The following is a 53,530-nucleotide window of genomic DNA, read 5'->3' on the forward strand; positions in this document are numbered from 1 at the left end:
CTGGTGCGCGCGCTTTCGGAGGCGCCACGCTACGCCAACCAGGTGCTGAAGCTCGAGGAACAGATCGAGCGCATTGCGCGTGAAATCTCGCGCTACAAGGACGTGCTCTATCTCGGCCGCGATACCAATTTCCCGCTGGCCATGGAAGGCGCGCTGAAACTCAAGGAAATCTCCTACATCCACGCCGAAGGCTATGCCGCGGGCGAGCTGAAGCACGGGCCGATCGCGCTGATCGACGAGAACATGCCGGTGATCGTCATCGCCCCGCACGACCGCATCTTCGAAAAGACCGTGTCGAACATGCAGGAAGTGGCGGCGCGCGGCGGCAAGATCATCCTGATCACCGACGCCAAGGGCGCCGCGCAGTCGAGCGTCAAGACGATGGAAACGATCATCCTGCCCGACGTGCCGGAGATCATCTCGCCGATCATCTACGCACTGCCGATCCAGATGCTGGCCTACTACGCCGCCGTCTTCATGGGCACCGACGTCGACCAGCCGCGCAATCTGGCGAAATCGGTGACGGTGGAGTAGCGCGCCGCTCATTGGCGGTCTTTAAAAACTTCGCAGTTCCAAAGCGCCTTGCGGTTCACTAATGTTGCGCTGCAACCCGCGCCCCGGTGACCCATGTCCGATGCTCCCAGAACTTCCGGCATGACCCGGCTGAGGAATTATTTCCTCACAGGCTTCATCGTCTGCGCGCCGCTGGCGATCACCGCCTATATCGCCTGGTCGTTCATCGGCTGGGTCGATTCCTGGGTGAAACCCTACATTCCGGCGCGCTATAGCCCCGACACCTATCTGCCGTTTCCGGTTCCCGGTTTCGGCCTGATCGTGGCGCTCATCCTGATCACGCTGATCGGCTTCATGACGGCCAACATTGTCGGCCGCGCCATCGTCAATTTCGGCGAGCGGCTGCTTGGCCGCATGCCGCTGGTGCGCGGCATCTACGGTTCGCTGAAGCAGATTTTCCAGACGGTGCTGTCGAACAAGGGCGACATGTTCCGCCAGGTCGGGCTGGTCGAATATCCGCGCAAGGGCGTCTGGTCGCTGGTCTTCGTCGCCAGCGAGAAGGAGACCGAGATCAACCAGAAGCTCGACCAGGAGGGCGATCCGATGATCGCCGTGTTCATGCCGTGCACGCCGAACCCGACCACCGGTTTCCTGATGTATGTGCTGAAATCCGACATCGTGCTGCTCGACATGACGATCGAGGACGGCGCCAGGCTGATCGTCTCGGCCGGGCTGGTGGCGCCCGAGGTCAAGCCGAAAATGGTGACGGTGAATGGCGAGCCGATCGACGGCGATCTCGCCAACCCGCCGCTCGGCGCCCTGGCTCAGCCGGCGCGCAAGAGCCGCACGGCCTCGTCGCGGCCGAACAAATAGAGCAGCAGGCGCAGCGCTTCTCCGCGTTCGGATTGTAGCTCAGAGTCGCGTGACAGGACCAGCCTTGCATCGTCGCGGGCGGCTTCGAGCAGATCCGCATGCGCCTCGATGCGCGCCACCTGGAAACCCGGAGTGCCGGACTGGCGGGTGCCGAGCAACTCGCCCTCGCCGCGCAGCTTCAGATCCTCCTCGGCGATCAAAAAGCCGTCCTCGGTCTCGCGCATCACCGACAGCCGGCGCTTTGCCGTTTCGCCGAGCGGGTCCTTGTATAGCAGCACGCAGGAGGAGGGCTTGTCACCGCGCCCGACGCGGCCACGCAGCTGGTGCAGTTGTGCCAGACCAAAGCGCTCGGCGTGCTCGATGACCATGATCGTGGCGTCCGGTACGTCGACGCCGACCTCGATGACCGTGGTGGCGATCAGGATGCGGGTCTCGCCGACCTTGAAGGCGCGCATCGCCTCGTCCTTTTCGGCGCCCTTCATGCGGCCATGCACAAGGCCGATGCGGTCGCCGAACAAAGGTTGTAGCGAGGCAAACCGGTCCTCGGCCGACATCAGCTTGATCTCTTCGGATTCCTCGACCAGCGGGCAGATCCAGTAGATCTTCTGGCCGTCGGCGACGGCGTCGAGCATGCGTCCGACCAGTTCGTCCAGCCGCTCCAGCGGCAGGGTGACGGTGCGGATCGGCTGGCGGCCAACGGGCTTTTCCGTCAGCTTGGACACATCCATGTCGCCGAAGGCGGTCAGCACGAGCGTGCGCGGGATCGGCGTTGCCGTCATCACCAGCATGTCGGGCGCGTCGCCCTTGGCGGTGATGGCAAGCCGCTGGTGAACGCCGAAGCGATGCTGCTCGTCGACGACAGCAAAGACGAGGTCGTGATAGGTCACCGTTTCCTGGAACAGCGCATGGGTGCCGACGACGATGTCGATGTCACCGCTGGCGAGACCCGCCAGCGTTTCGGTGCGCTCGCGGCCCTTTTCACGGCCGGTAAGGATGGCGACGCGCAGGCCGGCCTGCTCGGCCAGCGGGGTGATTGTCGCCAAATGCTGACGCGCCAGGATTTCGGTCGGCGCCATCAGCGCTGCCTGGCCGTCGGCCTCGACGGCGCGTGCCATGGCGAGCAGCGCGACCACCGTCTTGCCGGAGCCGACATCGCCTTGCAGCAGGCGCAGCATGCGTTCGGGATCGGCGAGATCGGCGTTGATTTCGGCGAGCGCGAATTCCTGGCTGCCGGTCAATGAATAGGGCAGGGCCGCGCGCAATTTCTCGACGATGCGGCCGTCGCCGATCAGCGGCCGGCCCGACAGGCGGCGCACCTTTGCCCGCACCAAAGCGAGCGACACCTGGCCGGCGAGAAGCTCGTCATAGGCGAGACGGCGCCATGCCGACCCTTCGATGGCGACGTCGATCGGGTCCGCCGGATAGTGAATTCGGGCGAGCGCATCGGCAAAGGCAGGAAACGTCTGCTTGCGCATGAAGGCAGCGTCCTGCCATTCCGGCAGTTCCGGCAGGCGGCCGAGCGCCTGGCCGATGGCGCGGCGCAGCACCTTGCCAGACAGGCCGGCGGTCAACGGATAGACCGGCTCGACCAGCGGCAAGCTCTCCGTGTCACCGGCGAGCGCGATATGGTCGGGGTGAACCATGGTCGGGCGGCCGTTGAACCATTCCATGCGGCCGGAGACGGTGACATGTTCGCCCACCGGCATCGCCTTTTCGAGATAGGCGGCATGGGCGTGAAAGAAGGTCAGCCCGATCTCGCCGGTGTCGTCATGGGCATAGACGCGGTAAGGCACCGACCGGTTGCCGCGCGGTGGCGGCTGATGGCGGTCGATGCGCACGTCGAGTGTGACGATGGCGCCGGCTGGTGCCAGCGCGATGCCGGGACGATTGCGGCGGTCGATGACGGTGTGCGGCAGCACGAACAACAGGTCGCCAGCGCGAGCGGGCCGATCGCCGAGATCGGCTGCCACCACCTTCTCGATCAGCGCGCCAACCTTCGGCCCGACGCCGGCAAGCGAAGTGATCGGGACGAATAGCGGATCGAGAAGGGAAGGACGCATGATGTCAGCTTATGTCGCGACGGCCATTGCGCAAGGCTGACACCGCCCTCTATCCACGCTATATGCGCCGCACCAGGCGAGGATGCGGCACGATGACCGGGACGAAACGATCAAGCGAGGGGCTGGATATCAGGCGTCGCAAGCTGTTGTTCCGCTCCTGGCATCGCGGTATGCGCGAGATGGACCTGATCCTCGGCACCTTTGCCGACAACGAGATCGGCGCCTTGACCGGCGACGAAATCGACCAATATGAAAGGCTCCTCGACATTCCCGACACCGAATTCCTGCCCATGGTCACCGGCGAACGCCCGGTTCCCGGGGATATCGACTGTGCCGTCCTGCAAAAGATCCTGGCATCGCGCCGGACCATGACATTCTGAACACAAGCAATTCCAGGAAAAGTGCGAAGCGGTTTTCCTACGGGAATTGCGACAACCAAGACCGTGCAATCATGAGCCTCATTCCCAAAATCGGTCTGCCGAAAGGCCGCGCCGGCCAGTTCATCGTCGACGGCGTCGCCGACGGCTACGAAGCCTTTGCGCTGGTGCAGGCGATCCATGAGATTGCGCCGGACAAGCCCGTGCTGTTCGTGGCGCGTGACGGCCAGCGCCTGCCGGCGATCACCGAGGCGCTGACCTTTGCCGCGCCCGGCCTGCCGGTGCTGGAATTGCCGGCCTGGGACTGTCTGCCTTACGATCGCGTCTCGCCCGGCTCGGATGCCGCCGCCAAGCGGCTCGATGCGCTTACCGCAATGATCGCGCTGGCCAAAAAGCCGCATCGCGCGGTCATTCTGACCACAGCCAATGCGCTTCTGCAGCGCATTCCGCCGGCTGATCTGGTCGAGGCACAGACCTTTCACGCCAGGCCCGGCAACCAGATCGACATGAACGCGCTGGTGTCGCGGCTGGAGATTTCCGGCTTCGAGCGGGTGCCGACGGTGCGCGGCGTCGGCGAATTCGCGGTTCGCGGCGGCATCCTCGACCTTTACGCGCCCGGCTGGACGGAGGCGCTGCGGCTCGATTTCTTCGGCGACACGCTGGAATCGATCCGCGTCTTCGACGCCGCGACGCAGCGCACCACCGGCCAGCGCAAGTCGATGGCGCTGCAGGCGATGAGCGAAGTGGCGCTGACGCCCGAAACCATCAGCCGCTTCCGCCGCTCCTATATCGAAGCCTTTGGCGCGCCGCAGCGCGATGACGGGCTTTACGCGGCGGTGAGCGAAGGCCGGCGGTTTGCCGGCATGGAACATTGGCTGCCGCTGTTCTACGAGCGGCTGGAGACGGTGTTCGACTATCTGCCGGACGCGCCCGTCATCTTTGATCATCTGGCGCATGAGGCGCTGGCCGAGCGCCATACGCTGATCCTCGACCATTACGAGGCGCGCCGCAAACAGGCCGACGCCGCCTTGAAGGACGCCGTGCCCTACAAGCCGGTGGCGCCGGACCTGCTCTATCTCTCGCCGGAAAACCTGGTGGCGTCGCTCGGACCGCGCGAAGCCATCGACTTCACCGCCTTCGATGCACCCGATGTCGGGGCCAGGAAAGTCTTCCATGGCGGTTCGCGTCATGGCCGCAGCTTTGCCGAGGAACGCGCCGACCCCAACGCCAACGTCTTCGACGTGGTGGTAAAACACATCGCCGACGAGCGCGCGGCGCGCCGCCGCGTCATCGTCGCCGGCTGGACTGAAGGCTCGCTCGACCGGCTCAGCCAGATTCTCGCCGAACATCATCTCGGCAATCTCGTGCCGGTGGCGACGCTCTCCGAGGCGGAAAAGCTCGAGCCGGGGCAGGCAGCGCTTGCCGTGCTGCCGCTGGAATCCGGCTTCGAGACCGAACAGCTGGTCGTCGTCGCCGAACAGGATATTTTGGGCGACCGGCTGATCCGGCGCTCAAAACGCAAGAAGCGCGCGTCCGACTTCATCGCCGAGGCGTCGTCGCTTTCGGCCGGCGACATCGTCGTTCATGCCGATCACGGCATTGGCCGCTTCATCGGCCTGCGCACCATCGAGGCGGTCGGTGCGCCGCATGACTGCCTGGAAATCCACTATGCCGGCGACGACCGGCTGTTCCTGCCGGTGGAAAACATCGAGCTTCTGTCGCGTTACGGTTCGGATTCGGCCGAAGCCTCGCTCGACAAACTCGGTGGCGGCGCCTGGCAGTCGCGCAAAGCGCGGCTGAAGAAGCGCCTGCTCGACATGGCGGGACAGCTGATCCGCATCGCCGCTGAGCGCCAGATGCGCTCGGCCCCCACCATGGTGCCGGCGGAAGGGCTCTACGGCGAATTCTCGGCGCGCTTCCCCTATGAGGAGACCGACGACCAGCAGGGCGCGATCGATTCCGTCATGGACGATCTCGGCGCCGGCAAGCCGATGGACCGGCTGATCTGCGGCGATGTCGGCTTCGGCAAGACGGAAGTGGCGCTGCGCGCCGCCTTCATCGCTGCCATGGAAGGGTTCCAGGTCGCTGTCGTGGTGCCGACGACGCTGTTGTCGCGACAGCATTTCAAGACGTTTTCGCAGCGCTTCTCCGGCCTGCCGATCCGCGTCGCCCAGGCCTCGCGGCTGGTCGGCGCCAAGGAACTGGCGGAAACCAAGAAAGGCATCGCCGAGGGCCAGGTCGATATCGTCATCGGCACCCATGCGCTTCTCGGTTCCGCGATCTCGTTTAAGAATCTCGGCCTCTTGATCATCGACGAGGAGCAGCATTTTGGCGTCAAACACAAGGAGCGGCTGAAGGACCTCAAGACCGACGTCCATGTGCTGACGCTGTCGGCAACGCCTATTCCTCGCACCTTGCAGCTTGCCTTGACCGGGGTGCGCGAACTGTCGCTGATCGCCACGCCACCGGTCGACCGGATGGCGGTGCGCACCTTCATCTCGCCTTTCGATCCGCTGGTCATCCGCGAGACGCTGCTGCGCGAGCGCTATCGCGGCGGCCATTCCTTCTATGTCGTGCCGCGTATCAGCGATCTCGCCGAAATCCATGATTTCCTGAGGGAATCCGTACCGGAGCTGAAGGTGGCGGTGGCGCATGGCCAGATGCCGCCGGGCGAACTCGACGACATCATGAATGCCTTCTATGACGGCCAGTATGACGTGCTGCTGTCGACCACCATCGTCGAATCCGGCCTGGACATACCGACCGCCAATACGCTGATCATTCATCGCGCCGACATGTTCGGCCTGTCGCAGCTCTACCAGCTGCGCGGCCGCGTCGGCCGTTCCAAGGTGCGGGCGTATGCGCTGTTCACGCTGCCGGCCAACCGCAAGCTGACCGACACGGCCGAGCGGCGGCTGAAAGTGCTGCAGTCGCTGGACACGCTCGGCGCCGGCTTCCAGCTCGCCAGCCACGATCTCGATATCCGTGGCGCCGGCAATCTTCTGGGTGAAGAGCAGTCCGGCCATATCAAGGAGGTCGGCTTCGAACTCTACCAGCAGATGCTGGAGGAGGCGGTGGCCGAGGTGAAGGATTCCGGCGAGGTCCAGGACGGCGGCTGGTCGCCGCAGATTGCGGTGGGCACGGCTGTCATGATCCCGGAGAGCTATGTGCCGGACCTGCAACTGAGGCTTGCGCTTTATCGCCGCCTCGGCGATCTCGAAAACACCGAGGAAATCGACGCTTTCGGCGCCGAGTTGATCGACCGTTTCGGCCCGCTGCCGGAGGAAGTAAAACATCTGCTCAAGATCGTCTTCATCAAGGCACTCTGCCGCAAGGCCAATGTCGAGAAGCTCGATGCCGGGCCAAAGGGCGTCGTCATCCACTTCCGCAAGCGCGAATTCTCCAACCCGGTGGGGCTGGTCAAATACATCGGCGAGCAAGGCTCGCTGGCCAAGATCAGGGCCGACCATAGCGTGGTCTTCATCCGCGATTGGCCAACCGCGGAGAAGCGGCTGGCAGGTTCGGCTGTCGTCATGACGCAGTTGGCGCGGCTGGTGGAGAAGGCCGCCTAGAGCAGGAGCAAAGATCGCTTCATGGTCTGCGACGATTGGAGCCATTGAGGTATTTGGGCCTAAGGCGTCAGATGGATCCTGCAACTCATCGCTGAACGGGGAATTCCATGAACCCGCAGACCTTCGATGAATACTGGCTCGGCTATCTCGCCGGCCATTCAAAACCTTCGACCCGGTTTATCCACTATATCGGCCTGTTTTTCGCGCCGCTCGCCGGGATTGCCGCATCCTTTCTGGTCGTTTGGTGGGCTTTTCTGGTCATCATTCCGTTCTTCTATGTCGCGGCTTTGCTCACGCACCCTTTCCTTGAGCACAACAGCAACAAGCCGTTCGCGGATCGGCCGTTGTGGAGCGCCATCGCCTTGCTGCGCATGCTTGCACTCGATCTGACGGGTGGGCTCGGTCGCCAGCTCAGGCGGTTGAACGAGGTCGCCCGATAGGCATGGCGAGCGTGGTCGTCGCTCTCTGCTCGGCCATTCTTCTGCTCGGGGCCGGCTTTCATCTCTATTGGGGGGTCGGTGGGCGGATCGGCGCCGGCGTCGCACTGCCGCAACGCGAGGACGGCACGCTCGCCATCAAGGAGACGGCCTTCGGGGCGCTGGCGGTGGGGGTGATCCTGGTTGTGGTGCTGCTGCTGGTTTTCGGCTTCACAGGGGCGGTTCACCTGCCAATGCCGCAACCCTTGCTGAAGGCGGGCATCATCTTGTGGGCGTTCATATTCACCGCGAGGGCGTTGAGCTGGTCGCGGTATTTCGGGTTGTTCAAGCGGGTCAGGACCACACGTTTTGCCAGCTATGACAGCTGGTTCTACAGCCCGTCATGCCTGCTGTTGGGGCTGGGCCTGTTCTATCTCGCTCTGTCACAGACGGTAGGGTGAGCCGCCGGCCGGCATTCGCCAGCGCTTGAATTCCGGTCTAGAATAGGAAATCGGCTTCGTGTATGGAGCCGCGAACCCCATATGGGGCGGGAATGGCGGGCAAAGCCCCGCTGGAAAGAGCGTTTGGGTGCAGCGATGACGAAATGGTCGCCGAATTCTTGGAGAGCAAAGCCGATCAAGCAGGTTCCTGCCTATCCGGACCTTGCCGCGCTGAAGAACACGGAAGCCCAGCTCGCCACCTTTCCGCCGCTGGTTTTTGCCGGTGAGGCACGCAAGCTGACGAAGCAGTTGGCGGCTGTCGCAAACGGCGACGCCTTCCTTCTCCAGGGCGGCGATTGCGCCGAGAGTTTCGCCGAGCATGGCGCGGACAATATCCGCGACTTCTTCCGCGTCTTCCTGCAGATGTCGGTGGTGCTTACCTTTGCCGGCGCGCAGCCGGTGGTGAAGGTCGGCCGCGTCGCCGGCCAGTTCGCCAAGCCGCGCTCGTCCGACAACGAGACCAAGGGCGAGGTGACGCTGCCGAGCTATCGCGGTGACATCATCAATGGCATCGAGTTCGACGCCAAGTCGCGCATTCCCGACCCGGCTCGCCAGGAGATGGCCTACCGCCAGTCGGCGGCGACGCTCAACCTGTTGCGCGCCTTCGCTCAGGGCGGCTACGCCAGCCTGGAGAATGTGCATCGCTGGATGCTCGGCTTCGTCTCCGACAGCCCGCAGGGTGAAAAATACGAGTCGCTTGCCAACCGCATCACCGAGACTATGGACTTCATGAAGGCCGTCGGCATCACCTCGGAGACCAACTACGCGCTGCGCGAGACCGATTTCTACACCAGCCACGAGGCGCTGCTGCTCGGCTATGAAGAGGCGCTGACCCGTGTCGATTCGACCTCTGGCGACTGGTACGCCACGTCGGGCCACATGATCTGGATCGGCGACCGCACGCGCCAGCCCGACCATGCGCATGTCGAATATTGCCGCGGCATCAAGAACCCGCTCGGCCTCAAATGCGGTCCGTCGCTGACGGCTGACGGCTTGCTGGAGCTGATCGACCTGCTCAATCCGGAGAACGAGCCGGGCCGGCTGACACTGATCGCCCGCTTCGGCTCCGACAAGGTCGCGGACCATCTGCCGAAGCTGGTGCGCGCGGTGCAGAAGGAAGGCCGCAGCGTCGTGTGGTCATCCGACCCGATGCACGGCAACACCATCGAGGCCGCCGGCTACAAGACGCGGCCGTTCGACCGCATCCTCAAGGAAGTACAGACCTTCTTCGAAGTGCATCGCGCCGAGGGCACGCATCCCGGCGGCATCCATGTCGAGATGACCGGCAAGAACGTCACAGAATGCACCGGCGGCGCCCGCGCCATCACCGCCGAGGAACTGCAGGACCGCTATCACACCCATTGCGACCCGCGCCTCAACGCCGACCAGGCGATCGAACTGGCATTCCTCGTCTCCGATTTGCTCAAGAAGAGCCATCCGGTGCAGCACAAGCAGGTTGCCAACGGCTGAACCCGTTTGCTGGCTGACTTGATCGAAGGCGCCGGAGAAATCCGGCGCTTTTTTCGTTTTGTGACGATGCATGGCGGGTTGTCATCACATCCGAACTGACGAAAATGTGTCCGCGCGCGACCATTGCAAGACCAAGATTGAGGCGGAACGCGGAAGCTCCGAGCCCTCTGCATCCGGTCGCCAGCACCATGCGCCACGAGCACGCCATCATTCATCACCGCGCGCTTGACTTCTGGTTGGCGCGCGCCGCGGTCCTCGTCATCATCTGCCTGCAGCTTCTGGTCATCAACAACCTGTCGTTCGGGCCGCGTTGGCTGGCGCCCATGATCGAGGCGACGCTGCTTGTGCCGCTGTCGATCGCGACCGCCTGGACACAGATGGCGGCGCAGAAGGCCGTCGACCACGAGCATTGGTATGCGATCGGCCGGTTTCGCGTCTACATCCGCCGGACGGCGCTGGTCATGACCGGCGTCATCAGCACCATGAACTGCGGGGCACTGGTCCTGCTGGTCAAGGCGCTGCTCGAAGGCCATGCGGGCGCCGGAACGACGCTGCTTGTCGATGCGCTGAACATCTGGGTCACCAATGTCATCGTCTTCGCTCTGTGGTTCTGGAGCACCGACCGGGGCGGGCCGCCGACCTGCGGTCTGGTCAAGCGCGCGCAGGCCGACTTCCTGTTCCCGCAAATGACGCTGCCCGACCGCGAAACCCATGGCTGGCTGCCGGGCTTCATCGACTATGTGTTCCTGGCCTTCACCAATGCGACAGCGTTCTCGCCGACCGACACCTTGCCGCTCAGCCAGCGTGCCAAGCTGCTGATGATGGCGGAGGCGATGATCTCGCTGCTGACGATCGCGCTGGTGGCGGCGCGTGCCGTGAACATCCTCGCTTAGCGGGGAGGCGGTTTAGCGCCCCGTTCCCAGCGCAGTCCATTCAGACGGGGATCATTGGCGAACGCCGTCCTTGAAAACTCGATTCGCCTTTCCGGAAATTCGCAGATCGCCTGGACGCCGAACGAGCCGAGCCGGATGCGCCAGGTGTGCGGCTCCAGCGGCTTGGCCTTGGCAAAGCCACGGCATGTCAGCAACGCTACATTGGTGCCCTTCGGATCGCGCGCCGAACGGTAGCGGATCGCCTCCAGCCCGGCCTCGCGCGCGACATCGGCAATCGCCTGGCAGGCGGCATAATCGGTCGGATGCGTCCACTGAGCCTCATCGCGATCGAGCGGCGGCCGCGTCAGGTCGACGGCTTTGTCGGTGTGGATCGCAGCGGCGAAGGCGGTGTATTCAGCGGCGTCGTGCGGCCACGGCGTGTCGGGCGAATCGGCGAAGAACAGCAGGCGGTAGAAGGCCATTTCGGCGACGGCCGTCATGATCGTCTCCGCCGCGTAATAGACGCCAAGGGTGCGGCCGGCGCGGCGGAAGCGCGAGCCGTAGGGATAGACCGAGCCGTAGCGGAAGGGCGTCGCCAGGAGGTAGTGGAGATGCCGGCATTCCAGGGGGATCTGCGGCTTGGTCTCCTCGATCAGATCCTCGAGCAGCGCCTGCTCGTCCAGCGTGTCGACGACTTTCAGCGTCGAGACGCGGTGCTGCGCCTCAACCATGCGCCAGCATTTGCCGTCGAGCCGTACCGCTTCAGACCAGAGCGCGTCGGGAGTCCAGATAGGCAATGACATCGACAAGCCCGGTGATGGTGAGGATCTTTTCAAGCGGGCTGCCATCGAACGCCGTGTTGGCGTTCTTCAGCCATGCCCGGGCTATCGTCTCGTCACCACCGACAATGGCGTCGAGCGAACGGAACAGCCGCACGAACAGCACCGCAAGCTCGAACGGCTTGGTGCCGCGCTCCAGCAGGAATTCCTGCCTGCGCATGCGCGAAACCGTGGCTTCCGAGACGCCGATGATCGACGCCAGCATCCTGGAGGTAATATCCAGGAGCTCGGCCGCGCGCAGTGTTGCCTTGGTCAGAACCGCGTTTTCGGCCGTCTTGGCGGCTATTTTGGGTTGTGTCGTCGACATGGCCTCTCTCTTTCCATGGAAAATATAGTCCACGAAAATTCATATGGAAAGAGGCGATGTTCAACAAATTTGCACAAGCCAGCGAGCAGGCTGTGCGCCGAAGCGTCAGTCTTTCTTGTAGAGCAGCCAGTTCTTGCCGGTGCGGCCGGCCATCGTCGAATGCCGGGTGACGCGGTTGCGCCCACCGACCTTGGAGCGGTAGAGCGCCCGGTCCGCCTTGGTGTAGAGATCCTCCGGGCTTTCGGCCTCGGAGGCCATGCAGATGCCCATGGAAACGGTCACCGTGCCGTAATTGATGCCGGTGTGGCTGCTGGTGAACGGCGTCTGTTCGATCAGCACGCGGATGCGTTCGGCGATCTCGTAGGTGGTATCCTCGCTGGCGCCTTCGATGATCAGCGCGAATTCCTCGCCGCCGGTGCGGGCAACGAACATGTCTTCGCGGATGCTGGTCTGGAAGATCTCGGCGACGATCTGGATGATCTTGTCACCGACCGGATGGCCGTAGCGGTCGTTGACATCCTTGAAATGGTCGATGTCGGCAAGGATCAACGCGTTGAACAGGATGCCCTTGTTGGAGGTATAAATCCTGGTGATTTCCTTGTCGAAGGCGCGCCGGTTCCAGATATGGGTCAAGGGGTCGGTGTCGGCGAGCCGCTTATACTCCTCAAGCTTCGACTTGACGCTCTCCAGTTCCGCCGTCTTCTCGCTGAGCGTGGTGGCAACCTGCTTGCCATGGTCAAGGGTCGAATTGGTGGCGACCGCCATGGCGCTGGCGACTTTCTGCAAGAGATCTTGTGAAAGCAAGCTGCGATTGGCCAGCCCGCTCGACGTCTCGTCAAGGATCCTGCCGTATTTCTCGATATGGCTGCGTTCGCTGCGCAGCAGCAAGGCGATATCCTCGAGTTCCCTGGCCAGCACGTCGCGCGCCTGCTCGACAATGCCGGGACCATGATGCTGGGCAAAGAAGGCTCGACCGATGCGGTCGAGATCGTCCTGTGTCGGCCGATTGCCGAGCGCGACGACGGCAAGGCCGAGTTCGCGATTGGTGCCCTTCAGCGCTTCATAGAAGATTTCGTAATTGCGCGGCAGGCCAAGCACGCCGAGCTGGCGCATGGTCGTCACAACGGCTGTTGCAATGTCGCTGTTTCGGTCGGTCTGGGCGGCTGCCGGCTGCATGTTCTGTTCACTCTACCCCTGGGAACCATCGCAGACCTGCGCGTGCGAGATGTCGCCGACCGGGGGAGGACCAGCCGTATTTCGGATCATCTTACGAAAGACGCGTCCCCAATCGCGACCTTCGCTTGGCAACGACCATAAATGCGCCGGCGCTAAAGTTTCCTTAATGTGCCGCTAGGGAACGCGACAATTCTACTTCAGGCTGCAGTGGGAGAAGCGCGAACACGCCCATCTCATGTCGCATTTGCTGGTGCCCGGCTTTCGCAAAACTGAAATCCTCTCTGGTAGCGTCGAAGCCGTGAACGATGGCAGTGGAGGGCAGGGATGGGTGATATCAGCAGCGGGTCTTGCCTGTGCGGGGCGGTGCGTTTCCAGACGCAAGGGCCGTTGCGCGGCGTGATCTATTGCCACTGCTCGCAGTGCCGCAAGCAGAGCGGGCATTTTTACGCCGCAACCAACGTCGCCGATGACAACATCACCATAACGGGGACTGAGAACATCACCTGGTACGAAGCGTCCTCTTTTGCCAGGCGCGGCTTCTGCAAGACATGTGGCTCGGTGCTGTTCTGGAAGCCCGGCCAGGACGCGTATGTCTCGGTTCTGGCCGGATCGTTCGATGCCCCGACAAGGCTCGAGGGCGAATGCCACATCTTCGTCGGCGACAAGGGCGATTACTACACGATCGACGATGGGTTGCCGCAGTTCGAGAGGTCGACGCCGACGATCAAGGTTGCGGACGAGTGATTTTTGGCATGGCTGCCTTATTCCCTTGATCCGGCCATTGCGATATCCCCTCCCGGTGATTCGAAGGGGATGCGCGGGCATGCAACGGCTGATCGATGCTTTCTTCAATTCGGTGCGGGCTTTTCGCAAGCTCGCCGCCAGCGAAAAGGCGTTCCAGCAGGAACTGATACTGCTCGTCCTTGCGCTGCCGCTCGGCTGGTTCGTCTCGGTGTCGTGGCGCGGCTATGCGCTGTTGATCGGCGCCGTGCTGCTTTTGATCATGGTCGAGGTGCTGAACACCGGCATCGAGGCCGCTTGCGATGCCTTCAGCCGCGAGTTCAACATCGACATCCAGCTGGCCAAGGATTGCGGCTCGCTGGCAGTGCTGATTTCGGTGATCATCGTCGCCGGCGTTTGGGGCATCGCCATTATCGAGCGCATCACAGGGCTACCGATCTAGCCCTGCCATTCCTATCTGTCGGTCACCAAAGGAGACTGACATGACCGAGGCCGCCAATTCCCTGTTGCTTGAACGTGCCGGCCTGCCGGACGACTTGCTCTGGCTGGCGCAGAAATATCCAAGGGAAAACTGGCAGGGTCATGCCAACGTCCACGGCCTGGCCAATATGTGGCTGCAGCGGCACGACATGTTCCGCGAACTAGGCGGCATGCTCACCAACGGCATTGGCGACTATCGTGAGGGCAGGCTGACGGCGCCGGATTTCGCGCGCTGGTTCGCGCCGCGGCTCAACCATTTCCTCGGCAATCTCGACGGGCATCACAATGTCGAGGACTATCAATATTTCCCGGCCTTCGCCAAGGCCGAGCCGCGCCTGCAACGCGGCTTCGAGATTCTCGATGCCGATCACCACACCATTCATGAGGGGCTGGAGCGCAATGCCGAAGCGGCGAACGCCTTCATCCGCACGCTTGAGGAGAGTGAGGACAAGCAGCGCTTCGCCGCCGACGCCTATGCCGACGAGAACGACCGGCTGATCGCCATGCTGAAACGGCATCTTGCCGACGAGGAGGATTTGATCATCCCGCTGATCCTCGACCGCGGCGACCGCGCCTTGATCGAGGACGACGACTGAACTAGGCCGTAAACTCATAAACTGTGGACCAGCGACGCAGGCGATGGCAGGTGGTGTTTGATTGTGAGGCTTTGGAAGGTAGGATACCCTGATGCTCTCGCTTGAAGACCACCGATGGGGCGAACTGCAGCATGCATACGGCCGCGCGGTGAACGTTCCAGGTCTGCTGCGGGAATTGCGCTCAGCCACCAGTCCTAAGAATGGCTATCAGGAAGAGCCGTGGTATAGCCTCTGGTCGAGTCTTTGCCATCAAGGTGACGTTTATACAGCCTCTTATGCAGCTGTTCCGCATATCGTGGAAATCGCAGCTAAGACGCGAACGCCCATCGACTCTTCATTCTTCCAGCTACCTGTAGCTATTGAAGTTGCGCGGAGAACGGGGCGCGGACCTGAGATCTCCACCGAATGCGCCGACGACTATCACCGCGCTCTGGCGAGCCTTGGAGAGGTCGTAAGTCTCCATCGAAATGATGCTTGGGATCAATCGATGCTTTTGTCGGCGATGGCTGCTCAGGCCGTTGCAAAAGGTCATGTCGATGTCGCGGAGGCCATGCTGAATTTGGACAGCGATCTGATCGCCAAAATCAACAGGCTTGAGTTCAATTAGACTTTCCTTCGACCGCCCAAGCTGCCCTCAAGCTTGTAGCCGTCCGCATTTGGATACGAAGTAATGAGTCTACGTCCTACGTTGCTTCGCTGTCGCGGGCGTCCTTGGCGCTCTCCTTCCTGGCGACCGAGCGGGCGAGGACCCAGGCAAGGATGGCGACGACAAGCCCGATGGCGAGCGCAATCAGCAGCCGTTCGTGACGGTGTAGTGCCTGGCCGACGATACGCTCGGCACCCAGTCCGAAGACATAGCCGATGCCGCAGAACAGTGCCGCCCATACCAGCGACGAGATGGCGTTGAGAACGACGAAGCGCGTCACCGTGATGCTGGCGAAGCCTGCCGCGATGCCGCCGACCAGACGCAGGCCATAGATGTAGCGGTTCGACAGCACGAAGATGTTGGGATGCGAGGAGACCAGACGGTATGCGTGATTGAAGCCCGGCCTGGCTTTCAGTTTGCGAACGTAAGGATGGTCGGCAAAGCTCCGCCCGAGAATGAAGAAGAAAGTGTCGCCGACGAAGGCGCCAAGGGCGGCTGCGAGGAAGGCCTGCCACAGGATGAAGACGTGCTGGTGCGTGAAGAAGCCGCCGAGGATGGCAGCGCTTTCACCTTCGGCGACGCAGCCGAGAAAGACGGCGATCAGCCCATACTGCTCGATGAGATGATGGATGGTCTCCGTCATGATGTCTGCGGCATCAGCCGTTCGTCGATCCGCTTCAGCTGTTCGGCGATCTGCGCGATCTCGTCGCGCATGCCGATGATCTGGCTGTGGCGCAACTCGTCCAGCTTTTCATGCAGCGCCATGATCTCGATCTCGGCCTTGAGATTGACCTCATAGTCGTGAGCGGCGTCGATGCGGTCGCGCGCGGCCTGGCGGTTCTGCGACATCATGATCACCGGCGCCTGTAGTGCCGCGATCATCGACAGAACCAGATTGAGGAAGATGAAGGGGTAGGGATCGAACGAGTCTCGCCCCAGCAGCCACCAATTGGCGCCGATCCACAGAACCAGGAAGGCGATGAAGGACAGAATGAATGTCCACGAGCCGCCGATGCGGGCGATGGCATCCGCGATCCGGTCGCCGGCGCCCTCAAGACCGGTGAGGCTGTCGTTGATGTCCTGCGAGATCGGCTTGCGGTCGACGGTGCTCTGCAACACCCGCCGCTCGAGTTCGCTGAGGGTCTCAGGCGTTCGCTTGAGCCAGCGGTTGGCCAGTTCTGGCACGGTCTTGTGCATTGGTCGCCTCCATGGTCAGCGTCTGCCTAGACCTAGAGACTACCGGCGCGAACGGGAAGTGGTAGATTGCCGCGTCCACCCACACTGAATCAGGGTGCCAATGGCCGACTTCGAGAAAATTCGTGCCCGTGCGGCAAAACGCAAAGGCGGCGAGGCGGTGCTGACGTCGCTGCTAGGGCCTTTGCCTGACAATGCGGCCGTGGCCAAGATCACCGACGACCGAATCTTGTCGACGATGGCCGAGCGGGTGTTTGCCGCCGGCTTCGTCTGGCGCGTCATCGAGCAGAAATGGCCGGGCTTCGAGGAAGCCTTCCTGCATTTCGAGCCGAAGCGGCTGTTGTTCCAGCCCGATGATTTCTGGCACGATTTGACGGCCGACAAGCGCATCGTGCGCAATCCGCAGAAGATCAAATCGGTGCGCGACAACGCCGCCTTCGTCGAGCGTGTGTCGAAGGAGCATGGCGGCTTCGGCAAGTTTCTGGCCGAGTGGCCGGCGGACGACCAGGTCGGGCTGATGGCGTATCTCGGCAAGTATGGCAGCCGGCTCGGCGGCAATACCGGCCAGTATTTCCTGCGCTGGCTGGAATGGGACGCCTTCGTCGTCTCGACCGATATGGCGGCGGCCTTGCGCGACGCCGGCCTCGACATCGCCGAAAGCCCGACCTCGAAGAGGGATCTCGACAAGATCCAGGCGCAGATCAACAAATGGGCTGAGGAGACTGGCCTGCCGCGCCGGCACATCTCGCGCATCCTGGCGATGTCGATCGGCGAGAACCATTCGCCTGAGGCGCTGCGCGAATATATGGGCGAGTAGTGGTCCAAACGAACGCCATTGCTCGGGCAATTCTGCCGCGCTAAACCGCAGGCATGACCAAGAAGACCGCTCCTGACACGCTTCGCATTGCCGTTGCCCAGTTGAACCCGATCGTCGGTGACATCGCCGGCAATCTCGCCAAGGCGCGTGAGGCGAGGGCGGACGCTGCCAGGCAGGGCGCTGACCTCGTCCTGTTCACGGAACTTTTCATCTCCGGTTATCCTCCGGAGGATCTGGTGCTGAAGCCGGCCTTTCTGGAGGGTTGCCTCAAGGCAACAGAAGAGTTGGCGCGCGAAACCGCGGATGGTGGTCCCGGCATCATCATTGGATTTCCGCGGCAGGGCGAGAAAGGCAAGCACAATTCGGTGGCTGTGCTCGACGGAGGCAAAATCCTTTCGACCCGAGACAAGGTTGATCTGCCAAACTATGGCGAGTTCGACGAGAAGCGTGTCTTCTCGGAAGGTTCGATCTCCGGTCCCACCAATTTCCGCGGGGTGCGGATCGGTATCCCGATCTGCGAGGAGATCTGGAACGATTTCGGCGTCTGCGAAACGCTGGCTGAAAGCGGGGCGGAACTGCTGTTGGTGCCGAACGGCTCGCCCTATTATCGCGGCAAGCTCGATGTGCGCCATCAAGTGGCGCTGCGCCAGGTGATCGAAAGTGGTCTTCCGCTTCTGTTCGCCAATCAGGTCGGCGGGCAGGACGAACTCGTGTTCGACGGCGCGAGTTTCGCTTTCAACGCAGACAAGTCTCTCGCTTTCCAGATGAGCCAGTTCGAGGAAATTGTCGACGTCACCACCTGGAAGCGCACGGATGCCGGCTGGGTCTGCTCGGAAGGGCCGATGTCGAAAATCCCCGAGCGCGAGGAGGCCGACTACCGCGCCTGCATGCTGGGGCTGCGCGACTACGTCAACAAGAACGGCTTCAAGAATGTGGTGCTCGGTCTCTCCGGCGGCATCGATTCGGCGATCTGCGCCGCACTGGTTGTTGATGCGCTGGGCGAAGAGCGGCTGCGCGCGGTGATGATGCCCTACCGCTACACCTCGAAGGATTCGCTGAAGGACGCCGAGGACTGCGCCCGCGCGCTCGGCTGCCGCTACGATATCGTGCCGATCTTCGAGCCGGTCGAAGGCTTCCTGCATGCGCTGACGCAGCTTTTCGAAGGCACCAAGGAAGGCATCACCGAGGAAAATCTGCAAAGCCGTGCGCGCGGCACGATCCTGATGGCGATCTCGAACAAGTTCGGCTCGATGGTGGTCACCACCGGTAACAAGAGCGAGATGTCGGTGGGCTATGCCACGCTCTATGGCGACATGAATGGCGGCTTCAATCCGATAAAAGACCTCTACAAGATGCAGGTCTATGCGCTGTCGCGCTGGCGCAACAGCCATGTGCCGCCGGGCGCGCTCGGGCCGTCCGGCGAAGTGATCCCGAAGAACATTATCGACAAGGCGCCGTCGGCGGAACTGCGCGAAAACCAGACCGACCAGGATTCGCTGCCGCCCTATCCGGTGCTGGACGACATTCTGGAGTGCCTGGTCGAAAACGAGATGGGCGTCGACGACATCGTCGCGCGCGGCCATGACCGGGCGACGGTGACGCGCGTCGAACATTTGCTCTACATTGCCGAATACAAACGCCGGCAAGCGGCGCCGGGCGTGAAGATCACTCGGAAGAATTTTGGCCGCGACCGCCGCTATCCCATCACCAATCGTTTCAGGGATCGCGGGTAAATATCTGATTTAATTGATGAACCTTGGGGGCTCGTATGTTTGTCAGCTATTTCAAGGGAACGCCTGAATACCACATCCTACGCTTCAAGAACGGCAAGGTTCGGGAGCAGGGGCGCGGCATCTCCTTCTGGTACGGCACGTTCGGCACCACCATCGCCATGGTGCCGGTGACGTCGCTCGACAACCCGTTCATCTTCACCGAGACGACGGCGAATTTCCAGGATCTGGCGATCCAGGGTTCGGTCAGCTATCGCATTGTCGATCCGCTCAAGGCGGCGGAAGGTTTCGACTTCAGCGCCAAGCTCAGCCGTTCCGATGTCGCCGGCGACGGCCGCGAGAAGATCGCCGAACGCCTGGTGCTGGCCATACAGAGCCGGGCGCGCGCGGTGGTCTCGAACATGACGCTGGAACAGGCGCTGGCCGAAGTGACGAAGCTCGGCGGCAATCTGGCCGAACTTCTGCGCGGCGATCGGATTGCCGCGACCGCGGGCCTGTCGATCGAAGAGGTCCACATCACCTCGGTGCAGCCGACGCCGGAAATCCGCAAGGCGCTGCAGACCGAATATCGCGAGGCGCTACAGCGCCAGGCGGATGCCGCTATCTATGGGCGCCGCGCCTGGGGCGTCGAGAAGGAGCGCGAGATCAAGCAGAGCGAACTGGCGACCGAGATCGAACTTGCCGAACGCAACAAGCTGCTGGTCGACACCGAGGCGCGCAACAAGTTGACGCTGGCCGAGGCGGAAGCCAAGGCGCAGCAGCTCGAACTCACCGTCTATTCGTCGGCGCCGGCGCATGTGCTGACAGCGATGGCCTTCAAGGCCTGGGCGGAAAAGGGCGGCTCGGTCGGCAATCTGTCGATCACGCCCGACATGCTGACCAGCGCGCTGAGCCAGCTTTCCACGCCGAAGACCGGGTCCTGAAAGGTAGGAACGCGTGGCCGGCGACCAGAGCGACAGGCCGATCGACCGGGTGATCGTCGTCACCCGCAAGACCGAGCTTGAGGAACTGACGACGCGATTCAACACACAGGGTCAGGCGCGCTTTTACCTCAGGCAGGCCGGCATGGATTTCGACCCGGTCAAGGCTGCGCATGATGTCTATCACCAGGCGCTCGACCGGGTGATGGGGTCGCTTCCCCAGGGCCTCAAGCAATTGCGGCTCGACCGGGAACTGGTGCCGCAGTTCGAGTTCGGGTCCGACGTGGTGATTGCGCTCGGCCAGGACGGGCTGGTCTCCAACACCGCCAAATATCTGCCGTATCAGCCGCTGATCGGCATCAACCCGAACCCGGCGCTTTTTGACGGCGCCCTGCTGCCGTGGCGCGCAGAAGATACCGAAAAGGTCCTCGGCCTGACACTCTCCGGCAGGGCGAAGCGCCAGGCGGTGGTGATGGCCGAAGCGCGTTCCAATGACGGCCGCCGGCTAATCGCCTTCAACGACCTGTTCGTCGGCGCCTCGACGCATGTCTCGGCCCGCTATGAACTGACCTATGGCGGCAGGACAGAGCGCCAGTCTTCCAGCGGCATCATCATTTCGACCGGCGCCGGCTCAACCGGTTGGCTGCGCTCGGTCATGGCGGGCGCCGCCGGACTGGCCGCGGCCTATGGCGACACCGCAGTGCCGACCGTGCCGCCGCAAGGCTATGACCGCGAGGGCGAGCAGCTGTTCTTTTCGGTTCGCGAACCGTTTCCGAGCAACACGACCGGCGTGTCGCTGGTGCATGGCGTCATCACCCGCGACCGGCCGCTGGTGATTTCGTCGCGGCAGAGCAGAGGCGGCGTCATCTTCAGCGACGGGATGGAGGTCGATTTCGTCGAGTTCAATTCCGGCACCGATGTGACGATCGCGATCGCCGACCAGAAAGCCTATCTCGTGGTGCCGTAAGCGTACTGCGCGGGCAAACCAAATCACCGATCGGACCAAAGTTCGGCCGCCCCTTATTTTTTGCGAGACACCATGCCCGACTGTGAAATCAGCTTCGACATGTCACGGATCGATTTCCGGGCGACCTCCGACCTGTTGATGGCGAGCTACTGGGGCAACGGTCGCAGCGATGAGTTTCATCGCCGCGCCTTTGCCAACTCGCTTTGCACCGGCGCCTATCTGGATGGAAATCAAGTCGGTTTTGGCCGGGCCATCACCGACCGTGCGGTGTTTGCCTATCTCGCCGACATCATCATCTGGCCGCAGCATCGCGGCCGGGGCATTGGCTTGCAGTTGGTGCGGGCGCTCATCGATCACCCTGAACTCAGCATGGTCTCGCACTGGAGCCTGTCGACCGGTGACGCGCATGGCGTTTATGAGAAGCTGGGCTTCAAGGGATCGACCGATGGCCGCTACATGCGCCTCGATCGCAACCCGGAATGAGGCACGCAGGCGAAGCCCGCCCGCCGGTTGTTGCAAAATAACCTCACTGGTTGGACCAGATAGGCTTTGCCGCGCGCTCGCTCTTGGCGATCCGCCGGGGCGTCTCTATAAGGACCGCTCCGCAATTGTCTTGCGGGAGGTCCGAATGGCAGTATTTCACATGGTAATGCGAGGCCGCGAAGCCTAGGTCTCACCCGGTGTCCGGCGAAGGTTTGTCCTTCGCGCCGATGCCGGGTCGAGTACAGGCTTCTGCCGATGCCGGTCGCCCCCGATATCTAGGGCGCGCCGCCACCTATGCCGAACCTCCGCAGCCCCGGGCGAATTGCCCAGCGCGGTTTTCAATTTTCGACCTTACCGGGACCGGGCACGTTTGCGCCCGGATGACATCATGGCTCGTTTTCGAATCGATCTGCGCGCAAGCGCCTTTCGCAGCGTTCTTGGCTTCACGCTCAGCCACTGGCGGCGCCAGCCCTGGCGGCTTTCGCTGATCATGGGCGGCTTCCTGCTGTCGACTTTGGCCGACGTCTTGACGCCGCTCTATTCCGGCCGGCTGGTCGATGCCGTCGCCAGCAGTGCGGCGGCTGACGATGTCGCGTGGAATGCGGCAATGGCAGCCTTCTTCGCGCTCGTTGGCCTGGCGCTGACCGGCGTGGTGCTGCGCAACCTCGCCTTCATGGGCATTGTCGAACTGACGCTCAAGATGATGGCCGACATCGCCGCCGATGCGTTCCATCGCGTCCAGCGCTTCTCCACTGACTGGCACGCCAACAGCTTTGCCGGCTCGACGGTGCGCAAAATCACGCGTGGCATGTGGGCGCTCGACCTGCTCAACGACACGATCCTGATCGCATTGCTGCCCTCGGTCGCCATGCTGGTCGGCTCGACGCTGCTGCTCGGCTGGTTCTGGCCGCTGATGGGGCTGGTCGTGGCGGTCGGTTCGGTGCTGTTCATCATGGTGACGGCGATGCTGTCGCTCGGCTATGTCGCGCCCGCGGCACGGCTTGCCAACAGCTGGGATACACGGCTTGGCGGCTCGCTCGCCGATGCGGTGAGCTGCAATGCGGTGGTCAAGGGCTTTGGCGCTGAGACGCGTGAGGAAACGCGTCTTGCCAGGGTCGTTGCCAAATGGCGGGCGCGCACGCGCCGCACCTGGGTGCGCGGCACCATCAACGGCACCACGCAAGGCGTCATGCTTCTGGTGCTGCGGACGGCGGTGATCGGGCTGTCGCTGATGCTGTGGGCCTGGGGCCAGGCAAGTGCAGGCGATGTCGCCTTCGTCCTGACATCGTTCTTCGTGCTGCAAGGCTATCTCCGGGATATCGGCACGCATATCCGCAATTTGCAGCGTTCGATCAACGACATGGAGGAAATGGTCGATTTCCAGTCGCAACCGCTCGGCATCGAGGACCGGCCCGGCGCTCGGCCGATCCGGATCACCGATGGTCGTATAGGCTTCGACAACGTCACCTTCCACTATGGCAGTCATCGCTTGCCGCTCTACCGCGACTTTTCGGTGGACATTGCGCCCGGTGAACGCGTTGGGCTGGTCGGTCATTCCGGCTCGGGCAAGACGACCTTCGTCAAGCTGATCCAGCGTCTTTATGACGTCAGCGCCGGTAGGATCCTGATCGACGGGCAGGACATCTCGCAGGTGGCGCAAGCGTCGCTGCGGGCGCAGATCGCCATTGTCCAGCAGGAGCCGATCCTGTTTCACCGCTCGCTGGCGGAGAACATCGCCTATGCCCGGCCCAACGCCACACAGGCGGAGATCGAGCATGCCGCGAAGCTCGCCAGCGCGCATGACTTCATCACGAGCCTGCCCAAGGGTTACGGCACGCTGGTCGGTGAGCGCGGCGTGAAACTGTCGGGCGGCGAACGCCAGCGTGTGGCGATCGCGCGTGCCTTCCTGGCGGACGCACGCATCCTGATCCTGGACGAGGCGACATCGAGCCTCGATTCGGAATCAGAGGTGTTGATCCAGCAGGCGATGGAGCGGCTGATGGTCGGCCGCACAACGCTGGTCATCGCGCACCGGCTGTCGACGGTGCGGGCGCTCGACAGGCTGCTGGTGTTCGACCGCGGCAAGATCGTCGAGGAGGGCTCGCATGACGAGCTGATCCGGCTGAAGGGCGGCATCTACCGCCGTCTGTTCGAGCGCCAGGCGCTGGAACTGACCAAGGGCCTGGTGATCTGAGCTGAATGCAGGGCCCCATCCGAAGGGATAGGGCCCTGCTTTGGTTCATCCGGGCATTCTCTCGAATGGCTGAAGCACGGGATCGATCGTGTCCCAGGCATGGCCGCGGAAGGTGTAGGTGACAGCGTGCGGGTTGAACTGGCCGGGGTCGTCAAGGCTGGTGGCGTGGATCGCCGTCAGCTCCGGCATGGCGACAAAGGTCAGGTAGAGCGGCGTGCCACAGGTCGGGCAAAAGGCCTGGATCTTTTCATTGCCGCTGTCTGCGATCATCCGCCAGGTGCTTGGCTGGCCGGTGATCTTTACGTCAGCGCGCTTGCCGAAGGTTACAAAGGAGCCATGGCCCGTGCCGCTGCGCTTCTGGCAATCGAGGCATTGGCAGTGGTTCTGGAAGATCGGCTCGCCGCTCGCCTCAAAACGGATCGCGCCGCAGGCGCAGCCGCCGATAAAATGCCTGGTCATTGTCGTTCTCCCGCTGGAAGCTTGCTTCAGGCCGATTTCGGCTTGGCGAAAAGGTCGATGCCGGTGCCGGTCTCGAGGAAGGATTTCATGCTGGCGAGCACGGCCGGCCAGCCCTGGCTAACGCCCTTGGCCATGCCGCTGCCGGCCTCGAGCTCGTCATGGCTGACGGTCAGCTTGACCATGGTGTCGTATTCCTCGATGGCGAAGGTCACCCGGCTTTGTTTGGTCGGATCGTCGGCCTGCGAGGCGTTGGCCCAGGTTATGACCAGACGGGTCGGCGGCGAGATTTCGACCACCTTGCCGACGAGTTCGACGGTGCGCTCGTCATTGGCGCGGATGTGTTCCCATTTCGAGCCCGGCTTCCAGTCAGAGACGTTCTCGTGGGCCCAGTAGCGCTTGGCGATATCGGGCTTGGTTATGGCCTCGAACACCTTTTGCGGCGTCGAGCGGATGTAGGTCACGTAGACAAAACTGGTGGTTTCTCGGGTCATTGGTCGTCTCCTTCGAGTTCTTGCTTCAGGTCGTGCAGCAGGCTCAGCCGCTGCCGTTCGAATTTGCGCACCCACCGCTCGTAGACTTCGTGCAGCGGCACGGGGTTGATGAAATGCAGCTTTTCGCGGCCACGCTTGACCGTGCTGATCAGATTGGCAGCCTCCAAAAGATCGATGTGCTGGGTCGCGGATTGCCTCGCCATGTCGAGGTTTTCGCAAAGCTGGCCCAGCGTCTGCCCGTTCTTCTCGCACAGAAGATCGAGCAGCTTTCTGCGGGTCGGATCACCCAGCGCTTTAAAAACCTTGTCGGCGTCCATCGGTCTCACTCATCTTGCAATCACAATATGCAGGTAAATACCTGCATGTCAACTCGCAACCAATCGCAACCCGGAAGGGGGAGGGATCTGTCGATGTCAGATGGGAGTTGGATCGACGGCGCCGCGGGCGAAGGATCGAATGGAATCAATGGGCAAGACCCATGCGGGCGCATGGGAACATGGCACGACCGCTGTGGGGCTGTGCCTACGTCCTAACGACGAATTTGTCGGGATCGGCGCAGAAATGCGCGATGATCTGGCAAAGATCCGGCTCGTTGATCATGCGCACGGCTTCGGCCGAATTGACCCATTTGCGGGTGCGCGCGCGCTTTTCCTTCCAGCGGTCGGAAACGCGCTCGACCTGCATTGGGAACACCAGCACTTCGCAAGGCACTTCCTCGCCGGAAGCCAAGGCCTTGGCGTAGAAATAGCGGCCGGCCTCGAAATGAGAGATCTTGCCACGCAATCCGGCTTCCTCGCCGGCCTCACGCGCGGCAGCCTCGCAGAGCGGCTCCCTGGCTTCGGGCCAGCCCTTGGGCAGAACCCAGCGGCCGGTGTCGCGGCTGGTGATCAGCATGATTTCGACACCGTTTTCGGTGGTACGCCAGGGCAGTGCGGCAACCTGCAGACGACACGGCGCGGTGCCGAAGAGTCGCCGGACCCTTTCGGCCATATGGTTGTGCGTCGTTGGTTTCGTCAACATCGCAGAAAGCTACCCCAGCCCTCAGAATCGTTTGCCGCCAAACGAATCTTACGGCGAAGTGTAAGTCATAAAAGTAAAAAACGTCACACCAACCCGTCGAATTCCGCCAACAGGGGGCAATTCAACAGAATATTGTGCCTTGCGCCGCCCGTTTCCATAGCAAACAGAGCGGTCCGGCCGCTTGGACAGAAAAAGGGCGGCAGCGAATCAGCCGGCGTGATCGTCGGCAATCGGCTTCTGGTAGGTAAAACCCATGTCCCAGGGGAAATAGATCCAGGTGTCCTGGCTGACTTCGGTGACGAAGGTGTCGACCAGCGGCCGGCCTTTCGGCTTGGCGTAGACGGTGGCGAAATGCGCCTTGGGCATCATGGCGCGCACGATGCCGGCCGTCTTGCCGGTGTCGGTGAGGTCGTCGATGATCAGCACGCCAACGCCGTCATCAGTGAGCAGGGCGGGCGTGATCTCCTTCAGCACCTGCAACTGCCCCTGGCTGGTGTAATCATGATAGGACGCCACGCAGACCGTCTCGATCACGCGGATGCCCAGTTCGCGCGAGATGATGGCGGCGGGAACCAGGCCGCCGCGGGTGATGCAGACGATGGCCTTCCATTGACCCTTGTTGGCGCCGGCAAGCCGCCAGGCGAGCGCCCGGGCATCGCGGTGGAACTGATCCCAGGAGACCGGAAAGGCTTTTTCAGGAAGGGACATTCTGCACTCCGCGCGCAACATTGTGGAATGCGCGCGGAATTAACTGGAAAGTCAGGGCATTGGCAAGGGCGGTGCCACTGTAGTCTGTGGAGTTACCGCGACAAAAAGGCCGCCACCGGCACAGTGCGCAAGACGGTGCGCGTCACGCCGCCGAACAGAAGCTGGCGCAGCCAGGAATGGCTGTAGGCGCCGAGCACCAGAAGGTCGGCGCCGGTCTCTGCGATCCTGGTCTGGATGACGTCGTCGACCGAGGCATTGCCCGACGTCTGCACCGAGACGCTGACGGTTGCGCCATGCCGAGACAGTGCCGCGGCGATCTCCGCGCCTGCGGCTTCCGGGTTATCGTCCAGCGTGTCCGGTGGATCAATGACCAGAATGTCGGTCTTCTCCGCCTCGATGATGAAGGGCAGGGCGTCAAAGGCGGCCCGAGCGGCTTCCTTGCTGCCGTTCCAGGCCAGCAGCACATGCTTGAATGTGGTGACCAGCGGCCCCTCATGCGGCACCACCAGCACCGGGCGGCCGGCATCGTAGACCAGCGTGTCGACATCGGCGCTCGGATCGCCGCCGGTCTCGCGTTGCGCGGCAATGATCAGGTCGGCGGCCCGAACGCTGGAAATGCCGGTCAGCGCGCTGTCGCCGGAAAAGCTCTCGAGGCTGCGCCATTCGAAGGAAAGGCCCGTTTTTTCGATCCGCCCGAGGAAAAGCGCCTGCAGTTTTTCGGCGCGCTCGCGATTCATGTCGGCGGAGACCTGCAGGAACTCGGTGTCGGGAAAGCCGGTGGCCGAGGTGTAGGGCACGGGCAGCGCTTCGGCATGGATGCCGATGAGATGGCTCTCGAACCGGTCGGCAAGCGGGATGGCGCAGTCGAGCACGCGCTCGGCATCCTGTTCGTTCTGCAATATGGCGACGATGGTCTTGAAGCGCATGGGAATTCCCTCAAATCTGCCGGCGCCGGGTGCGCCCGAGGGAAAACGTCAGAGTAAGGGGCTTGGTTCCGGCCCGGCGATGGGCCGCTAAACCCCAAGGTCAATTGGCGGCAGTGAATCCGGCCACCATCGCCTCGACATCCGCACGCGCCGAATCCAGCGCCTCCTGGCTGCGGGCGCGGACGACCAGTTCGGTCCAGAATTTGCCGTCGCCATACTTCGGATAAGAGCCGATGATCGTGTCGGGATGCGCCTTCTGGATGTCACCCAGGGGACCACCGATCAGGCCTTCGCCGAACGGGCAGTGGACGGTGGCCGACAGCATTTTTGTGCCGGCCTTCAGCGTCGGCACGACATTGTCGAGCATGGCCTGGAAGATCGCCGGCACGCCGGCCATGACATGGACATTGCCGATGCGAAAGCCGGGCGCGACCGAGACCGGGTTGTCGATATGGTCGGCACCGCGCGGCATGCGCGCCATGCGCTTGCGTGCCTCGGTGTATTCGATGCCGCGCGCGGCGTAGCTCTCACCCAGCATGGCATAGGCCTTGGCGTCGTATTCGCAGGGCACGCCAAACGCCTTGGAGATCGAGTCCGCGGTGATGTCGTCATGCGTCGGGCCGATGCCGCCGGTGGTGAAGACATAGGTGTAGCGGGCCCGCACGGCATTCACCGCAGCGACAATCTCGTCCTCCTCATCGGGAACGATGCGCACTTCCTTCAGGTCGATGCCGATGGCCGTCATGATGTCGGCGAGGTGGCCGATGTTCCTGTCCTTGGTGCGGCCGGACAGAATCTCGTCGCCGATGACAAGCATGGCGGCAGTGACGATTTCAGGCATGGAAGGCTCCGGTGGAAGATGCCTCAGGGCTGGACAGGTCGCCTGGGCGGACAAGGTCGCCTGAGATAGCGCGACGCGAGACGGGCGGCAATGCCGACCAGCCGCCTTGCCGTGCGTCCTGCACTGGGTGATGGTGCGCGCCGGTCCGCTCCCGGGTGAAACATGCTGGTATCGATTCTGCTATGGCTTGTCGCCGGCGTGCTGGCCCTAGCCGTCGTCATTGTCACCTCTCTGGTGGCGGCAACGCTCTGGATCGCCGCCAAGGCCGAAAGGCTGGTGCCGGTCAGCGGAAGGTTCGTCGAGATCGACGGCAATCGCATCCACTATGTCGAGGAGGGCGAGGGCAGGCCGATCGTGTTCGTGCACGGACTTGGCGCACAGATCCACCAGTTCCGGCACACGCTGTTTGACCACTTCGGCCCAGGCTACCGGCTGATCGCGCTCGACCGGCCGGGATCGGGCTATTCGGTGCGGGCCACGGGAGCTACTGGCCGGTTGCCCGAACAGGCCGAAATCCTGAGACGCTTCATTGAAAAACTAGGACTGGAAAGGCCGCTCGTGGTCGGCCACTCGCTGGGCGGCGCCGTCACGCTGACCCTGGCGGTGGAGCACCCCGAGGCGATTTCCGGCATCGCCTTACTGGCGCCGCTAACACATCTGGAAGCCGGCGTGCGCGAGAAAGCGGGCCTGCTCTATATCCGCTCGCGGCTTTGGCGCGGGATCATGGCCTATACCGTCGCGATCCCAACCAGTCTCAGATATGCGCGGCAGACACTGGAGTTCATCTTTTCGCCGCAGGCCGTTCCCGCCGACTACATGATCAACGGAGGCGGATGGCTCGGGCTGAGGCCCACCCACTTCCATGCGACCTCCACCGATTTCGTGGCGGTCGAAGAGGATCTTGCCCGCATCGAGCAGCGCTACGGCGAGATCGCCATGCCGTCCGGCATTTTGTTCGGCACAGCCGATCGCGTCATCGACATGCGCATCCACGGAGAGCCGATGAAGGACAGGATCGGCGGGCTCGACTTCGAGATGGTCGACGGCCTTGGCCATATGCCGCAATTCGCCGAGCCGGACCGCGTCATCGCCTTCATCAAGCGCATCGCCGAGCGGGCTTTTTTGCCGTAGGCATCACCGCGGCCTCACGACAATTTCACTGAACCATTCGGCGGAGGTCCGGGTTTACTCCCGTGTCGCACCAAGGCGGCAGATACGGAGTAATTCAATGTACAGGAAACTTTTCGCAGCATCCGTTCTGACGATCGGTCTTGCCACATCGGCGATGGCCCAGTCATCCGATGGCACCTATTCCAACCATCGCAGCTGGTGGCCGTTCGGCAACGAGCAGTCCTCGACCGTCGACCAGAGCACCACCGGCAGCATCAATGCCAGCGGTCAGGCCTATGGCGGTGCCGGCGGCCCGTGTGCCTCGGATCCGTCAGGACCCTACGGAAATGTGAGGCCTAACGTGAACGATCAATATTGCGGCAAGTGATCGAGCCGCAGCCTCGACTGACCGGCAGGATGCCTCAAACAGGCATCCACGGCTGGCAGCGATCCATAACAAACAAGGATCAGTCGGAAACTTCGGTTTGCGGTCTATCGCGGCCATCGGCCAGTTCGTCGTGCCACTTGCCGTCGGCGTCCTCATACTGGATGCCGTCCGTGGTGCCTGCGACCTGCTGCTCGGCCGAGGCGATCTCGGCGGCGCGCAGCGCGTCCTGGTGGGTGGGGAATGTCTCCGAGAATGTCGAACCGACCTTGTAGGCCCAGCCCCCGTCATGCTCGACGATCTTGTAAGTCAGCTTCGCCATGAAATCCTCCGGTTCGTCCGTTCGTTCGATGCAGCCCGTTTTTCAATGCAATTTGGCGTCGGGCAGCCGGTCTTCGGGAACCAGCACTTCCGATTCCTTGGCCGCTTCGATCAAAGCCCTGCGTGCATCGGCCGTCGAACGATAACCTTCCAGCACTTTGAGGCAAGTGTCGAGAGCATCGCGATGGCGCGGGCCGCGATTGAGCGGCCAGACCGTCATCAGACACTCCGCCGCTTCCTGGGTGCTGCGGATCTGGCGATATTTGCCGACATGGCCGAGTTCGACCACGACGGGCGTTTCAAAAGGTTTGCTATCCATGATGGCCGCAACGCAAAGCAGCCAATTTGGTTGCAAAAGTGGCAGTCGGCCTGCGCCCAAACGTCACGTCGCGTGTGCGACGCGCCTTTTGGTCTTTGTCTGATGCATGTCGTTAGCCCAAAACCGGCTTCCACTTTTGGGCGACCTGCATTGGCGTCTCAGTAACCGCAATCGTTGCGCAGCCAGCGTGCGTTGGCCCAGCCGGTGCGGCCCTCGAAGTCGATCTTGTACCAGTTGCCGCGGCGGTCGAAGATTTCGGTGTGATCGCCGTTGAACAACTGGCCGATCATGCGCGACGATGAACTCGGCCGCGCCCGCACGGCGAGGAACCCGCTGCCCGTATCCAGATCGTAGTGCCTGGACAGGCCGTGCACCGTGCCTTCGCAATATTGCGCGCCAACCGGAGACGACGCGGCGAACGACAGCGCGACCACCAGAGCGGCGGCCGCGGGATAGATTGCCCTTGATGCCATGACTTTGCTCCCAACCCGGCCGTCAAGGCGGCCTTGCCCCTGGGGAATGTGCGGGTGGATTAAAGCGAAGCTGCGGCTGCCTGTCCAGCAAATGCGTTTTTGCTTATCCGCCGGCGCGGCTTGCTCAGCCCTTCATCCAGTGCTGCATCGTCGTTACCGAGCGCGCAAGCTGCGGCGCCGGATGGATTTTCTCGCCAAAGGTGGCGGCGGCGCGCCAGCCCCAGCGCGGATCGGCGAGGAAGGCGCGAGCCAGCGCCACCATATCGGCGCGACCGTCGGCGACGATCGCTTCGGCCTGGGCGGGATCGTCGATCAGGCCGACGGCCCGCGTCGGAATGCCGGCACCCTTGCGCACCGCTTCCGCCAGATGCACCTGGTAGCCGGGACCGATCGGCAGTTTTTGAAGGGGCGAATTGCCGCCGCTCGAGCAGCAGAGATAGGCAACACCAAGCGCTTTCAAGGCCTTGGCCACTTCGATCGCATCTTCGACCTCGAAGCCGCCATCGACCCATTCCTTCACCGACAGGCGCGTGCCCAGCATCAGCCTGGGAACCGCCTTGCGCACCGCCTTGACGATTTCGAGCAGGAAACGCATGCGGTTTTCCAGCGATCCGCCCCAGCGGTCGGTGCGCTGGTTGGAGAGCGGCGACAGGAACTGGAAGATGAGATAGCCGTGCGCGGCGTGCAATTCGAGGAAGTCGAAACCGGCGCGCTCAGCCCGCTTTGCGGCTTGGGCGAAGCGTTCGACGAGCTGCAGGATTTCATCCTCCTCCAGCGCATGCGGCACGTTCCAACCGGTGTCATAGGGAACAGCCGAGGCCGAGACGGTCTGCCAGGGGTCCTCGCCCGGCTGTAATGGACCGCCGCCTTCCCAGGGCTTTCTGTTGGACGCCTTGCGCCCGGCATGGGCGAGCTGCATGCCGAATTTCGTGTCGGGGCCGGCGACGCGCCTGGCGGCATCCAGTGTGCGCCGGGCGGCGGCCTCGTTGTCGTCGGAATAGAGGCCGAGGCAACCATGGCTGATGCGGCCGCGTCGTTCCACATCGGTCATCTCGACCGTAACCATGCCGGCGCCCGACATGGCCAGGTTCATCCAGTGGTAGAGGTGCCAGTCGCTGGCCGAGCCATCGTCGGCCGAATACTGGCACATCGGCGCCACCGCGATGCGGTTCGGCAAGGTCAGGCCATCGAGGGTGATCGGCTGGAAAAGCGCTGCAGTCATCAAAAAACTCCGGAGACGGGGGCTTGAGCTATGTAGGCGATGGCAGTTGCCGGCACCAGACACGAGGCGGTGAAACGGTTGCGCGCAAAACGGTTCGCGGCTACGCCATGGCGCCGACAGCATGGAGTTCATCATGGAAGATCGCATCCGTATCCGCTCGGAGGAAGTCCTGTCCGACGACTGGGCAGTCCTGAAGAAGACCGTCCTCGACTATCGCCGGCGCGACGGCCAGTGGGAGACGCAGATCCGCCAGACCTACGATCGCGGCGACGGCGCCGTGATCCTGCCTTTCGATCCCGAGCGCCAGACGGTGCTGCTGGTGCGGCAGTTCCGCTATCCCGCCTATGTGACCGGCCACCGCGAACCGCTGATCGAGGCCTGCGCCGGCCTGCTCGACGAAAACGACCCGGAAACCGCCATCCTCAAGGAGGCCGAGGAAGAGCTCGGCTACCATCTGAAGAACATCGAACGGCTGTTTTCGCCCTATATGAGCCCAGGCAGCGTGACCGAGCGGCTGTGGTTTTTCGTGGCGCGCTACTCACCCGCCGACCGCATCTCGGCCGGCGGCGGCGCGCCGGAGGAAGGCGAGGACATCGAGGTTTTGGAAATGCCGCTCGACGAGGCGCTGGCCGGCATCGCCGACGGCCGCATCATCGACGCCAAGACCATCATCCTGATCCAGCACCTGAAACTGTACCCTATGAAGGCCTAGCTTCGCGAAGCTCGGAGGGCCTCATTCGGTGTGCTGCGGGCAGGGCGGCACGTCCACTTCGCGGATGAAGGTGCGCAATTCCTCCATGTCCCCGGACAGAGGCCGATCGTCGGAATAGTGCGCGATGTTGTCCCGGACCATTCGGTAGATGGTGTCGGTACCAGGCGCGCGTGCACCGCGCTCGGCCAGGAAATCATGGGCCTGCGCAGCGGCCATGAGTTCGATTGCCAGAATGTATTCGGCGTTGTCGATAACGGCGAGCAGCTTGTTGGCTGCCACCGTTGGATGCGCCAAAAAATCCTCTTGCAGACCGGATGTGACGCCGCCGTCGGTTGCCGCCGGCGCGGCCAGGCGCCGGTTGACGTTGCTGAGCGACGTCGCGGTGTATTGGGCAATCATGAAGCCGGAGTTGGCTCCGTCCTCATCGGCAAGGAAGGCCGGCAGATTGTTGACCAGTGGATTGACGAGACGGTCGATGCGACGCTCGCTCATTCCTGCCACCTGCGCCAAGGCGATGGTCAGGCCGTCGGCTGCCTGTCCGAGCGCCGGCGCCACCGCATGCGCCTCTGAAACAACCTGGGGATCGCTCAACGACCCGAACACAGCGGGATTGTCGGTGACGGCAGCCAGTTCACGGTCGACCAGCTCAGCGGACCGGTCCAACACTTCCCTGGCGGCGCCATGAACATGCGGCACGGCACGAAGGCTGAGGGCGTCCTGCGTGCGGCTGCCGTGGGCAAGCGCGATGAGTTCACTGCCGTGAAGCCAGCCGCGCAGCGCTTTGCCGACATCCTGAATGCCGGGCGAGGGCCGCATCGCCAGGATGGCTTCGCCGAAGGCCGGCATTTGCGCGCCGGCGGCTTCAAGCGTCAAAGCAGCCGCGGCGTCAGCCCATCCCAGCAAGCGCTCCGCGCGTTGCACGGCGATGCTGATCAGGCCGGTCGCGCACGCTGTGCCATTGACGAGGCTCAAGCCTTCTTTTGCGCCAAGCTCCAGCGGTTCCAGACCCATTTCAGCGAGCGCTTCCAGTCCGCTCATCGAGCGCCCTGCCACCGTTGCACTGCCTTCACCGATCAAGACCAGTGCCACATGCGCGTTGTGCGTCAGATACCCGGCCGAGCCCCGGGACGGCACGTCGGGAATGCAGTCGCGCTCGATAAAGGTGAGCAAGTTGCGGACGATCTGAGGGCTTACGCCCGAATGGCCATGCGCGAAATTTGCCACCTGGGCGGCAATGATGGCGCGCACGCCGCGTCTCGGCACGAGGTCGCCGACGCCGCATGCATGACTGCGAATGATGTTGCGCGACAGTTTCTTGTGCAGGGCAGGCGCCACCACCTTGCTTGCCAATGCGCCGACCCCGGTATTGACGCCATAGGCGCGAATGCCTTTTTCGACGATGGAAGCTACGAGCTGGTTCGCAAAGGCGATCCTCTCCCACGCCGCCAGACTGAGCGCCAGGGATTCGCCGTCGCTCACGTGCGCGATGTCGCGCCAGCTTGCGTTTTTGTCGATCGTTACCGTCATTGGTCGTTCCGAAAGAGCGCTGGGGATGCGCAAGCGCTGTTGGGTCGCGCGGAGGTGGCTGAGAAACTTGCTCTCGGCTCCGTACCGCACAACCGTCATGCATAATGGCGATGGAACCGGCGATTGATGCGACTGCAGCGACGTCGTGGGAATAAAATTCTGATCCAGCAGCTGAAACTCTACCCCGCTGTCCGGCACAGGCGCGGGCGCATTTCGATGGATGCGTCATCGGGGGCTTGACCCGCGAATCCCGGTCGCCTAGTCGTCCGCAAGTTGTAAGGACACCGGAATGGCGCGTGGCGTAAAGGCATGGCTGAAGCGAAACAGCGCGCGAGCATCCCTGCTGTTGCTGAACGCCGCGCTGCTTGTCCGCTACCGCCGGTTGACCCAGCGTTTCCTCAAGCGGATGCGGCATCTGCCGAATTTCGCAGCCCCTGTGACCTTCACGGAGAAGATCCACTGGCGCAAGATTTTCGATGACGACCCTCGCTTTGTCGGTCTTCTCGACAAGCTCATCTCCAAGGAAATCGTCCGCGAGAGGCTCCCCGGGCTCGCCATCCCAGAGGTGCTGTGGCAGGGCGACGACCCCCGCCAAATCCCCTTCGATGACTTGAAAATTCCCTACGCCGTCAAATGCAACCACGGTTGCGCCATGAACGTCATCGTTCGCGATCCGGCCAACGCTGATCGCGAGGCAATCATTGCCGAGATGACGGAACACCTTGCTCAGACCTATGGCGCCCGCAAGCTCGAACGCAGCTATGCGCACATCGAGCGGCGGGTTTTCGTCGAAGCGCTGGTCGGCAAGGACCAGGATTATGACCCGGTCGACTACAAGCTCTGCGTGCTGGCCGGCCACGTCGAATACATCGTCGTCGTCGCCTTCCGTTCCACAGTCAAGAATACCGGCCACCTGGATCGCGACTGGCGCCCGCTCAACATCGTCCAGGGCGCGATCGACTCGAGCCTGGAAATTCCTCCGCCCAAGAGCCTCGCCCGGATGATCGAGGCAGCCGAGGCGCTTGGCCGCGAGTTCGACATGGTGCGTGTCGACTTCTATGAGGAGGAAGGGGAGCCGATCTTCGGAGAATTCACGGTCTATCCGCGCAGCGGGTTGCTGCAATTCGACCCGGCTGCCTTCGATCGCGAACTGGGCGCGCATTGGGATATTGGCGCCTCGGGGTATCTCAGCCGTCTACCCAGCCGATTTGCCAGCCGATACAAGGCTATGCTTGTCGCTGCCGGCTATCTCGACATTTGAGGCAACTGCTTCGGATGACCTGCCCGTTTCAGATGTGAGGCGCTTGCCGATCTGTAGCGGTTGCTTTGGACAGCTTGGCCAGCTCGTCCTCGACCTGCCTTGCTGCAGAGTCGGTGCTTTCGAAGTGTTGCATCAACTGATGCCGGAGTAGGGCGAGTTGCGCCGGGCGATAGATGGGCCCACTTCTCGCGATTTCGGGGTTCAGGGTCGCGATCATCGGTCAATTTGCCTTGATGGGATCGATCTTCGTCAGCCGCTGCCTAGCCTCGACCACGCGCCGTTGCGCAGAGCGAATTCGGCAACACAAGGCGAGGTTCACGGCGACGCCGCCCTCTTCATCGAGCAAGTTTTCAGCGCGTTCGAGATCCAATTTTGCCCGGCCGACGCTCTGTCGTGCTCTGGCGAGTTCTAAGTTCATCAGGTCCATTGTTCCGCGTCCTTTTGGGTTGATATCCCTTCGGAACACCAACCCCTGCCGAACGCTTTGGTTCCTGCGACGTATTGGCCGATCACCGCTGCCAGCAACCTCTGCCACACCATCCGGAGTGGGTCGCGATTATTGTGCGAACTCTTGCAAGGTTGTTTGGTCGATTGTCGCCAGACGCCCTCCGGCGACACGCCGCCTCGCAGACCGTATCCTGGTGGATAAAGCGAGGTTTTCGGCCACCATTTTCTCGCTGAGTGCAAGCGCGAGCTCGGTCTGTTTGATGCGCTGCTGTTGGGCATCGGCGAGTTGCGTGGTCAGAAGATCGGCTGCCATTCTGGGTTCGGAGTCCGCGAAGTTCATGAGCACCTAACACGTGGCGGGCAAAATTGTTCCCTATTGTCGGGCGAAACCGGCGCCGCATCAAGGGGGCTGACGTCGGGGTTCAGTCTTTGTGCAGCACGATGTAGCGACTGCTCACCGCATTCGCCCCCATGCCCCGGGTGACGACAACCGTCCTGTATCTCGCGGGAAGGGAACCCGTAGCGGACGGGTCGACCGAACGGCATCGCCCGACAATCTCCCCGTTGGGGGCGCCTGCAAGCCTGTTGGCCAACGCAGCCTGGCATTCGTCAACGGATGCGAACATCTTCGCCGGTGACGTATCGAGCGGTTTGCAGACAGCCTGGCCTGGGCTGCACGACAGCAGAACCATCATTGCGGCAGTTGCCGGATCCATTTTCGCGTTTCTCCCCATGTGGACGAAATCTCAACGCGGGAACGGGGGCTTTGTTTCGCAGCGGCTAAAATATCAGAGCGTGTGTGGGAACAAGAGAGTGGCCATGTCGGTTCTTTGGGCATGCAAGGCAAACTCAAAGATCCGCCGCCGAAACCCAGTCCGGGGAAGACGCCCGTCCGTCCGGACAAGGACGCATCGCCAGAGCCTCAACATATCGACCCGCCACCGCGGGATGTGCGCGAGGCGCCGACACCAAATCCAAACGGCTATAAAAAGTCGTGACGGCCGGCCTGCCGCCGGCTGCCGCCTTCCCGACATCCTGGGAAGGATCATTCCTGCACCTAGTTGTCGATCGTGATGCGGCCGGTAGGTCCGGTCGAGGCGGCAGCGTCTTGAATTTTGCGTACAACCTGATCCGTATAGCGGCCATCGTTTGCCACGAGGTCCAGTACGAACAACACGGCAACTGTGGCAAGGATCCAAATAAGGGGTCGCACCGGAATCCTCCCTACGGTCTCGCCTTGTGCCAGCCTGCCGCACGCGCCTCAGACGCCGAGCAGAACCATTGCTCTCCGAACTCAGGCCGAATGACAGGGTCATCGTAAGACATTTGGCCAGGCACGTGGTAGCTCCGCTCGCCGCTGTTGATCGAGATGTTGCCTTTGATCTCGCAACTACCAGCACTGCCGTTCAGCAGGCCGGCAGGAACGAGCCCGGCGATAGCTTCAAGAAAGGCTGCCAGGGGGACCATCAGCAGCGAAAGCAGATATGGCCATCGCCATAACCGCGCTCGACGGCTCCTGGCGTTTCTGCGCCAGCGGTCAGCTTGGTTGGCACCTTCATGACGCTGGACTTTGCCCACGCCCATCACTCCCCGAGGCAAAGAATGCTTCCAAAGCGGCAGTGAGTCCAGAGAGGTTTAGCTGCAACTAATACGCATGCTGGCTCCGGCCGGCTGCATTCTCTTGTTTCCTGACGGAACCTGTGAGGATCAGCGTAGTTTGTCTCTTGCAGCGGGCTAATCGGCTTGCCTGGTCCACTGTCGATCGGCCTCCCTTGATAACGCAATCTTGTAAAAACAACTCCGCGCTGGTAAGGGCTTTGGTCTGATGTTGGCTAGGACTTTGGTCTGATGATTTCGAGAAAGCTTGCCGCTCATGCTGAGAATGTCGCCGAATTTCTAGATTTGATGGGAAATGAGAAGCGGCTTTTGATCATGAACCACTTGGCCGGGGGCGAACTTTCGGCTGGTGTGCTTGCAGAGAAAGTTCTGCTCAGCCAATCGGCCCTATCGCAGCATCTTGCCAAGCTCCGCGCGTTCGGCCTTGTCGACATCCGCCGCGACGGAAAAATGATTTATTATTTCTGCTCGTCCGGTGCGGCGCGAGAAATGCTTGCCATGCTAGATAGCTTCCTGGCTACCGAGAGACCGCTCGCCGGGTCCGGTCCTCATTACGTCGCCGAAAGGCTACGTCGACTACGAGTAGCCTGAGACAGGTGGCCTCTCAGCGAGTCGCCAATGCAACGCGGACGTTTCTACCCCCAGCCCGCGATCGCCAAGCCAATGCCAACGCCTGCCTCTGCTGTCGCCAGGAAGCGCTCAATTTCAGCCTGCGAAAGCTGCTTGGAAGGTTTGCTTCTGCCCATGGCGATCTCCATACGCCCACCTAGGGATAGAATCCCGACGGATCGCCTCTTCGATCAACGCTTGATTTGGTGAACGCACCGTGTCGCGTGCGAAGTGTCTCAAACAGAGACGCAGATGCGGCATGCAGCTTGCTTCCAGTGAACCGGCAGGAGGCGACCATATGGCACTTTCACGACATCGGGACGATGACGATATGGTCGTCCAATGCCCTAACTGCAACCGAATGATGATCCGTAAAGGTCGCCTGATAAAGAGCTCCAAGTCTCTGACATGTGAGGGTTGTGGAAATGAGATCCGCCTGACTTACTCGTACAAAATCAGAATTTTTGAAAACCGCAGGCCACCATCATAGTTTGTCCGGGCGAATCGCCAAATGCTCGATGGTTTTGGCTGGAACAGGAAAGTGGCCGACGCCAGGGGTTGGGGAACCTCGGGTGGGGCAGGCGCCGGTCAGAAACAGGCAGGGAGCAACCCCACCCGGCGCCCCTAGTGACGGCAGGCCGCGCCCCCAAACCCATGACCCAGCGAAACCTACCGTCACCATAAGGTACGTGCAGCCAAGGCAAGTAGTTGCAGAGAAAATGGCCGGCGTCGTGTGAGTTGGAACATTTGAACGTAGGGTTGCCGGAGCCGCCTTGTTTTACCGCCTTGTTGGAGGCAACGGTGCCTTGATGTCGGTCCTATAAAACCAATACATTTCAAACTTCAGGTTTGTGACCGGATCACCAGGCACCGTGCTCAACATGTAGCACTCCATCTTCCTGGCCGCGTGAAGCACCTGCGAGGGAAGGAAGACCTACGTCACGCGTCTTTGCAGGACTTCAGGGAGGAATAGGCGTGCTTGCCTGGTACCATCCTCATCTGTTCGGCCGATGTGCCGGGCAAAGGAAGGTGCCAAATTGCACATGTGATCCTCCCCGGGTCACACCGCCGAACAGCCCCTTCAGCTAGTCCCTAAGTGGGCTGTTCTAAGAGCCCCACCGGCTGATTCCGGTGGGGCATCTTGCCTATCAGGGACGAGACCTAGCTCGGCGGCTTCTCCCGCAGCGGCTGCACCGGCCCTGTGGTGCCCCACCGGATGAACGGCGCCCTCTTGCCGGTGATAGTCTCGATCGACTTCACCCCCAAGGCTACCCACACACGATTTTGGTAGAGTATCCGACAAGTCGATCGAAAGCCGATTATCGTTTAATTTCAACGTGGTGCGGACGCCGGGAATCGAACCCGGATAGCCGTAGCTGAGGGATTTTAAGTCCCTTGCGTCTACCAATTCCGCCACGTCCGCAGGCCGCGATTACAAGCACTTAAGGCGATTCCGGTCTAGCCCTGGGTGGGGCTTTGGCACCGAATTGGCACCGAATGCCCTATTGCTGTTCCGCGCCCGTTCTCATCGCCGCTTCGATCGCCGCCGCCGCGCCTTCATCCGACCGCTTGAAAAGGTGGGCGTAGACCGACAGCGTGACCACAGGCGACGCATGCCCTAGACGCCAGCTGATTGCAACCACGTCGAGCCCGCTGGCGATCAGCGCTGAAGCGTGGGTGTGGCTTAGATCGCTGCACTTCCCGCTACTAAATGTGACCTGTTTTTTCGACGATTCGGATCTCGTCGGCATTTGCCGTTGGGGCTACCGCGGCGAGTACGCGAACTGAAGTTGCCCGAAAAGAAATGGGTCGATCACATTAGGGAGCTATTTGCGGAGCTAACCGACCACGTGCCAGACGATGCTGTCGTGAACCGGGTTATCGGGCGCTAGGCACTACTACCCGTCCCGTTGGGGGAATGACCGGTGCGACCTGGGGCTCTCTTTGGGGGGTGCAGGCCGCACCGATCAATACGGGTACGATTGGATCTCCTCCCCGCACTGCCCAAGGTATTACACATTAGCAATCGCGCAACTGACCATTTGGCGCTATCCGGCCGCTGGGGGGCGATCGCGCGCTGGTGACGCGGACAGGCGGCCTAAAACCTCACTAAAATAAAGCGGAACGAGTATCGAGAATGCCGCGACCGCGTTAAAAAACAGGTCAGTGATCATCAGCCCCCGCTCGCCAGGCCGAGGCGAAAAGAAAAACCCGCCGACCAAAGTCAGCGGGCCATCTTCCCTCGTACTAACGCTAAGGGTTCCAAGGATTGACCCCCGCCAACAATCCGGCGCCCCAGCCAAACAACCCGGTGCCCCAGCGCTGACAAAGGTTATATTAGCTTGCCAAAAAATTCGCTGTAGCGAACTGGCAACAGCGATCGAAATTCACGGGTTGCGCCCTTTTGCAACCGCCCCGTTCGCTGCTGTCTGACCTTGTCGCAGAGTGGAGAAGGGGTTGGGCTGATAGCCCGTAAGGACTAGTTGTCGCAAATGTAAGCTCCGGCTAAATTATCTTGCGACGAGAGAATTCAAACCCTTACCCTCGTCGACCTTAGCCTGCTGGCCCCCTGGCAGGCTTTTTGTTTTCCTTAACCTCGTGAAATTCCCCTTTTGGAAACCACTTGTCGTAACCGTTGATTCAACCGTTGCTGGTATTAGTATGATTGTGGAAGCGGCCCCGGCACACTGGGCTGGGTAGGGCGTAGCCTGCCGGAGCCGCCTGCGCAGTCGGTTGGGTGATTTGACCGCGCCGTCCTATTTTGGGACAGCGTGGTCAATGATCCGTTAAAATGTTCAGGAACTACTTCCAGCGCATGCTAATCGCGTTTTGCGGGGGTAGTCATCGTGCGTGTGAAGTTCGCCGAGCGCTGTTCAAGCCGGGTTCGTTGCCACTGCGAAACATGTCTGCGCCGAGAGGAACAGGCTCAACTCGTCGGCAGTCCGATTGCGAGGACGATTGTATCGCCCGCGCTGATATTCTTGGTCTTGTGACCAACTCCCGTCGTACCCGTGACGACAGAGAAGGCGACGACGAGCGCGAACAACCACAAACGTCTTGGTGAAACTCAGTCTGAGCGATTTGGCCCGCTGCCAAGAGCTGGCGGGCTTTTTGATTGCAGCCCTTGGCCCTTAGGCGCGCTTGCTGCTCAACGCATATGTCGTGATTTCGTCACGGGAAATCCCGATGTCGCTGAGCATGTCGTCTGGTGACTCACTCAGCTCGTCCGTTGCCTTCAACTGCGCCTTCTGTTCGGCTCGATGATCGAGCCAATCGATAAGGGGACCAGCTACGACAAGAGGAAGGTTCAGAAGCATAGGAAAGTTCACAAGCATCGGAGTACTCCCTTCACCGCTGCATGAAACTACACGCTGCAAGCTAGGCCAGTGCGTCGATGCGTCTGTGACAAAATTCACAGATGTCTCACGGTGGCGGGCTTTGGTGCACTCGGCAGGGTTCGAACCTGCATCTACCCGGAAGGTCCCGCTCTGTCCTAGATTGAGCCACGAGCGCTAGCACTGGAAAGCTAAAAGGAACAGGGTCGCTCGAACATCATGCATTTGGACGTAGGGGCGGGGTGGTGATCTGAATTAAGCCGCGCTATGCAATATATTCAAGCGCTGTCCCATCGACATTGGCGAAACTCTTCTAAGCGGCGCGGCCTTCTCTCGTAAGTTTACCCTCTGGCGTAAAGGTAGCAGCCGGCGTTTTCAGGCCCGGGGCCTTGAAGTCGAGAGTGAGGCCTTCCTGCATTTCTACCCCGATCACATCAATCAAGGTCGCCTTCCCACCGCCGACGACATTTTCGAATTCGAGCACTTTGCACCTTCCCTTCGGCTGCCCTTGCGGCTACCCAAGAAAGCTGATTATCGTTTGATTTCAATGTGGTGCGGACGCCGGTAATCGAACCCGAATAGCCGTAGCTGAGGGATTTTAAGTCCCTTGCGTCTACCAATTCCGCCACGTCCGCAGGCCAGCCCTTTTCAGACGCCAGCGAAAACCCGTTAAGCCATCTTTTGCCGGGTGTCGCCACTCGAACCCATGAAAGGTGGTTCGTGATTTCAAAACAATTGGTTGTAAGGAAAATCTGAGTCGCCGAGGACGCTCAGAACTTGTAGCTGAGGTTGATGCCGACCGTGTTCAGCTTGACGTCCTGGTCGCGGCCGACGAATTCGTCGGAGCCGTCATGATGTTCGGAGCCGAAATCGTAGTAGCGATATTGGGCGCCGACGACGAACTTGTCGGTCAGCGCGTAGTCGACGCCGGCGCCGAGCGTCCAGCCGACATGCGTGCTTGTGCTGGAAAAGTCCGGGGCTTGCGAGGTCTCGATGCCGGCGAAAGCGACGCCGCCAATGCCATAGACCAGCAGCCGGTCCATGGCGTAGCCGGCCTTAGCGTTGACCGACCCGAACCATTTGATGTCGGTGCCGAAATTGTTTCCGGGGGGGCCTAGTACCGTCGTGCCTTTGATACGGGAATAGTTGAGCTCGGCCTCGGCGCCGATCACCGCCTGGTCGAACTGCCACAGGCCGGCGACGTGGCCGCCGACAAAACCACCATCGGGATCGGGCGAGGTGGAAAACGGCTCGCCCTCCGTTCCCGTGATGTCAGACTGGCCCCAGCCGTAGCCCGCCTGCAGACCGGCATAGTAGCCGGTCCAGTCGAAGCCCGGTTCGGTCATCGGTACCGCCATCGGGTCGGCGGCAAAAGCCGGCGCGGCCAGAGCGGTCAGAAATCCGGCAGTTGCGAGCGTCAGATGACGCATCGAGCTCTCCGAAATGGCGGTTCAGAAGACTCCTTGACGCAAGGTAGTCCTATTCGCGGTAAAACGAAACCCATTGTTCAACAATCGAAATGCGCCTGTTGCTGCGCGCTATGCTCTATTTGGCGTCGATGAAGTCCAGCGCCGCTTGGCTATATTCGTCCGGCGCCTGAAGCATGGCAAAATGGCTGGCATTGGGCAGGATAATAAGCTTGGCGCCCGGAATGACGGAGGCCATGTATTCGGTGTGTTCGCGCTTGATCGCCTCGTCATGATCGCCGGCAACGATCGCGGTCGGCGTGGTGATCTTGCCGAGTTGTTCCTTGGTCCAGGCCGGCTCCGACTCCCACATATGGCTGATCTGCGCCACGAAGGCATCGTATTGGTCCGGCGTCTTCGACATCTTCTTGTAGTCGCGCCCCGAGCGGTCGATGTAGGCGGCAAAGGTCTTGTTGGTCATCACGCCTGGATCGACGCCATCGGTGGTGACATTGGCGGCTTGCGCAAACAGCCTGGTCAGCCGCTCCGGATGATGCAGGGCGATGTCGATGCCGATAATGCCGCCGTCGCTCCAGCCGACAAGAGCAGTCTTGTCGATCTTGAGGTAGTCGAGCAGGGCCAGATAGTCGGACGCCATGAGGTCATAGCCGTAGGGCTGCTCGGTGCGGGTGGATCGGCCATGGCCGCGGCTGTCGGCGACGATCACCTTGTGGGTCTTGGACATCGTCGCCACCTGGCTCGCCCAGATATCGGCGTGGCCAAGTCCGCCATGGATCAGGAGGATCGGATCGCCAGTGCCGAAAACGGCATAGTACATCTGGATGCCGTTGACCGGCGCATAGCCGCTCTGATCCGGTTTGGGCATCGCCGCCGGCTCCGGCAGCGTCAGCCAGCGCTCCTCGGCGGATGCAAAGCCGGCCGAGATCAGGAACAGGGTGACGAAGACAAACGCTTTCAGGAACCGGGTCATGACTTCACCTCAGGAGGTTTCGTCCTCGGGTCGTTTCGGCCTCGGACGATTGCGGAGGCCGATTTAACAGTCTCCGCGTGTGCGGAGTCAACGAACGGGGGTTTCGGCTGGCGGCGTGAATTGAAAATTCAATCCGTGCCGCTGCAACGCGTCCGGTTGCGCCTGTGACGGCAATCGCAACAAAAAACCCGCCTCGCGGCGGGTCATTGGCGCAAATCAGCACCGTGCAAGAAACAATAGCACAAGTGCCGGCACAAATGAACCTCGCCGAGCGGATTTCGCCCGCAATCGCTGGTCAAAGCCATGCCGGCTTGGCACAGTCGGGCAAACAGGAGTCTCCGATGGCAAAGACTGCGCATGCGACGAAACCGAAACCCTGGACCGAGATGGCGACGCATCTGGTCGATGTCGCAACGGGGCGCAAGCCGGCCGATCTCGTCATTCGCAACGGACGCTGGGTGAATGTGCATTCGGGCGAGATCATCGCCGGCACCGACATCGCCATTGCCGGCGGCCGCTTTGCCTATTGCGGGCCAAATGCCAGCCACGCCATCGGCCAGGGCACCAAGGTGGTCGACGCCGGCGGCCGCTATCTGGTGCCTGGCCTTTGTGACGCGCATATGCATGTCGAGAGCGGCATGGTGACGGTGACCGAGTTCTGCCGGGCCGTCATTCCGCACGGCACCACTTCGATGTTCATCGATCCACACGAGATCGCAAATGTGCTTGGCCTGCCCGGCGTGCGGCTGATGCATGACGAAGCTGTCGCCATGCCCATCAACGTGCACGTCCAGATGCCGTCCTGCGTGCCGTCGGCACCGGGGCTGGAACATGCCGGCGCCGAACTGACGGTCGCCGATGTCACCGAGGCGATGACCTGGGAAAACATCATCGGGCTTGGCGAGGTGATGAATTTCCCCGGTGTCGCCGCCAACGATCCGGTGATGTCGGGCGAGATTGCAGCGACCGTAAGAGCCGGCAAGACGGTCGGCGGGCACTATGCCTCGCGCGACCTCGGCCTGCCGTTCCACGGTTATGTCGCCGGCGGCCCCGAGGACGATCACGAAGGCACGCGCGCCGAAGACGCGATTGCCCGCGTGCGCCAGGGCATGAAGGCGATGCTGCGGCTCGGCTCGGCCTGGTATGATGTGGCCTCTCAGATCAAGGCGGTGACGGAAGGCGGCATCGATCCGCGCAACTTCATCCTGTGCACCGACGACAGCCATTCCGGCACGCTGGTGCATGAAGGCCACATGGACCGGGTGGTGCGTCACGCCATCCAACAGGGGCTGAAGCCGGTGACGGCAATCCAGATGGCGACGCTCAACACCGCCCAGCATTTCAAGTTGGAGCGCGAACTGGGCTCGATCGCGCCAGGACGGCTGGCCGACCTGCTGATCGTTTCCGATCTCGCCGCCATGACCATCGACGAGGTCTATGGCCGCGGCGTCAGGCTGGCCAAGGGCGGCAAGCTCGACATCGATATTCCGGCCTATAATTATCCGAAGACGGCAAAGAACACGGTCAAGCTCGGCAAGAAGCTCAAGTCAGGCGACTTCGACATCGCGGCACCCAAAGGCGCCAATGAGGTGCGGGTGCGAGTGATCGGCGTCATCGAGAACCAGGCGCCGACGCGGGCGCTCGAGGCCGATCTGCCGGTCGAGGACGGGCTGGTCGCCATGGACCGCCGCAACGACATCTGCCAGATCGCGCTGGTCGAGCGCCATCGGAGCACAGGCGGCGTCACCAACGCCTTCGTCTCCGGCTTCGGCTATATGGGCGACTGCGCCATGGCCTCCAGCGTGGCGCATGACAGCCATCACATCATTTGCGTCGGCACCAACAAGGAAGACATGGCGCTGGCCGTCAACAGGCTGGGCGAGGTCGGTGGCGGCGTGGTTCTGTTTTCAAAGGGCAAGGAACTGGCTTTGGTCGAAATGCCGATCGCCGGGCTGATGTCGGACGAGCGCGCCGAGATCGTCGCCGCCAAGGCCGAAAAGCTGACCGAAGCGATGCGCAAGATGGGCTGTTCGCTCAACAACGCCTACATGCAGCACTCGCTCTTGGCGCTGGTCGTCATCCCGGAGTTGAGAATTTCCGATGTCGGCCTGATCGACGTGACGACGTTTCAGAAAGTCGATCTGTTTATCTAGGGCATATCGATATTCGGGTGAGGCCGGCCTGCGAACGACCGATACCTGCGCTTCCGGTGCTCACGTACCCAAAAGTACGCTCCGCTCCGGTTCTCGGTATCAGCCATTCTCGACTCGGCCTGACCCGAATCTCGACATGCCCTTGCGTTGTTCACCCGCCAGTGGCGATGGTCAGCACCTTGAACGGGGTGGTGATGACGACTTCGGCCATGGAGCCGACGGCCTTGCCAATCCCTTGGCCGATATCGTCAAACTCGCCCGGATCGTTCGATCGGAGCGCAGCTGGTGTGCGCAGCCGGTCACCGAGCAATTGCACCAGGATCGGATTGTCCGCGAACTTGGCGTGGTTCAAACGGTCACCGCCCTTGGTCTTGGTCAGATCCGCCACGACCACGCCATAGCTGGCGAGGTCGGCCGCATTGCCGTAGTCGCCGACGCGCGGCTTGTCGCCGGAGATGATGGACGACAGCTTCAGCGCACGGTCGTCTCCCGAGAGCAGGATGGCGAACGGCTTGTCTGGTTTGCCGTATCGGATCATCTGTTTCTTGAAGACGTCGACATCGATGTCCGGCGAGGCCAGGACGACGTAGCCGAGCTTGCCGCCGAGATCGCGGTCGCCGGTGATGGCGAGCTGGCGCAGCGCCTCCATCGTCACCCAGGTTCCCATCGAATGCGCAATGACGTCGATGCTCTTGACCTTTGTCTTGGCCAGCATCCTGAGCGTCGCCTCGAGATCGTCGCGGGCGGCGTTGGCGCTTTCCTTGTCGTAGATGTAACCCGTGGTCTTGCCGCTCGAAGCCCAGGAAAACAGCACCGGCGTGCCCGGATATTTGGTGTCGTGGGCTATCTGCGTCAGCCGGTAGACGCCGTCGTCAAAACCGTTGTTGAAGCCGTGCACGAAGACCAGGGCGCGGTCGCCATTCATGGCGATGTTGGCGCCGACAGCCTTGGCGAATTGCGAGGCGTCGCCATAGTGGACGACATCGGTGGCGGTGAACTGCTTGGCCGGGTTGGAGTTGGCCGAGCCCTTGGCGCGCTCGATCGCGCCGAGCTGGTGCACCTTCGGCACGGTGACGTCGACGCGGGCGTAATTGGTGGTCAGCGAACGGTCGCCGTCGAACACCTGGCGCGGATCCTTGGTCGCCGGCTGGCGGGTGGTGGCGACGAAGATTTCGTGCGTGGCCGCGATGTCGGAGGCGGGCACCGACACCGTCGTCTTGTTCAGGAGGTCATGCGTGTTCTGGCCGGCGCAGCCGGTGACGGCGAGCGCGAAGGCAAGACCAAGCACAATCTTCAAACGCACGATCACCCGGGGTCCCTCAAGGGCGGCAAATATTAACGCCTCCGGCTATTCCGATAAAGCCAGAGGCCAGTCCGGTCCAGTTCAAAGTGGCGAGCCGGGCACCGGTGCCTCGTCTGTCGAAGCCGATTATTGCGCGAGCTGGGTGATGCGGTCGGTCACTGTCTGGTCGCTGGCAAAGCCGTCATCCTCGCGCAGCCGCTGGCCGATCATCTTCACCAGTTCGGGATTGTCGGCGAATTTGGTGTGGTTGAAGCTGTCGGTTCCCTTGACCTTGGAGAGATCGACCACGGTGACGCCATAGGCGGCGAGGTCGGCGGCATCCTTGTAGTCGCCGACGCGCGGGCGCGAGCCGGCGATCAGGCCGGAGAGCCTGAGCGCACGGTCGTCGTCGGATAAAAGCAGGATGAACGGCTTGTCCGGCTTGCCGTAGCGGCGCATCTGGCTCTTGAACACGTCGACATCGATGTCGGGCGAGGCCAGAACGACGTCGCCGAGCTTGCCGCCGAGATCGCGGTCGCCGGTGATGGCCATTTGGCGCAGCGTTTCCATGGTGACCCAGGTTCCCAGCGAATGGGCGACGATGTCGATGCGCCGCGCGCCGGACTGCTCCAGCATCCTGAGTGTCACTTCCAGCTGATCGCGGGCGGCGCTGGCACTTTCCTTGTCATAGACATAGTCGGTGGTCTTGGCGCCCGATGCCCAGGAAAACAGCACCGGGGTTCCGGGATAGCCGGAATCGTGGACGATCTGGGTCAGGCGGTAGACGGCGTCGTCGAAGCCGGTGTTGTAGCCATGCACGAAGACCATGACGCGGCCGCCGCGCGCCGCGATGTCGGCGTTGAGCGCGCTCGAAAATTTCGGCTGCGCGTCGTAGCCGACAACCTCGGAAGCCATGAAATACTTGGCCGGATCGTTGGAATTGCCGCGCGAGCGGCGCTCGATCTGGCCGGTCTGGTGGATGCCGGGAACGGTGACGTTGACGCGGGCATAATTCAGCGTCGCCGAGCGCTCGCCGTCGAAAACCTTGTTGGGATCGTCGGACTTCTTGCGTGTCGTGGCGATGAAGATCGAGTGATTGCCCGAAATTTCCGTCACCGGCGTGGACATGACAGCGCTGCCGAGCAGTTCCTCGGTTTTGCGGCCGCCGCAGCCTGCCACAAGCAAGGCAAGCGCAAGAATGCAAATCGTCTTCAAACGCACGTCAAAATTCCACTTAAGCCCAAAAGGGCCATCCACCCTCCGCGACACCTCCCGGACAGTGAGAGTGCGGCAGAAGTAAGTCGTGTCCAGCCGAAATGTGGTCAGCGCCGAGTGACGGCCATGGCACTGTTGCGCGAAAGCCAAAATGGCGGCAGGAACGCCGGGATGTTGGAGAAGGGCAGCACTTCGGGCTTCAGCCTGATGCCGAGCACATCGCCCATGAAGGCGCGGCGTGCCTCGATGCGGCGCCAGGCTTCGGGGTAACGAGCGGCGATCTCCTCGCGCAAGGCCTCATCGGCGAGCGCAATGCCGTCCTCGATGTTGGTGGTGAAATAGCCGGTTCCAGTCGCCGGGATGATGTCGACCTGCAGCGCCATGCCCGATTGCAGCTTGATGTCCGAACCGGAAAACACCGGCGAATGCATCCACTCGTCGATATGGACGAGATGGCCGGGATTGAGCGAGACACCGAAGAATGGATCGCCAATTCGGTCATGCACGGCTTTCCACAGGGCGCCGCCGGTAACGCCAATGCCGATGGTCTCGTACCAGTCGACGACGGCGGCGAAATAGGGCGCGACCAGTTTTTCGACATAGTCGCTTATTTCGTTGGGAAGCTCGGCCGCACTTTCGACCAGGAAGCCGGCGCGGGCGTTGAGCGAGCCCTGGATGCCATAGGCCATGGTGATCGGATCGCCGCGCCTGATGATGTCCAGGCGCGGGCTTGGCAGGCCGTAGGGCGCACGCTTGCCGGCCGACAGCATCGGGTGGCAGCACAAGGGCAGGCCGTTCATCCCCATCAACCGGGCCGCCTGCAATTCGGTCATGCCGGGCTCGATACCGCTGAGCACATTACGCAGGCCTTGCGAGGAAAAGGTCGCGGCAAATTCGAAGGCTGCCAGTTGATCGGCCTCGTTGATGGCGCGCAGGCCATCCGTCGGGTTCATCAGAAGGTTGGCGGCGTTGACCACCGCGCCCTTGTCGCCGGCCAGTGTGCGCAGCGTGTCGGCGATGAAGGATGGCAGGTCGAGCGTCGCCTCGCCAAATCCGCCATCGCCGGGGCCGAACGGCTTCCAGCCGATGGCGCCGATCTTCTGGCCGGCCTTCAGGCCGCAGGCGGCAAGCGTGTCGGACAGGGACGCGGACCGGTCGCGTGGCTGCGCCGGCAGTGAGAACGTCTGGTAGAGGACGCGCTCATAAGGCCCATCCCAGATCTCGGCATAGCCCCAGCCCTCATTGCCGACGAGAAGCTTTGGCTGGCTGCCGGGGACGATCACCAGCAGCGTCTCCTCGAAACGCGGATCGTAACCGCTGAGATAAGCGACATTGGCCGCATGCTCGCGGTCGCCATAGACGGCGAAGGCGTCGAGCCCGGCCTCGGCGCCGCGCGCCAGCAGAGCCTCGATGCGCGCTTCGTAGGTTTGCCGCGCAAGCAGCGGCATGGTGGTCGGCTCGCCGAACTCAGGAAGCGCGACGGTCTTCAGGGCGACAGCCGAAACAGGCATGAAGATGGCTCCAATGAATTTCTTTCGGCGCATCAAAGCGGCCGCGCCGCATCGGTGGCCGCAAACGGCGAATTGTGCAATAGGCTTGGCATTCCAACCACGTGATCACGGGCGCCATGAACAGTTTCTCCTCCCGCGTCGCCATTGCTGCCGCAGCGATCCGCGAAATCTTTCCCGAAACGCCGCTGCAGGAAAACGACTATCTGTCGAAGAAGACCGGGGCGCGGGTGCTGTTAAAGCGCGAGGATCTTTCGCCGGTTCGCTCCTACAAGATCCGCGGCGCCTTCAACTTCTTCCGCAAGGCGCTGGCTGCCGGCAACGAGGCCGAACTGTTTGTCTGCGCCTCGGCCGGCAACCATGCGCAAGGCTTTGCCTTCGTCTGCCGCCATTTTGGCAAAAAGGGCGTGGTGTTCATGCCGGTGACGACACCGCAGCAGAAGATCGACAAGACGCGGCTGTTCGGCGGCGAGTTCGTCGAGATCCGGCTCGTCGGCGACTTCTTCGACGACTGCTATCGCGCCGCCTTCGAATTCACCGAAAGTTCCGGCGCGCATATGGTGCCGCCCTTCGACCACAAGGATATCATCGAAGGGCAGGCCACCGTTGCCTATGAGATCGCCGACCAGATGCCCGGCGCGCGGATGCCCGACATCATCATGCTGCCGGTCGGAGGCGGTGGCCTGGCGGCCGGGGTGACGCACTATTTCGCCGACCAGCAACGCGAAGCCCGCTACGTCTTCTGCGAGCCGGCCGGGGCGCCGAGCCTGCATGAGAGCCTGGCCAGCGGCAAGCGTATCAAGCTCGCCAATGTCGACAATTTCGTCGACGGCGCGGCGGTGGCCGAGATCGGCCGCGAGCCGTTGCGCCACCTCAAGGAGTTCGCCGCTGACGCCGTGCGGCTGATCCCGGAGAACCGGCTTTGCGCCACCATGATCGAAATGCTCAACATCGAGGGCGTGGTGCTGGAGCCGGCCGGCGCGCTGGCGATCGATGCGCTGAAGGATTTTTCGCGCAAGGAGATTCGCGGCAAGACAATCGTGGCGGTGGTGTCGGGCGGCAATTTCGATTTCGAGCGGCTGCCCGACGTGAAGGAGCGGGCGCTGCGCTTCGAGGGCCTGAAGAAATACTTCATCATCCGCTTCCCGCAGCGGCCGGGCGCGCTGCGCGACTTCCTCGAAATGCTCGGCCCCGATGACGACATCGCCCGCTTCGAATATCTGAAGAAATCGGCGCGCAATTTCGGTTCGGTGCTGATCGGCATCGAAACCAAGGACCGGCGCAATTTCGACCTGTTGAAGGCGAATTTCGAGGCCGAGGGCGTGCACTACCAGGACATCACCGACAACGAGACCCTGGCGGGGTTCATCATATGAGCGGTACGGTTTTTGTTGCGCTGTTTTCCGGCATCAATGTCGGCGGCAACCGCATCGTCAAGATGGCGGAGTTGCGGGCGTTTTTCGAGGAAGTCGGCTTCACTGACGTCGCCAGCTATGTGCAGAGCGGCAATGTCGTGTTTCGCGCCAAGAAGGGCGACGCAGCCGCGCTGACGAAGCAGATCGAGGCCGCCTTCGAGAAAAAATGGGGCTTTTATTCGCGCATCATGGTGCGCGATCTCGGCTGGTTCGAACGGCTGGTGAACGAGAACCCCTATCCGGAAGTGGCCGGCGATCCGACCAAGCTGCACGCCTATACGCTGGAGCGCGAGCCGACGGCGGACGAGATCGCCAGGCTTGCCGAAAAGTGCACCGGCCCCGAGAGCTTTGAGGTCAAGGGCGACGTGCTCTACCTCAAGGCGCCCGACGGGCTCGGCAAATCGGTGTTCGCCAACCTTCTTCCGCGCGTGCTCAAAGTGCCGGGCACCGCGCGCAACTGGCGTTCGGTGCTGGCGCTGCTGGAGATGGCCGGCAAGTCCGGCAGCGATGGTTAGGTCGAAAGCAGTCGTGTTTTGAATGGATCGAGTTTGATCCAGCAAAGCGTGCTGATAAAGGATATTTGCCTTTGCCCTTTCTCGTACTTGCCTCCCTGTTTGTCGGCGCCTGGATAAGCGTGGCGCTGCATGAGGCTTCCCATGCCGCCGCCGCGCGTTTGGCGAATTTGCAAATAAAAGAAATTCGTGTCGGCAAAGGGCCAACAGTCTTTCGCACCCGTCTGCTTGAGACGGACATTTATCTTGACCTTATCCCGATGGGTGGTTGGGTCTGGACATTTCCTTCATTGCGCTATTCGAAATCCGCGAGGCTGTTTTTTTACGCCGCAGGGCCGGCGATGGACCTCACCTGGTTCGCCGTTTTGATCACGACATTGGTAACCTTTCGTGATTCAGAACTGACTGGCGTATCCTGCTGCCTGCGATCATTGTGCAGGGTGCGATGCTTTTCGGGAATCTTGTGCCTCGGCATGTCAGACTCCACGGCGAGCGGTTGCCGAATGACATGATGGCATTGTTGAAGACCGCTTTCACAAAAGGCGATCCAAATGCTGCATATCGCGAGAGTTATCTCAACGCGGTGCGGCGATATGCAGACCCTGTGGAGCCGCCTTTTCGGCCGTCAGGTCGGTCTGATCGAATTGCGGCCTATCTGTTCGAACGAGATGCGTCATCCCCACATCTGACGGACGAGAGAATTGCAGCGCTTGAGCGTGAATTGGCTTTCACGACGTCCCGAAGCGAGCAACTTCGCACAATCGATGGGATCGCAACCAACATTCTGGCCCGTAAAAGCCGGAATCTCGATGCTTGCCTTGATCGGCTGACTGCGCGGGCTATCACGCTTTCACCCGAAGTCCCGACGCTGAAGGGAACCCGTGGCGCCGCGCTTGCGAGATTGGGACGCTACGAGGAGGCTTTGACTTTCCTTGACGAAGCCGACCACTCAGACGACTTCAATCGCTGCTTGAATGCAGCCTTCCGGGCATTGGTCCATTTTCACCTGGGCAGAGGCGACTTGGCGACAGCGGAATTTGACACGTGCGCTGCCATCTTGCGATCCCATGACTGGGCAAGCTGGATCGGCAGCGAAATCGTGAACGGCATTGGAGCGGAGATCGGGTATTCGGCGCCGGCGATTGAAAGTCGCTCCGCAACCGCCGAGCCGCTTAACTAGCGGGCTTCCAGTCGAAGATCAGTTCTTCGCGGAAGGCAAAGCGCTTGATGTGGTCGGCAACGACGCTTTCCAGGCGCTCCAGCGATCCGCCTTCATCCGTCGACACGGTGATGTGCAGGGCTGCCGCGTCGGCATCGAGAACCGTGCGGCCGAGCGACAGATCGATGGTGCCATGGTTCGGATCGAACTCGACGGGAAATTTGTGTGCCCAGTGCTTGCACAGCTGCTGCAGATAGCGGCTGGCATAGGCGGTGGTGACATCGACACGGCTGGTCGGCATGAAGGACTTCTCCTGGACGGGGCGCTGGCTTTGACTGGCTGGCGCGTCAGGCAGGTAAATAG

General features: G+C 61.9%; 58 protein-coding genes and 3 tRNA genes. 28 read left to right on the forward strand and 33 right to left on the reverse strand.

Translation table 11 applies throughout. The features are described from left to right. Together AC1DZ8_RS30155 and AC1DZ8_RS30160 are read left to right on the forward strand one after the other, a co-directional pair. A partial coding sequence (locus AC1DZ8_RS30155) for an SIS domain-containing protein (protein ID WP_477402129.1) occupies window positions 1–534 on the forward strand: 534 nt, incomplete at its 5' end. Window positions 535–627: 93 nt separating this feature from the next. Further along, window positions 628–1,386, forward strand: coding sequence for a DUF502 domain-containing protein (locus AC1DZ8_RS30160; RefSeq protein ID WP_477311026.1), 759 nt, complete (start codon window positions 628–630; stop codon window positions 1,384–1,386). Here the strand turns inward: AC1DZ8_RS30160 and recG are convergent. Next, window positions 1,338–3,446 carry an ATP-dependent DNA helicase RecG gene (gene recG, locus AC1DZ8_RS30165; protein ID WP_477311024.1) on the reverse strand — a complete coding sequence of 703 codons (2,109 nt, stop codon included), beginning with the start codon at window positions 3,444–3,446 and terminating at the stop codon, window positions 1,338–1,340. The two genes, AC1DZ8_RS30160 and recG, sit on opposite strands and share 49 nt — an antisense overlap. A gap of 92 nt (window positions 3,447–3,538) precedes the next feature. Here recG and AC1DZ8_RS30170 point away from each other — a divergent pair, with 92 nt between their 5' ends. The 6 genes from AC1DZ8_RS30170 (at window position 3,539) to AC1DZ8_RS30195 (ending at window position 10,674) form a co-directional block, all read left to right on the forward strand. Further along, entirely contained in the window at window positions 3,539–3,826 is a 288-nt protein-coding gene (locus AC1DZ8_RS30170; protein WP_142864970.1) for an FAD assembly factor SdhE, read from the forward strand. A 71-nt stretch (window positions 3,827–3,897) separates the two neighbouring features. Further along, window positions 3,898–7,395, forward strand: a complete 3,498-nt coding sequence (mfd, locus tag AC1DZ8_RS30175) for a transcription-repair coupling factor (protein ID WP_477311021.1) — start codon at window positions 3,898–3,900, stop codon at window positions 7,393–7,395. A 107-nt stretch (window positions 7,396–7,502) separates the two neighbouring features. Beyond that, on the forward strand, window positions 7,503–7,835 hold the full coding sequence (locus AC1DZ8_RS30180) for an Mpo1-like protein (RefSeq protein WP_477311019.1): 333 nt from the start codon (window positions 7,503–7,505) through the stop codon (window positions 7,833–7,835). A 2-nt stretch (window positions 7,836–7,837) separates the two neighbouring features. Beyond that, entirely contained in the window at window positions 7,838–8,272 is a 435-nt protein-coding gene (locus AC1DZ8_RS30185; protein WP_477311017.1) for a DUF3995 domain-containing protein, read from the forward strand. Window positions 8,273–8,407: 135 nt separating this feature from the next. Further along, complete coding sequence (locus AC1DZ8_RS30190) at window positions 8,408–9,781, forward strand: class II 3-deoxy-7-phosphoheptulonate synthase (protein ID WP_477402132.1); 1,374 nt, start codon at window positions 8,408–8,410, stop codon at window positions 9,779–9,781. A 188-nt stretch (window positions 9,782–9,969) separates the two neighbouring features. Then, window positions 9,970–10,674, forward strand: a complete 705-nt coding sequence (locus AC1DZ8_RS30195) for a hypothetical protein (RefSeq protein WP_477306448.1) — start codon at window positions 9,970–9,972, stop codon at window positions 10,672–10,674. Here the strand turns inward: AC1DZ8_RS30195 and AC1DZ8_RS30200 are convergent. The 3 genes from AC1DZ8_RS30200 to AC1DZ8_RS30210 form a co-directional block, all read right to left on the reverse strand. Next, complete coding sequence (locus AC1DZ8_RS30200; RefSeq protein ID WP_477306446.1) at window positions 10,671–11,456, reverse strand: RES family NAD+ phosphorylase; 786 nt, start codon at window positions 11,454–11,456, stop codon at window positions 10,671–10,673. The two genes, AC1DZ8_RS30195 and AC1DZ8_RS30200, sit on opposite strands and share 4 nt — an antisense overlap. Further along, window positions 11,416–11,799: an antitoxin Xre/MbcA/ParS toxin-binding domain-containing protein gene (locus AC1DZ8_RS30205; protein WP_477306444.1), complete on the reverse strand. Its 384-nt coding sequence runs from the start codon at window positions 11,797–11,799 to the stop codon at window positions 11,416–11,418. The genes AC1DZ8_RS30200 and AC1DZ8_RS30205 overlap by 41 nt, the downstream gene beginning before the upstream one ends. 105 nt (window positions 11,800–11,904) lie before the next feature. Next, on the reverse strand, window positions 11,905–12,975 hold the full coding sequence (locus AC1DZ8_RS30210; RefSeq protein ID WP_477306442.1) for a GGDEF domain-containing protein: 1,071 nt from the start codon (window positions 12,973–12,975) through the stop codon (window positions 11,905–11,907). Between the two features lie 324 nt (window positions 12,976–13,299). Between AC1DZ8_RS30210 and AC1DZ8_RS30215 the strand changes: the two genes are divergently transcribed. The 4 genes from AC1DZ8_RS30215 (at window position 13,300) to AC1DZ8_RS30230 (ending at window position 15,399) form a co-directional block, all read left to right on the forward strand. After that, window positions 13,300–13,719, forward strand: coding sequence for a GFA family protein (locus AC1DZ8_RS30215; RefSeq protein ID WP_477306440.1), 420 nt, complete (start codon window positions 13,300–13,302; stop codon window positions 13,717–13,719). 79 nt (window positions 13,720–13,798) lie between these two features. Further along, on the forward strand, window positions 13,799–14,158 hold the full coding sequence (locus AC1DZ8_RS30220) for a diacylglycerol kinase (protein WP_477306438.1): 360 nt from the start codon (window positions 13,799–13,801) through the stop codon (window positions 14,156–14,158). Between the two features lie 40 nt (window positions 14,159–14,198). Beyond that, window positions 14,199–14,792 carry a hemerythrin domain-containing protein gene (locus tag AC1DZ8_RS30225; protein WP_477306436.1) on the forward strand — a complete coding sequence of 198 codons (594 nt, stop codon included), beginning with the start codon at window positions 14,199–14,201 and terminating at the stop codon, window positions 14,790–14,792. 91 nt (window positions 14,793–14,883) lie between these two features. Next, window positions 14,884–15,399, forward strand: a complete 516-nt coding sequence (locus AC1DZ8_RS30230; RefSeq protein ID WP_477306434.1) for a hypothetical protein — start codon at window positions 14,884–14,886, stop codon at window positions 15,397–15,399. Window positions 15,400–15,475: 76 nt separating this feature from the next. Here the strand turns inward: AC1DZ8_RS30230 and AC1DZ8_RS30235 are convergent, their stop codons facing one another. Together AC1DZ8_RS30235 and AC1DZ8_RS30240 are read right to left on the reverse strand one after the other, a co-directional pair. Further along, window positions 15,476–16,081, reverse strand: coding sequence for a DedA family protein (locus AC1DZ8_RS30235; RefSeq protein WP_477306432.1), 606 nt, complete (start codon window positions 16,079–16,081; stop codon window positions 15,476–15,478). Then, on the reverse strand, window positions 16,078–16,635 hold the full coding sequence (locus tag AC1DZ8_RS30240; protein ID WP_477306430.1) for a DUF1003 domain-containing protein: 558 nt from the start codon (window positions 16,633–16,635) through the stop codon (window positions 16,078–16,080). Before AC1DZ8_RS30240 ends, AC1DZ8_RS30235 begins: the two co-directional genes overlap by 4 nt. Window positions 16,636–16,735: 100 nt before the next feature. Between AC1DZ8_RS30240 and AC1DZ8_RS30245 the strand changes: the two genes are divergently transcribed. The 6 genes from AC1DZ8_RS30245 to AC1DZ8_RS30270 all read left to right on the forward strand — a co-directional run bounded on the left by AC1DZ8_RS30245 (window position 16,736) and on the right by AC1DZ8_RS30270 (window position 23,743). Next, on the forward strand, window positions 16,736–17,449 hold the full coding sequence (locus AC1DZ8_RS30245) for a DNA-3-methyladenine glycosylase I (protein ID WP_477306429.1): 714 nt from the start codon (window positions 16,736–16,738) through the stop codon (window positions 17,447–17,449). A gap of 53 nt (window positions 17,450–17,502) precedes the next feature. Continuing rightward, the gene (locus tag AC1DZ8_RS30250) at window positions 17,503–19,182 is read left to right on the forward strand and encodes an NAD+ synthase (protein WP_477306427.1); all 1,680 of its coding nucleotides are present in this window, start codon (window positions 17,503–17,505) and stop codon (window positions 19,180–19,182) included. Between the two features lie 35 nt (window positions 19,183–19,217). Beyond that, window positions 19,218–20,102: an SPFH domain-containing protein gene (locus AC1DZ8_RS30255; protein WP_477306425.1), complete on the forward strand. Its 885-nt coding sequence runs from the start codon at window positions 19,218–19,220 to the stop codon at window positions 20,100–20,102. Between the two features lie 13 nt (window positions 20,103–20,115). Then, the gene (locus AC1DZ8_RS30260; RefSeq protein ID WP_477306423.1) at window positions 20,116–21,066 is read left to right on the forward strand and encodes a diacylglycerol kinase catalytic domain-containing protein; all 951 of its coding nucleotides are present in this window, start codon (window positions 20,116–20,118) and stop codon (window positions 21,064–21,066) included. A gap of 72 nt (window positions 21,067–21,138) precedes the next feature. Beyond that, a complete protein-coding gene (locus AC1DZ8_RS30265; RefSeq protein ID WP_477306421.1) occupies window positions 21,139–21,549 on the forward strand; it encodes a GNAT family N-acetyltransferase in 411 nt (136 codons plus the stop codon). 388 nt (window positions 21,550–21,937) lie between these two features. Next, a complete protein-coding gene (locus tag AC1DZ8_RS30270) occupies window positions 21,938–23,743 on the forward strand; it encodes an ABC transporter ATP-binding protein (RefSeq protein WP_477402138.1) in 1,806 nt (601 codons plus the stop codon). 45 nt (window positions 23,744–23,788) lie between these two features. Here AC1DZ8_RS30270 and AC1DZ8_RS30275 read toward each other — a convergent pair whose 3' ends face one another. From AC1DZ8_RS30275 to AC1DZ8_RS30305, 7 genes are all read right to left on the reverse strand, one after another. Next, complete coding sequence (locus AC1DZ8_RS30275; RefSeq protein WP_477306417.1) at window positions 23,789–24,202, reverse strand: GFA family protein; 414 nt, start codon at window positions 24,200–24,202, stop codon at window positions 23,789–23,791. A 26-nt stretch (window positions 24,203–24,228) separates the two neighbouring features. Next, on the reverse strand, window positions 24,229–24,693 hold the full coding sequence (locus AC1DZ8_RS30280; RefSeq protein WP_477306415.1) for an SRPBCC family protein: 465 nt from the start codon (window positions 24,691–24,693) through the stop codon (window positions 24,229–24,231). Beyond that, window positions 24,690–25,010: an ArsR/SmtB family transcription factor gene (locus AC1DZ8_RS30285; RefSeq protein WP_142864953.1), complete on the reverse strand. Its 321-nt coding sequence runs from the start codon at window positions 25,008–25,010 to the stop codon at window positions 24,690–24,692. The genes AC1DZ8_RS30280 and AC1DZ8_RS30285 overlap by 4 nt, the downstream gene beginning before the upstream one ends. 205 nt (window positions 25,011–25,215) lie before the next feature. Next, window positions 25,216–25,713 (reverse strand): NUDIX hydrolase, encoded by a 498-nt coding sequence (locus tag AC1DZ8_RS30290; RefSeq protein ID WP_477306413.1) that lies wholly within the window; start codon window positions 25,711–25,713, stop codon window positions 25,216–25,218. Between the two features lie 207 nt (window positions 25,714–25,920). Then, window positions 25,921–26,421 (reverse strand): xanthine phosphoribosyltransferase, encoded by a 501-nt coding sequence (gene gpt, locus AC1DZ8_RS30295; protein ID WP_112567259.1) that lies wholly within the window; start codon window positions 26,419–26,421, stop codon window positions 25,921–25,923. Window positions 26,422–26,513: 92 nt separating this feature from the next. Then, on the reverse strand, window positions 26,514–27,347 hold the full coding sequence (locus AC1DZ8_RS30300) for a universal stress protein (RefSeq protein ID WP_477306410.1): 834 nt from the start codon (window positions 27,345–27,347) through the stop codon (window positions 26,514–26,516). A gap of 100 nt (window positions 27,348–27,447) precedes the next feature. Continuing rightward, complete coding sequence (locus AC1DZ8_RS30305; protein WP_436260141.1) at window positions 27,448–28,188, reverse strand: competence/damage-inducible protein A; 741 nt, start codon at window positions 28,186–28,188, stop codon at window positions 27,448–27,450. 162 nt (window positions 28,189–28,350) lie between these two features. Here AC1DZ8_RS30305 and AC1DZ8_RS30310 point away from each other — a divergent pair, with 162 nt between their 5' ends. Next, window positions 28,351–29,319 (forward strand): alpha/beta fold hydrolase, encoded by a 969-nt coding sequence (locus AC1DZ8_RS30310; RefSeq protein ID WP_477306408.1) that lies wholly within the window; start codon window positions 28,351–28,353, stop codon window positions 29,317–29,319. A gap of 97 nt (window positions 29,320–29,416) precedes the next feature. Next, window positions 29,417–29,686, forward strand: coding sequence for a hypothetical protein (locus AC1DZ8_RS30315; RefSeq protein WP_477306406.1), 270 nt, complete (start codon window positions 29,417–29,419; stop codon window positions 29,684–29,686). A 79-nt stretch (window positions 29,687–29,765) separates the two neighbouring features. Here the strand turns inward: AC1DZ8_RS30315 and AC1DZ8_RS30320 are convergent, their stop codons facing one another. The 4 genes from AC1DZ8_RS30320 to AC1DZ8_RS30335 form a co-directional block, all read right to left on the reverse strand. Further along, window positions 29,766–30,005 (reverse strand): DUF2188 domain-containing protein, encoded by a 240-nt coding sequence (locus AC1DZ8_RS30320; RefSeq protein ID WP_113193910.1) that lies wholly within the window; start codon window positions 30,003–30,005, stop codon window positions 29,766–29,768. Window positions 30,006–30,047: 42 nt separating this feature from the next. Beyond that, window positions 30,048–30,326, reverse strand: coding sequence for a DUF982 domain-containing protein (locus tag AC1DZ8_RS30325; protein WP_477281745.1), 279 nt, complete (start codon window positions 30,324–30,326; stop codon window positions 30,048–30,050). Window positions 30,327–30,481: 155 nt separating this feature from the next. Next, the gene (locus tag AC1DZ8_RS30330) at window positions 30,482–30,796 is read right to left on the reverse strand and encodes an SH3 domain-containing protein (protein WP_477306403.1); all 315 of its coding nucleotides are present in this window, start codon (window positions 30,794–30,796) and stop codon (window positions 30,482–30,484) included. A gap of 124 nt (window positions 30,797–30,920) precedes the next feature. Next, on the reverse strand, window positions 30,921–32,018 hold the full coding sequence (locus AC1DZ8_RS30335) for an NADH:flavin oxidoreductase/NADH oxidase (RefSeq protein WP_477306401.1): 1,098 nt from the start codon (window positions 32,016–32,018) through the stop codon (window positions 30,921–30,923). Window positions 32,019–32,151: 133 nt separating this feature from the next. Here AC1DZ8_RS30335 and AC1DZ8_RS30340 point away from each other — a divergent pair, with 133 nt between their 5' ends. Further along, window positions 32,152–32,730 carry an NUDIX domain-containing protein gene (locus AC1DZ8_RS30340; protein WP_477281322.1) on the forward strand — a complete coding sequence of 193 codons (579 nt, stop codon included), beginning with the start codon at window positions 32,152–32,154 and terminating at the stop codon, window positions 32,728–32,730. Window positions 32,731–32,751: 21 nt separating this feature from the next. Here AC1DZ8_RS30340 and AC1DZ8_RS30345 read toward each other — a convergent pair whose 3' ends face one another. Beyond that, window positions 32,752–34,257, reverse strand: a complete 1,506-nt coding sequence (locus AC1DZ8_RS30345) for an HAL/PAL/TAL family ammonia-lyase (RefSeq protein WP_477306399.1) — start codon at window positions 34,255–34,257, stop codon at window positions 32,752–32,754. A gap of 289 nt (window positions 34,258–34,546) precedes the next feature. On the opposite strand from AC1DZ8_RS30345, the gene AC1DZ8_RS30350 reads away from it, so the two are divergent. Then, complete coding sequence (locus AC1DZ8_RS30350) at window positions 34,547–35,518, forward strand: ATP-grasp fold amidoligase family protein (RefSeq protein WP_477306397.1); 972 nt, start codon at window positions 34,547–34,549, stop codon at window positions 35,516–35,518. Window positions 35,519–35,738: 220 nt separating this feature from the next. Here AC1DZ8_RS30350 and AC1DZ8_RS30355 read toward each other — a convergent pair whose 3' ends face one another. The 3 genes from AC1DZ8_RS30355 to AC1DZ8_RS30365 form a co-directional block, all read right to left on the reverse strand. Further along, a complete protein-coding gene (locus AC1DZ8_RS30355; protein ID WP_477306395.1) occupies window positions 35,739–35,945 on the reverse strand; it encodes a hypothetical protein in 207 nt (68 codons plus the stop codon). A 129-nt stretch (window positions 35,946–36,074) separates the two neighbouring features. After that, window positions 36,075–36,278, reverse strand: coding sequence for a hypothetical protein (locus AC1DZ8_RS30360; RefSeq protein WP_477306393.1), 204 nt, complete (start codon window positions 36,276–36,278; stop codon window positions 36,075–36,077). 911 nt (window positions 36,279–37,189) lie between these two features. Further along, window positions 37,190–37,549, reverse strand: coding sequence for a sunset domain-containing protein (locus AC1DZ8_RS30365; protein WP_477402144.1), 360 nt, complete (start codon window positions 37,547–37,549; stop codon window positions 37,190–37,192). Window positions 37,550–37,813: 264 nt separating this feature from the next. Between AC1DZ8_RS30365 and AC1DZ8_RS30370 the strand changes: the two genes are divergently transcribed. After that, complete coding sequence (locus AC1DZ8_RS30370; protein ID WP_477306391.1) at window positions 37,814–38,173, forward strand: ArsR/SmtB family transcription factor; 360 nt, start codon at window positions 37,814–37,816, stop codon at window positions 38,171–38,173. Between the two features lie 1,356 nt (window positions 38,174–39,529). Here the strand turns inward: AC1DZ8_RS30370 and AC1DZ8_RS30375 are convergent. The 8 genes from AC1DZ8_RS30375 to AC1DZ8_RS30410 all read right to left on the reverse strand — a co-directional run bounded on the left by AC1DZ8_RS30375 (window position 39,530) and on the right by AC1DZ8_RS30410 (window position 43,923). Then, window positions 39,530–39,614, reverse strand: a tRNA-Leu gene (locus AC1DZ8_RS30375). Window positions 39,615–39,693: 79 nt separating this feature from the next. Next, window positions 39,694–39,942 carry a hypothetical protein gene (locus tag AC1DZ8_RS30380; protein ID WP_477306389.1) on the reverse strand — a complete coding sequence of 83 codons (249 nt, stop codon included), beginning with the start codon at window positions 39,940–39,942 and terminating at the stop codon, window positions 39,694–39,696. Window positions 39,943–41,322: 1,380 nt separating this feature from the next. Then, entirely contained in the window at window positions 41,323–41,526 is a 204-nt protein-coding gene (locus AC1DZ8_RS30385) for a hypothetical protein (protein ID WP_477306387.1), read from the reverse strand. Between the two features lie 104 nt (window positions 41,527–41,630). Further along, window positions 41,631–41,704, reverse strand: a tRNA-OTHER gene (locus AC1DZ8_RS30390). A 135-nt stretch (window positions 41,705–41,839) separates the two neighbouring features. Beyond that, window positions 41,840–42,010, reverse strand: a complete 171-nt coding sequence (locus AC1DZ8_RS30395; RefSeq protein ID WP_477306385.1) for a hypothetical protein — start codon at window positions 42,008–42,010, stop codon at window positions 41,840–41,842. 66 nt (window positions 42,011–42,076) lie between these two features. Next, window positions 42,077–42,161: transfer RNA gene (locus AC1DZ8_RS30400), tRNA-Leu, on the reverse strand. Window positions 42,162–42,296: 135 nt separating this feature from the next. Then, complete coding sequence (locus AC1DZ8_RS30405) at window positions 42,297–42,956, reverse strand: outer membrane protein (RefSeq protein ID WP_477306383.1); 660 nt, start codon at window positions 42,954–42,956, stop codon at window positions 42,297–42,299. 115 nt (window positions 42,957–43,071) lie between these two features. Further along, complete coding sequence (locus tag AC1DZ8_RS30410) at window positions 43,072–43,923, reverse strand: alpha/beta fold hydrolase (protein ID WP_477306381.1); 852 nt, start codon at window positions 43,921–43,923, stop codon at window positions 43,072–43,074. 341 nt (window positions 43,924–44,264) lie between these two features. Here AC1DZ8_RS30410 and ade point away from each other — a divergent pair, with 341 nt between their 5' ends. Further along, window positions 44,265–46,076 (forward strand): adenine deaminase, encoded by a 1,812-nt coding sequence (gene ade, locus AC1DZ8_RS30415; RefSeq protein ID WP_477306379.1) that lies wholly within the window; start codon window positions 44,265–44,267, stop codon window positions 46,074–46,076. Between the two features lie 151 nt (window positions 46,077–46,227). Here the strand turns inward: ade and AC1DZ8_RS30420 are convergent, their stop codons facing one another. The 3 genes from AC1DZ8_RS30420 to AC1DZ8_RS30430 all read right to left on the reverse strand — a co-directional run bounded on the left by AC1DZ8_RS30420 (window position 46,228) and on the right by AC1DZ8_RS30430 (window position 50,084). Next, window positions 46,228–47,385 carry an alpha/beta hydrolase gene (locus AC1DZ8_RS30420; protein ID WP_477306377.1) on the reverse strand — a complete coding sequence of 386 codons (1,158 nt, stop codon included), beginning with the start codon at window positions 47,383–47,385 and terminating at the stop codon, window positions 46,228–46,230. A gap of 120 nt (window positions 47,386–47,505) precedes the next feature. Next, window positions 47,506–48,579 (reverse strand): alpha/beta hydrolase, encoded by a 1,074-nt coding sequence (locus tag AC1DZ8_RS30425; protein ID WP_477306375.1) that lies wholly within the window; start codon window positions 48,577–48,579, stop codon window positions 47,506–47,508. 101 nt (window positions 48,580–48,680) lie between these two features. Then, entirely contained in the window at window positions 48,681–50,084 is a 1,404-nt protein-coding gene (locus AC1DZ8_RS30430; RefSeq protein WP_477402148.1) for an aminopeptidase P family N-terminal domain-containing protein, read from the reverse strand. Between the two features lie 116 nt (window positions 50,085–50,200). Here AC1DZ8_RS30430 and ilvA point away from each other — a divergent pair, with 116 nt between their 5' ends. The 4 genes from ilvA to AC1DZ8_RS30450 all read left to right on the forward strand — a co-directional run bounded on the left by ilvA (window position 50,201) and on the right by AC1DZ8_RS30450 (window position 53,188). Beyond that, window positions 50,201–51,457 (forward strand): threonine ammonia-lyase IlvA, encoded by a 1,257-nt coding sequence (gene ilvA / locus AC1DZ8_RS30435; protein WP_477306371.1) that lies wholly within the window; start codon window positions 50,201–50,203, stop codon window positions 51,455–51,457. Then, the gene (locus AC1DZ8_RS30440; RefSeq protein ID WP_477306369.1) at window positions 51,454–52,011 is read left to right on the forward strand and encodes a DUF1697 domain-containing protein; all 558 of its coding nucleotides are present in this window, start codon (window positions 51,454–51,456) and stop codon (window positions 52,009–52,011) included. The genes ilvA and AC1DZ8_RS30440 overlap by 4 nt, the downstream gene beginning before the upstream one ends. 71 nt (window positions 52,012–52,082) lie before the next feature. Further along, window positions 52,083–52,520 (forward strand): site-2 protease family protein, encoded by a 438-nt coding sequence (locus tag AC1DZ8_RS30445; protein ID WP_477306367.1) that lies wholly within the window; start codon window positions 52,083–52,085, stop codon window positions 52,518–52,520. After that, entirely contained in the window at window positions 52,520–53,188 is a 669-nt protein-coding gene (locus tag AC1DZ8_RS30450) for a hypothetical protein (protein ID WP_477306365.1), read from the forward strand. The genes AC1DZ8_RS30445 and AC1DZ8_RS30450 overlap by 1 nt, the downstream gene beginning before the upstream one ends. Here the strand turns inward: AC1DZ8_RS30450 and AC1DZ8_RS30455 are convergent. Further along, the gene (locus AC1DZ8_RS30455) at window positions 53,181–53,468 is read right to left on the reverse strand and encodes a DUF2218 domain-containing protein (RefSeq protein WP_477306363.1); all 288 of its coding nucleotides are present in this window, start codon (window positions 53,466–53,468) and stop codon (window positions 53,181–53,183) included. The genes AC1DZ8_RS30450 and AC1DZ8_RS30455 overlap by 8 nt on opposite strands. Window positions 53,469–53,530 lie beyond the last annotated feature (62 nt).

The sequence above is a fragment of the Mesorhizobium sp. P2_F7 genome (assembly GCF_056403695.1).

What these genes read in the sequence shown, in the direction of transcription:
- AC1DZ8_RS30255 (WP_477306425.1), top strand. Translation starts at nt 19,218, where the DNA reads ATGTTTGTCAGCTATTTCAAGGGAACGCCTGAATACCACATCCTACGC.
- AC1DZ8_RS30185 (WP_477311017.1), top strand. Translation starts at nt 7,838, where the DNA reads ATGGCGAGCGTGGTCGTCGCTCTCTGCTCGGCCATTCTTCTGCTCGGG.
- AC1DZ8_RS30310 (WP_477306408.1), top strand. Translation starts at nt 28,351, where the DNA reads ATGCTGGTATCGATTCTGCTATGGCTTGTCGCCGGCGTGCTGGCCCTA.
- ade (WP_477306379.1), top strand. Translation starts at nt 44,265, where the DNA reads ATGGCAAAGACTGCGCATGCGACGAAACCGAAACCCTGGACCGAGATG.
- mfd (WP_477311021.1), top strand. Translation starts at nt 3,898, where the DNA reads ATGAGCCTCATTCCCAAAATCGGTCTGCCGAAAGGCCGCGCCGGCCAG.
- AC1DZ8_RS30210 (WP_477306442.1), bottom strand. Translation starts at nt 12,975, where the DNA reads ATGCAGCCGGCAGCCGCCCAGACCGACCGAAACAGCGACATTGCAACA.
- AC1DZ8_RS30275 (WP_477306417.1), bottom strand. Translation starts at nt 24,202, where the DNA reads ATGACCAGGCATTTTATCGGCGGCTGCGCCTGCGGCGCGATCCGTTTT.
- AC1DZ8_RS30370 (WP_477306391.1), top strand. Translation starts at nt 37,814, where the DNA reads ATGATTTCGAGAAAGCTTGCCGCTCATGCTGAGAATGTCGCCGAATTT.
- AC1DZ8_RS30355 (WP_477306395.1), bottom strand. Translation starts at nt 35,945, where the DNA reads ATGGACCTGATGAACTTAGAACTCGCCAGAGCACGACAGAGCGTCGGC.
- AC1DZ8_RS30335 (WP_477306401.1), bottom strand. Translation starts at nt 32,018, where the DNA reads ATGACTGCAGCGCTTTTCCAGCCGATCACCCTCGATGGCCTGACCTTG.
- AC1DZ8_RS30350 (WP_477306397.1), top strand. Translation starts at nt 34,547, where the DNA reads ATGGCGCGTGGCGTAAAGGCATGGCTGAAGCGAAACAGCGCGCGAGCA.
- AC1DZ8_RS30340 (WP_477281322.1), top strand. Translation starts at nt 32,152, where the DNA reads ATGGAAGATCGCATCCGTATCCGCTCGGAGGAAGTCCTGTCCGACGAC.
- AC1DZ8_RS30220 (WP_477306438.1), top strand. Translation starts at nt 13,799, where the DNA reads ATGCAACGGCTGATCGATGCTTTCTTCAATTCGGTGCGGGCTTTTCGC.
- AC1DZ8_RS30320 (WP_113193910.1), bottom strand. Translation starts at nt 30,005, where the DNA reads ATGGCGAAGCTGACTTACAAGATCGTCGAGCATGACGGGGGCTGGGCC.
- AC1DZ8_RS30385 (WP_477306387.1), bottom strand. Translation starts at nt 41,526, where the DNA reads ATGCTTGTGAACTTTCCTATGCTTCTGAACCTTCCTCTTGTCGTAGCT.
- AC1DZ8_RS30235 (WP_477306432.1), bottom strand. Translation starts at nt 16,081, where the DNA reads ATGACGGAGACCATCCATCATCTCATCGAGCAGTATGGGCTGATCGCC.
- AC1DZ8_RS30205 (WP_477306444.1), bottom strand. Translation starts at nt 11,799, where the DNA reads ATGTCGACGACACAACCCAAAATAGCCGCCAAGACGGCCGAAAACGCG.
- AC1DZ8_RS30315 (WP_477306406.1), top strand. Translation starts at nt 29,417, where the DNA reads ATGTACAGGAAACTTTTCGCAGCATCCGTTCTGACGATCGGTCTTGCC.
- AC1DZ8_RS30360 (WP_477306393.1), bottom strand. Translation starts at nt 36,278, where the DNA reads ATGGCAGCCGATCTTCTGACCACGCAACTCGCCGATGCCCAACAGCAG.
- AC1DZ8_RS30180 (WP_477311019.1), top strand. Translation starts at nt 7,503, where the DNA reads ATGAACCCGCAGACCTTCGATGAATACTGGCTCGGCTATCTCGCCGGC.
- AC1DZ8_RS30285 (WP_142864953.1), bottom strand. Translation starts at nt 25,010, where the DNA reads ATGGACGCCGACAAGGTTTTTAAAGCGCTGGGTGATCCGACCCGCAGA.
- AC1DZ8_RS30270 (WP_477402138.1), top strand. Translation starts at nt 21,938, where the DNA reads ATGGCTCGTTTTCGAATCGATCTGCGCGCAAGCGCCTTTCGCAGCGTT.
- AC1DZ8_RS30450 (WP_477306365.1), top strand. Translation starts at nt 52,520, where the DNA reads ATGGCATTGTTGAAGACCGCTTTCACAAAAGGCGATCCAAATGCTGCA.
- AC1DZ8_RS30405 (WP_477306383.1), bottom strand. Translation starts at nt 42,956, where the DNA reads ATGCGTCATCTGACGCTCGCAACTGCCGGATTTCTGACCGCTCTGGCC.
- AC1DZ8_RS30190 (WP_477402132.1), top strand. Translation starts at nt 8,408, where the DNA reads ATGACGAAATGGTCGCCGAATTCTTGGAGAGCAAAGCCGATCAAGCAG.
- AC1DZ8_RS30240 (WP_477306430.1), bottom strand. Translation starts at nt 16,635, where the DNA reads ATGCACAAGACCGTGCCAGAACTGGCCAACCGCTGGCTCAAGCGAACG.
- AC1DZ8_RS30440 (WP_477306369.1), top strand. Translation starts at nt 51,454, where the DNA reads ATGAGCGGTACGGTTTTTGTTGCGCTGTTTTCCGGCATCAATGTCGGC.
- AC1DZ8_RS30170 (WP_142864970.1), top strand. Translation starts at nt 3,539, where the DNA reads ATGACCGGGACGAAACGATCAAGCGAGGGGCTGGATATCAGGCGTCGC.
- AC1DZ8_RS30230 (WP_477306434.1), top strand. Translation starts at nt 14,884, where the DNA reads ATGCTCTCGCTTGAAGACCACCGATGGGGCGAACTGCAGCATGCATAC.
- AC1DZ8_RS30290 (WP_477306413.1), bottom strand. Translation starts at nt 25,713, where the DNA reads ATGTTGACGAAACCAACGACGCACAACCATATGGCCGAAAGGGTCCGG.
- AC1DZ8_RS30245 (WP_477306429.1), top strand. Translation starts at nt 16,736, where the DNA reads ATGGCCGACTTCGAGAAAATTCGTGCCCGTGCGGCAAAACGCAAAGGC.
- AC1DZ8_RS30430 (WP_477402148.1), bottom strand. Translation starts at nt 50,084, where the DNA reads ATGCCTGTTTCGGCTGTCGCCCTGAAGACCGTCGCGCTTCCTGAGTTC.
- AC1DZ8_RS30280 (WP_477306415.1), bottom strand. Translation starts at nt 24,693, where the DNA reads ATGACCCGAGAAACCACCAGTTTTGTCTACGTGACCTACATCCGCTCG.
- gpt (WP_112567259.1), bottom strand. Translation starts at nt 26,421, where the DNA reads ATGTCCCTTCCTGAAAAAGCCTTTCCGGTCTCCTGGGATCAGTTCCAC.
- recG (WP_477311024.1), bottom strand. Translation starts at nt 3,446, where the DNA reads ATGCGTCCTTCCCTTCTCGATCCGCTATTCGTCCCGATCACTTCGCTT.
- AC1DZ8_RS30225 (WP_477306436.1), top strand. Translation starts at nt 14,199, where the DNA reads ATGACCGAGGCCGCCAATTCCCTGTTGCTTGAACGTGCCGGCCTGCCG.
- AC1DZ8_RS30265 (WP_477306421.1), top strand. Translation starts at nt 21,139, where the DNA reads ATGCCCGACTGTGAAATCAGCTTCGACATGTCACGGATCGATTTCCGG.
- AC1DZ8_RS30365 (WP_477402144.1), bottom strand. Translation starts at nt 37,549, where the DNA reads ATGGGCGTGGGCAAAGTCCAGCGTCATGAAGGTGCCAACCAAGCTGAC.
- AC1DZ8_RS30345 (WP_477306399.1), bottom strand. Translation starts at nt 34,257, where the DNA reads ATGACGGTAACGATCGACAAAAACGCAAGCTGGCGCGACATCGCGCAC.
- AC1DZ8_RS30305 (WP_436260141.1), bottom strand. Translation starts at nt 28,188, where the DNA reads ATGCCTGAAATCGTCACTGCCGCCATGCTTGTCATCGGCGACGAGATT.
- AC1DZ8_RS30300 (WP_477306410.1), bottom strand. Translation starts at nt 27,347, where the DNA reads ATGCGCTTCAAGACCATCGTCGCCATATTGCAGAACGAACAGGATGCC.
- ilvA (WP_477306371.1), top strand. Translation starts at nt 50,201, where the DNA reads ATGAACAGTTTCTCCTCCCGCGTCGCCATTGCTGCCGCAGCGATCCGC.
- AC1DZ8_RS30380 (WP_477306389.1), bottom strand. Translation starts at nt 39,942, where the DNA reads ATGCCGACGAGATCCGAATCGTCGAAAAAACAGGTCACATTTAGTAGC.
- AC1DZ8_RS30330 (WP_477306403.1), bottom strand. Translation starts at nt 30,796, where the DNA reads ATGGCATCAAGGGCAATCTATCCCGCGGCCGCCGCTCTGGTGGTCGCG.
- AC1DZ8_RS30195 (WP_477306448.1), top strand. Translation starts at nt 9,970, where the DNA reads ATGCGCCACGAGCACGCCATCATTCATCACCGCGCGCTTGACTTCTGG.
- AC1DZ8_RS30410 (WP_477306381.1), bottom strand. Translation starts at nt 43,923, where the DNA reads ATGACCCGGTTCCTGAAAGCGTTTGTCTTCGTCACCCTGTTCCTGATC.
- AC1DZ8_RS30215 (WP_477306440.1), top strand. Translation starts at nt 13,300, where the DNA reads ATGGGTGATATCAGCAGCGGGTCTTGCCTGTGCGGGGCGGTGCGTTTC.
- AC1DZ8_RS30455 (WP_477306363.1), bottom strand. Translation starts at nt 53,468, where the DNA reads ATGCCGACCAGCCGTGTCGATGTCACCACCGCCTATGCCAGCCGCTAT.
- AC1DZ8_RS30250 (WP_477306427.1), top strand. Translation starts at nt 17,503, where the DNA reads ATGACCAAGAAGACCGCTCCTGACACGCTTCGCATTGCCGTTGCCCAG.
- AC1DZ8_RS30160 (WP_477311026.1), top strand. Translation starts at nt 628, where the DNA reads ATGTCCGATGCTCCCAGAACTTCCGGCATGACCCGGCTGAGGAATTAT.
- AC1DZ8_RS30200 (WP_477306446.1), bottom strand. Translation starts at nt 11,456, where the DNA reads ATGTCATTGCCTATCTGGACTCCCGACGCGCTCTGGTCTGAAGCGGTA.